The sequence below is a fragment of the Streptomyces sp. NPDC006261 genome (assembly GCF_040613515.1).
Classification (GTDB): Bacteria; Actinomycetota; Actinomycetes; order Streptomycetales; family Streptomycetaceae; genus Streptomyces.
In genome coordinates, this window is sequence record NZ_JBEXSI010000050.1 from 1 (window position 1) to 50,106 (window position 50,106).

The 50,106-nt window shown below is 71.7% G+C and carries 57 protein-coding genes and 1 pseudogene; 16 read left to right on the top strand and 42 right to left on the bottom strand.

What is annotated here, in order from left to right:
- Positions 1-51: 51 nt before the first annotated feature.
- From ABZ154_RS26985 to ABZ154_RS27000, 4 genes are all read right to left on the bottom strand, one after another.
- Positions 52-1,176 carry a GuaB3 family IMP dehydrogenase-related protein gene (locus ABZ154_RS26985; RefSeq protein ID WP_137232429.1) on the bottom strand — a complete coding sequence of 375 codons (1,125 nt, stop codon included), beginning with the start codon at positions 1,174-1,176 and terminating at the stop codon, positions 52-54.
- 135 nt (positions 1,177-1,311) lie between these two features.
- The gene (gene guaB, locus ABZ154_RS26990; protein WP_356836760.1) at positions 1,312-2,814 is read right to left on the bottom strand and encodes an IMP dehydrogenase; all 1,503 of its coding nucleotides are present in this window, start codon (positions 2,812-2,814) and stop codon (positions 1,312-1,314) included.
- A gap of 140 nt (positions 2,815-2,954) precedes the next feature.
- Entirely contained in the window at positions 2,955-3,530 is a 576-nt protein-coding gene (locus ABZ154_RS26995; protein ID WP_356836762.1) for a sigma-70 family RNA polymerase sigma factor, read from the bottom strand.
- 278 nt (positions 3,531-3,808) lie between these two features.
- The gene (locus ABZ154_RS27000; RefSeq protein WP_003948568.1) at positions 3,809-4,420 is read right to left on the bottom strand and encodes a response regulator transcription factor; all 612 of its coding nucleotides are present in this window, start codon (positions 4,418-4,420) and stop codon (positions 3,809-3,811) included.
- Between the two features lie 449 nt (positions 4,421-4,869).
- On the opposite strand from ABZ154_RS27000, the gene ABZ154_RS27005 reads away from it, so the two are divergent.
- Positions 4,870-5,211 carry a WhiB family transcriptional regulator gene (locus tag ABZ154_RS27005; protein WP_015610796.1) on the top strand — a complete coding sequence of 114 codons (342 nt, stop codon included), beginning with the start codon at positions 4,870-4,872 and terminating at the stop codon, positions 5,209-5,211.
- 112 nt (positions 5,212-5,323) lie between these two features.
- Here the strand turns inward: ABZ154_RS27005 and ABZ154_RS27010 are convergent, their stop codons facing one another.
- Complete coding sequence (locus ABZ154_RS27010) at positions 5,324-6,214, bottom strand: LysR family transcriptional regulator (protein ID WP_356836764.1); 891 nt, start codon at positions 6,212-6,214, stop codon at positions 5,324-5,326.
- A gap of 81 nt (positions 6,215-6,295) precedes the next feature.
- Here ABZ154_RS27010 and ABZ154_RS27015 point away from each other — a divergent pair, with 81 nt between their 5' ends.
- From ABZ154_RS27015 to ABZ154_RS27025, 3 genes are all read left to right on the top strand, one after another.
- Positions 6,296-6,964, top strand: a complete 669-nt coding sequence (locus ABZ154_RS27015; RefSeq protein WP_356836766.1) for an MOSC domain-containing protein — start codon at positions 6,296-6,298, stop codon at positions 6,962-6,964.
- Positions 6,965-7,121: 157 nt separating this feature from the next.
- Entirely contained in the window at positions 7,122-7,895 is a 774-nt protein-coding gene (locus ABZ154_RS27020; protein ID WP_356836768.1) for an SDR family oxidoreductase, read from the top strand.
- A 57-nt stretch (positions 7,896-7,952) separates the two neighbouring features.
- Positions 7,953-8,105 (top strand): hypothetical protein, encoded by a 153-nt coding sequence (locus ABZ154_RS27025; RefSeq protein ID WP_356836770.1) that lies wholly within the window; start codon positions 7,953-7,955, stop codon positions 8,103-8,105.
- A gap of 173 nt (positions 8,106-8,278) precedes the next feature.
- Here ABZ154_RS27025 and groL read toward each other — a convergent pair whose 3' ends face one another.
- The 3 genes from groL to ABZ154_RS27040 form a co-directional block, all read right to left on the bottom strand.
- The gene (groL, locus tag ABZ154_RS27030) at positions 8,279-9,904 is read right to left on the bottom strand and encodes a chaperonin GroEL (RefSeq protein WP_356836772.1); all 1,626 of its coding nucleotides are present in this window, start codon (positions 9,902-9,904) and stop codon (positions 8,279-8,281) included.
- Positions 9,905-10,002: 98 nt separating this feature from the next.
- Entirely contained in the window at positions 10,003-10,311 is a 309-nt protein-coding gene (groES, locus tag ABZ154_RS27035; RefSeq protein WP_003966899.1) for a co-chaperone GroES, read from the bottom strand.
- 366 nt (positions 10,312-10,677) lie between these two features.
- Complete coding sequence (locus tag ABZ154_RS27040; RefSeq protein ID WP_356836774.1) at positions 10,678-11,634, bottom strand: polysaccharide deacetylase family protein; 957 nt, start codon at positions 11,632-11,634, stop codon at positions 10,678-10,680.
- Positions 11,635-11,783: 149 nt separating this feature from the next.
- On the opposite strand from ABZ154_RS27040, the gene ABZ154_RS27045 reads away from it, so the two are divergent.
- A complete protein-coding gene (locus ABZ154_RS27045; protein WP_356836776.1) occupies positions 11,784-13,007 on the top strand; it encodes a methyltransferase domain-containing protein in 1,224 nt (407 codons plus the stop codon).
- Positions 13,008-13,028: 21 nt separating this feature from the next.
- Here ABZ154_RS27045 and ABZ154_RS27050 read toward each other — a convergent pair whose 3' ends face one another.
- Complete coding sequence (locus tag ABZ154_RS27050; protein ID WP_356836778.1) at positions 13,029-13,598, bottom strand: hypothetical protein; 570 nt, start codon at positions 13,596-13,598, stop codon at positions 13,029-13,031.
- 435 nt (positions 13,599-14,033) lie between these two features.
- On the opposite strand from ABZ154_RS27050, the gene ABZ154_RS27055 reads away from it, so the two are divergent.
- Positions 14,034-14,405: a hypothetical protein gene (locus ABZ154_RS27055; protein WP_356836780.1), complete on the top strand. Its 372-nt coding sequence runs from the start codon at positions 14,034-14,036 to the stop codon at positions 14,403-14,405.
- 42 nt (positions 14,406-14,447) lie between these two features.
- On the opposite strand, the gene ABZ154_RS27060 is transcribed toward ABZ154_RS27055, so the two are convergent.
- On the bottom strand, positions 14,448-14,912 hold the full coding sequence (locus ABZ154_RS27060; RefSeq protein ID WP_356836782.1) for a VOC family protein: 465 nt from the start codon (positions 14,910-14,912) through the stop codon (positions 14,448-14,450).
- Positions 14,913-15,095: 183 nt separating this feature from the next.
- On the opposite strand from ABZ154_RS27060, the gene ABZ154_RS27065 reads away from it, so the two are divergent.
- Positions 15,096-15,236, top strand: a complete 141-nt coding sequence (locus ABZ154_RS27065) for a hypothetical protein (protein ID WP_356836784.1) — start codon at positions 15,096-15,098, stop codon at positions 15,234-15,236.
- A gap of 9 nt (positions 15,237-15,245) precedes the next feature.
- Here the strand turns inward: ABZ154_RS27065 and ABZ154_RS27070 are convergent, their stop codons facing one another.
- From ABZ154_RS27070 to tsaB, 4 genes are read right to left on the bottom strand one after another with little or no spacing between them, the layout of a single operon-like run.
- A complete protein-coding gene (locus ABZ154_RS27070; protein WP_356836786.1) occupies positions 15,246-15,515 on the bottom strand; it encodes a hypothetical protein in 270 nt (89 codons plus the stop codon).
- Positions 15,512-16,630: a tRNA (adenosine(37)-N6)-threonylcarbamoyltransferase complex transferase subunit TsaD gene (gene tsaD, locus ABZ154_RS27075; protein WP_356836788.1), complete on the bottom strand. Its 1,119-nt coding sequence runs from the start codon at positions 16,628-16,630 to the stop codon at positions 15,512-15,514. Before tsaD ends, ABZ154_RS27070 begins: the two co-directional genes overlap by 4 nt.
- The gene (gene rimI / locus ABZ154_RS27080; RefSeq protein WP_356836843.1) at positions 16,630-17,139 is read right to left on the bottom strand and encodes a ribosomal protein S18-alanine N-acetyltransferase; all 510 of its coding nucleotides are present in this window, start codon (positions 17,137-17,139) and stop codon (positions 16,630-16,632) included. The genes tsaD and rimI overlap by 1 nt, the downstream gene beginning before the upstream one ends.
- 47 nt (positions 17,140-17,186) lie before the next feature.
- Complete coding sequence (tsaB, locus tag ABZ154_RS27085) at positions 17,187-17,834, bottom strand: tRNA (adenosine(37)-N6)-threonylcarbamoyltransferase complex dimerization subunit type 1 TsaB (protein ID WP_356836845.1); 648 nt, start codon at positions 17,832-17,834, stop codon at positions 17,187-17,189.
- Positions 17,835-18,076: 242 nt separating this feature from the next.
- Here tsaB and ABZ154_RS27090 point away from each other — a divergent pair, with 242 nt between their 5' ends.
- Positions 18,077-18,625 (top strand): hypothetical protein, encoded by a 549-nt coding sequence (locus tag ABZ154_RS27090; RefSeq protein WP_356836847.1) that lies wholly within the window; start codon positions 18,077-18,079, stop codon positions 18,623-18,625.
- Positions 18,626-18,668: 43 nt separating this feature from the next.
- Here the strand turns inward: ABZ154_RS27090 and ABZ154_RS27095 are convergent, their stop codons facing one another.
- From ABZ154_RS27095 to glmS, 8 genes are all read right to left on the bottom strand, one after another.
- On the bottom strand, positions 18,669-18,863 hold the full coding sequence (locus tag ABZ154_RS27095; protein WP_356836790.1) for a hypothetical protein: 195 nt from the start codon (positions 18,861-18,863) through the stop codon (positions 18,669-18,671).
- A 141-nt stretch (positions 18,864-19,004) separates the two neighbouring features.
- Complete coding sequence (gene tsaE / locus ABZ154_RS27100; RefSeq protein WP_356836792.1) at positions 19,005-19,550, bottom strand: tRNA (adenosine(37)-N6)-threonylcarbamoyltransferase complex ATPase subunit type 1 TsaE; 546 nt, start codon at positions 19,548-19,550, stop codon at positions 19,005-19,007.
- The gene (locus tag ABZ154_RS27105; RefSeq protein WP_356836849.1) at positions 19,519-20,727 is read right to left on the bottom strand and encodes an alpha/beta hydrolase; all 1,209 of its coding nucleotides are present in this window, start codon (positions 20,725-20,727) and stop codon (positions 19,519-19,521) included. Before ABZ154_RS27105 ends, tsaE begins: the two co-directional genes overlap by 32 nt.
- A 35-nt stretch (positions 20,728-20,762) precedes the next feature.
- Complete coding sequence (gene alr / locus ABZ154_RS27110) at positions 20,763-21,950, bottom strand: alanine racemase (protein WP_356836794.1); 1,188 nt, start codon at positions 21,948-21,950, stop codon at positions 20,763-20,765.
- 60 nt (positions 21,951-22,010) lie between these two features.
- Positions 22,011-22,400, bottom strand: coding sequence for a DUF488 family protein (locus ABZ154_RS27115; RefSeq protein WP_356836796.1), 390 nt, complete (start codon positions 22,398-22,400; stop codon positions 22,011-22,013).
- Positions 22,401-22,443: 43 nt separating this feature from the next.
- Entirely contained in the window at positions 22,444-23,898 is a 1,455-nt protein-coding gene (locus ABZ154_RS27120) for an NAD(P)H-hydrate dehydratase (RefSeq protein WP_356836798.1), read from the bottom strand.
- 57 nt (positions 23,899-23,955) lie between these two features.
- Positions 23,956-24,324: a holo-ACP synthase gene (locus ABZ154_RS27125; RefSeq protein ID WP_026241205.1), complete on the bottom strand. Its 369-nt coding sequence runs from the start codon at positions 24,322-24,324 to the stop codon at positions 23,956-23,958.
- 45 nt (positions 24,325-24,369) lie between these two features.
- Positions 24,370-26,217 carry a glutamine--fructose-6-phosphate transaminase (isomerizing) gene (gene glmS, locus ABZ154_RS27130; protein ID WP_356836800.1) on the bottom strand — a complete coding sequence of 616 codons (1,848 nt, stop codon included), beginning with the start codon at positions 26,215-26,217 and terminating at the stop codon, positions 24,370-24,372.
- Positions 26,218-26,334: 117 nt separating this feature from the next.
- On the opposite strand from glmS, the gene ABZ154_RS27135 reads away from it, so the two are divergent.
- On the top strand, positions 26,335-26,532 hold the full coding sequence (locus ABZ154_RS27135; RefSeq protein WP_356836802.1) for a hypothetical protein: 198 nt from the start codon (positions 26,335-26,337) through the stop codon (positions 26,530-26,532).
- 56 nt (positions 26,533-26,588) lie between these two features.
- On the opposite strand, the gene ABZ154_RS27140 is transcribed toward ABZ154_RS27135, so the two are convergent.
- From ABZ154_RS27140 to ABZ154_RS27155, 4 genes are all read right to left on the bottom strand, one after another.
- Positions 26,589-27,974 carry a M14 family metallopeptidase gene (locus ABZ154_RS27140; RefSeq protein ID WP_356836803.1) on the bottom strand — a complete coding sequence of 462 codons (1,386 nt, stop codon included), beginning with the start codon at positions 27,972-27,974 and terminating at the stop codon, positions 26,589-26,591.
- A gap of 122 nt (positions 27,975-28,096) precedes the next feature.
- A complete protein-coding gene (locus tag ABZ154_RS27145) occupies positions 28,097-29,596 on the bottom strand; it encodes a helix-turn-helix domain-containing protein (protein WP_356836805.1) in 1,500 nt (499 codons plus the stop codon).
- A gap of 75 nt (positions 29,597-29,671) precedes the next feature.
- A complete protein-coding gene (locus ABZ154_RS27150) occupies positions 29,672-30,478 on the bottom strand; it encodes an SAM-dependent methyltransferase (RefSeq protein ID WP_356836807.1) in 807 nt (268 codons plus the stop codon).
- Positions 30,453-31,322: a helix-turn-helix transcriptional regulator gene (locus tag ABZ154_RS27155; protein WP_356836809.1), complete on the bottom strand. Its 870-nt coding sequence runs from the start codon at positions 31,320-31,322 to the stop codon at positions 30,453-30,455. The genes ABZ154_RS27150 and ABZ154_RS27155 overlap by 26 nt, the downstream gene beginning before the upstream one ends.
- 370 nt (positions 31,323-31,692) lie before the next feature.
- Here ABZ154_RS27155 and ABZ154_RS27160 point away from each other — a divergent pair, with 370 nt between their 5' ends.
- Both ABZ154_RS27160 and ABZ154_RS27165 read left to right on the top strand, forming a co-directional pair.
- Positions 31,693-32,079 carry a hypothetical protein gene (locus tag ABZ154_RS27160; protein ID WP_356836811.1) on the top strand — a complete coding sequence of 129 codons (387 nt, stop codon included), beginning with the start codon at positions 31,693-31,695 and terminating at the stop codon, positions 32,077-32,079.
- Positions 32,080-32,181: 102 nt separating this feature from the next.
- Positions 32,182-32,394, top strand: a complete 213-nt coding sequence (locus ABZ154_RS27165; protein WP_356836813.1) for a hypothetical protein — start codon at positions 32,182-32,184, stop codon at positions 32,392-32,394.
- Between the two features lie 203 nt (positions 32,395-32,597).
- Here ABZ154_RS27165 and ABZ154_RS27170 read toward each other — a convergent pair whose 3' ends face one another.
- The 4 genes from ABZ154_RS27170 to ABZ154_RS27185 form a co-directional block, all read right to left on the bottom strand.
- Positions 32,598-33,863 (bottom strand): DUF6596 domain-containing protein, encoded by a 1,266-nt coding sequence (locus ABZ154_RS27170; protein WP_356836815.1) that lies wholly within the window; start codon positions 33,861-33,863, stop codon positions 32,598-32,600.
- A gap of 8 nt (positions 33,864-33,871) precedes the next feature.
- On the bottom strand, positions 33,872-34,222 hold the full coding sequence (locus ABZ154_RS27175; protein WP_356836817.1) for a YciI family protein: 351 nt from the start codon (positions 34,220-34,222) through the stop codon (positions 33,872-33,874).
- Between the two features lie 433 nt (positions 34,223-34,655).
- Positions 34,656-35,330, bottom strand: a complete 675-nt coding sequence (locus ABZ154_RS27180; protein ID WP_356836819.1) for a hypothetical protein — start codon at positions 35,328-35,330, stop codon at positions 34,656-34,658.
- Positions 35,323-35,844 carry a SigE family RNA polymerase sigma factor gene (locus tag ABZ154_RS27185; RefSeq protein ID WP_356836821.1) on the bottom strand — a complete coding sequence of 174 codons (522 nt, stop codon included), beginning with the start codon at positions 35,842-35,844 and terminating at the stop codon, positions 35,323-35,325. Before ABZ154_RS27185 ends, ABZ154_RS27180 begins: the two co-directional genes overlap by 8 nt.
- 236 nt (positions 35,845-36,080) lie before the next feature.
- Between ABZ154_RS27185 and ABZ154_RS27190 the strand changes: the two are divergent.
- From ABZ154_RS27190 to ABZ154_RS27200, 3 genes and pseudogenes are all read left to right on the top strand, one after another.
- Positions 36,081-36,311: pseudogene (locus tag ABZ154_RS27190) on the top strand (sigma factor); the annotation flags it as partial.
- Positions 36,312-36,608: 297 nt separating this feature from the next.
- Complete coding sequence (gene coaA / locus ABZ154_RS27195; protein ID WP_356836823.1) at positions 36,609-37,604, top strand: type I pantothenate kinase; 996 nt, start codon at positions 36,609-36,611, stop codon at positions 37,602-37,604.
- 29 nt (positions 37,605-37,633) lie between these two features.
- Complete coding sequence (locus tag ABZ154_RS27200; RefSeq protein WP_356836825.1) at positions 37,634-38,584, top strand: DUF389 domain-containing protein; 951 nt, start codon at positions 37,634-37,636, stop codon at positions 38,582-38,584.
- A gap of 94 nt (positions 38,585-38,678) precedes the next feature.
- Here ABZ154_RS27200 and glmM read toward each other — a convergent pair whose 3' ends face one another.
- From glmM to ABZ154_RS27220, 4 genes are all read right to left on the bottom strand, one after another.
- On the bottom strand, positions 38,679-40,037 hold the full coding sequence (gene glmM, locus ABZ154_RS27205; protein WP_356836827.1) for a phosphoglucosamine mutase: 1,359 nt from the start codon (positions 40,035-40,037) through the stop codon (positions 38,679-38,681).
- A gap of 259 nt (positions 40,038-40,296) precedes the next feature.
- A complete protein-coding gene (rpsI, locus tag ABZ154_RS27210) occupies positions 40,297-40,794 on the bottom strand; it encodes a 30S ribosomal protein S9 (protein WP_356836851.1) in 498 nt (165 codons plus the stop codon).
- Positions 40,795-40,877: 83 nt separating this feature from the next.
- Positions 40,878-41,321: a 50S ribosomal protein L13 gene (gene rplM, locus ABZ154_RS27215; RefSeq protein WP_356836829.1), complete on the bottom strand. Its 444-nt coding sequence runs from the start codon at positions 41,319-41,321 to the stop codon at positions 40,878-40,880.
- 424 nt (positions 41,322-41,745) lie between these two features.
- Positions 41,746-43,365 carry an ATP-binding cassette domain-containing protein gene (locus ABZ154_RS27220; protein WP_356836831.1) on the bottom strand — a complete coding sequence of 540 codons (1,620 nt, stop codon included), beginning with the start codon at positions 43,363-43,365 and terminating at the stop codon, positions 41,746-41,748.
- A 90-nt stretch (positions 43,366-43,455) separates the two neighbouring features.
- On the opposite strand from ABZ154_RS27220, the gene ABZ154_RS27225 reads away from it, so the two are divergent.
- Both ABZ154_RS27225 and ABZ154_RS27230 read left to right on the top strand, forming a co-directional pair.
- Positions 43,456-44,319: a hypothetical protein gene (locus ABZ154_RS27225; RefSeq protein WP_356836833.1), complete on the top strand. Its 864-nt coding sequence runs from the start codon at positions 43,456-43,458 to the stop codon at positions 44,317-44,319.
- Positions 44,320-44,377: 58 nt separating this feature from the next.
- Entirely contained in the window at positions 44,378-44,722 is a 345-nt protein-coding gene (locus tag ABZ154_RS27230) for a hypothetical protein (protein WP_356836835.1), read from the top strand.
- A gap of 12 nt (positions 44,723-44,734) precedes the next feature.
- On the opposite strand, the gene truA is transcribed toward ABZ154_RS27230, so the two are convergent.
- The 8 genes from truA to map all read right to left on the bottom strand — a co-directional run bounded on the left by truA (position 44,735) and on the right by map (position 49,954).
- Entirely contained in the window at positions 44,735-45,589 is an 855-nt protein-coding gene (gene truA / locus ABZ154_RS27235) for a tRNA pseudouridine(38-40) synthase TruA (protein WP_356836837.1), read from the bottom strand.
- Positions 45,590-45,676: 87 nt separating this feature from the next.
- Positions 45,677-46,186 carry a 50S ribosomal protein L17 gene (gene rplQ / locus ABZ154_RS27240; RefSeq protein ID WP_356836839.1) on the bottom strand — a complete coding sequence of 170 codons (510 nt, stop codon included), beginning with the start codon at positions 46,184-46,186 and terminating at the stop codon, positions 45,677-45,679.
- 92 nt (positions 46,187-46,278) lie between these two features.
- Positions 46,279-47,301, bottom strand: coding sequence for a DNA-directed RNA polymerase subunit alpha (locus ABZ154_RS27245; RefSeq protein ID WP_003966937.1), 1,023 nt, complete (start codon positions 47,299-47,301; stop codon positions 46,279-46,281).
- A 137-nt stretch (positions 47,302-47,438) separates the two neighbouring features.
- Positions 47,439-47,843, bottom strand: coding sequence for a 30S ribosomal protein S11 (gene rpsK / locus ABZ154_RS27250; protein WP_003956432.1), 405 nt, complete (start codon positions 47,841-47,843; stop codon positions 47,439-47,441).
- Between the two features lie 104 nt (positions 47,844-47,947).
- Complete coding sequence (gene rpsM / locus ABZ154_RS27255; protein WP_031127471.1) at positions 47,948-48,328, bottom strand: 30S ribosomal protein S13; 381 nt, start codon at positions 48,326-48,328, stop codon at positions 47,948-47,950.
- A 195-nt stretch (positions 48,329-48,523) separates the two neighbouring features.
- Entirely contained in the window at positions 48,524-48,637 is a 114-nt protein-coding gene (rpmJ, locus tag ABZ154_RS27260; protein WP_003956441.1) for a 50S ribosomal protein L36, read from the bottom strand.
- Between the two features lie 60 nt (positions 48,638-48,697).
- On the bottom strand, positions 48,698-48,919 hold the full coding sequence (infA, locus tag ABZ154_RS27265) for a translation initiation factor IF-1 (protein ID WP_003956442.1): 222 nt from the start codon (positions 48,917-48,919) through the stop codon (positions 48,698-48,700).
- A 198-nt stretch (positions 48,920-49,117) separates the two neighbouring features.
- A complete protein-coding gene (gene map / locus ABZ154_RS27270) occupies positions 49,118-49,954 on the bottom strand; it encodes a type I methionyl aminopeptidase (protein ID WP_356836841.1) in 837 nt (278 codons plus the stop codon).
- Between the last annotated feature and the right edge of the window lie 152 nt (positions 49,955-50,106).

Below are 50,106 nucleotides of genomic sequence, written 5' to 3' on the forward strand. Positions count from 1 at the left end.
GGCCCGTACCGCCTTGGCGGTACGGGCCCCTCCCGCTTGCGTACGGACAGGTCAGCGGCGGTGCTGCGAGTCCGCCACCGTCACCTCGACGCGCTGGAACTCCTTGAGGTCGCTGTAGCCGGTGGTGGCCATCGCGCGGCGCAGGGCGCCGAAGATGTTCATCGAGCCGTCCGGGGTGTGCGACGGGCCGGTGAGGACCTCCTCCGTCGTCCCGACCGGACCGAGGTCGACCAGCTTGCCGCGCGGCACGTCCTCGTGGACGGCCTCCATGCCCCAGTGGCGGCCGCGGCCCGGCGCGTCCGTCGCACGGGCCAGCGGAGAGCCCATCATCACGGCGTCCGCACCGCAGGCGATGGCCTTCGGCAGGTCGCCCGACCAGCCGACGCCGCCGTCGGCGATGACGTGCACGTACCGGCCGCCGGACTCGTCCATGTAGTCGCGGCGGGCCCCGGCCACGTCCGCGACGGCGGTGGCCATCGGGACCTGGATGCCGAAGACGTTGCGGGTGGTGTGCGCGGCGCCACCGCCGAAGCCGACGAGCACACCGGCCGCGCCGGTGCGCATCAGGTGCAGGGCGGCGGTGTACGTGGCGCAGCCGCCGACGATGACCGGGACGTCCAGCTCGTAGATGAACTGCTTCAGGTTGAGCGGCTCGGCCGCGCCCGAGACGTGCTCGGCGGAGACCGTCGTACCGCGGATGACGAAGATGTCCACCCCGGCGTCGACGACGGCCTTGGAGAACTGGGCGGTGCGCTGCGGGGAGAGCGCGGCGGCGGTGACGACACCGGAGTCGCGCACCTCCTTGATGCGCTGCCCGATCAGCTCCTCCTGGATGGGGGCGGAGTAGATCTCCTGGAGCCGCCGGGTCGCGGACTCGACCGGCATCTCGGCGATCTCGTCCAGCAGCGGCTGCGGGTCGGCGTGCCGGGTCCACAGCCCTTCCAGGTTGAGGACGCCCAGGCCGCCGAGCTCACCGATGCGGATGGCGTGCTGCGGGGAGACCACGGAGTCCATGGGAGCGGCCAGGAACGGCAGCTCGAAACGGTAGGCGTCGATCTGCCAGGCGATCGAGACCTCCTTCGGGTCCCGGGTGCGGCGGCTCGGTACGACGGCGATGTCGTCGAATGCGTAAGCCCGGCGGCCGCGCTTGCCGCGCCCGATCTCGATCTCAGTCACGATGTGTGGCCTTTCCCTCTACGTCTGCACTGACCAGTATCCCCGACACGCGCCTGAGGGGCGGTACCGGGAACTCCGGTCCGCCCCTCACCCGCGGTGACGCGTTACTTCCTGCGTCGCTTTTGGCTGTCTGCGTTATTTCCGGCTGTAGTTCGGTGCTTCCACCGTCATCTGGATGTCGTGCGGGTGGCTCTCCTTGAGACCCGCCGAAGTGATCCGGACGAAGCGGCCCTTGCTCTCCATCTGGTCGACGGACTCGGCGCCGACGTAGCCCATGGTCTGGCGGAGGCCGCCGACGAGCTGGTGGAGAACGTTGGCCAGCGGACCGCGGTAGGGCACCTGGCCCTCGATGCCCTCGGGGACGAGCTTGTCGTCCGAGGAGACCTCGGCCTGGAAGTAGCGGTCCTTGGAGTACGAACGGCCCTGTCCGCGGGACTGCATGGCGCCCAGCGAGCCCATGCCGCGGTACGACTTGAACTGCTTGCCGTTGATGAACATCAGCTCGCCCGGGGACTCCTCGCACCCGGCGAGGAGGCTGCCCAGCATGACGCTGTCCGCGCCGGCGGCGAGCGCCTTGCCGATGTCGCCGCTGTACTGCAGGCCGCCGTCGCCGATGACCGGGACGCCCGCGGCACGAGCGGCGAGTGCGGCCTCGTAGATCGCGGTGACCTGCGGGACGCCGATGCCGGCGACCACGCGGGTCGTACAGATCGAGCCGGGTCCGACGCCGACCTTCACGCCGTCGACACCGGCGTCGATCAGCGCCTGGGCGCCGTCGCGGGTGGCGACGTTGCCTCCGATGACGTCTATGGCGACGCTCGACTTGATCTTCGCCATCCAGTTGAGGGCGTTGCTGTTGTGGCCGTGCGAGGTGTCGACGATCAGGAAGTCGACCCCGGCGGAGGCGAGCGCCTGGGCGCGGTCCAGCGCCTCGGGGCTCGCGCCGACGGCCGCGCCGACCAGCAGACGGCCTTCGGCGTCCTTGGCGGCGTTCGGGTACTGCTCGGCCTTCTTGAAGTCCTTGACCGTGATGAGGCCCTTGAGGATCCCGGCCTCGTCGACCAGCGGCAGCTTCTCGATCTTGTGGCGGCGCAGCAGCTCCATGGCCTCCACGCCGGAGATGCCGACCTTGCCGGTGACGAGCGGCATCGGCGTCATGACCTCGCGCACCTGGCGGGAGCGGTCCGACTCGAAGGCCATGTCACGGTTGGTCACGATGCCCAGCAGCTTGCCCGCGGGGTCGGTGACCGGCACGCCGCTGATACGGAACTTGGCGCACAGCGCGTCCGCCTCGCCGAGGGTGGCGTCGGGGTGCACGGTGATCGGGTCGGTGACCATCCCGGACTCGGACCGCTTGACCAGGTCGACCTGGTTGACCTGGTCCTCGATCGAGAGGTTGCGGTGCAGCACGCCGACGCCGCCCTGACGGGCCATGGCGATGGCCATCCGGGACTCGGTCACCTTGTCCATGGCGGCCGACAGCAGGGGGATGTTCACGCGTACGTTCCGCGAGATGAGGGACGAGGTGTCGACCGCGTTGGGCAGGACCTCGGACGCGCCCGGCAGCAGCAGCACGTCGTCGTATGTCAGCCCGAGCGTTGCGAACTTCTCAGGCACTCCGTCGACGTTTGCAGTCATGACACCTTCCCCAAATGGTCTTGATCGGTGCGGATGTCCATGCTAACGGGCTCCACGGGTGTCTCATTCCACGATCAAGATCAGTTGGGCGTTCTGTAGCTTCCTACGGCAGCCCACACGGGGGCGGCCGCGGGGTGCCCCTACTGCTCGGCCAGCGCCCGCAGCCGGCTGAGCGCACGGTGCTGGGCGACCCGGACGGCGCCCGGCGACATCCCGAGCATCCGCCCGGTCTCCTCGGCGGTCAGCCCGACCGCGACCCGCAGGACCAGCAGTTCGCGCTGGCTCTCCGGGAGGTTGGCGAGGAGCTTCTTGGCCCAGGCCGCGTCGCTGCTGAGCAGGGCGCGCTCCTCCGGGCCGAGGGAGTCGTCGGGCCGCTCCGGCATCTCGTCGGAGGGGACGGCGGTCGACCCCGGGTGGCGCATCGCGGCGCGCTGGAGATCGGCGACCTTGTGGCCGGCGATGGCGAAGACGAAGGCCTCGAAGGGCCTGCCGGTGTCCTTGTAGCGCGGCAGCGCCATCAGGACGGCGACGCAGACCTCCTGCGCGAGGTCCTCCACGAAGTGGCGCGCATCACCGGGCAGGCGGTTGAGCCGGGAGCGGCAGTAGCGCAGGGCGAGGGGGTGGACATGGGCCAGCAGATCGTGGGTGGCCTGCGCGTCGCCGTCGACGGCCTGGTGCACGAGGGCACCGATCGCCGTGGTCTCGTCGTCGCGCATCGGACCATGGTGCCCTGATGCCGAACGGTCCGCTCCATCGCGTCCCGAGTTGTGCACCGAAGCGTTATGAGCGGGTGCGCCGGATGTCATGTCCTGCGCCCTCCCCTTCCGCTCGACCGAATCGTTCCTGAGGAACTCCACGACTCAAGGATGCGTCATCGGCCGGGAAGCGTCACATGGCGCCGTCGGCGGGCGCCCGGATCCGCGGTCGTACCGCTGGCGACCCGTCCCGTCACCCCGTCCGCCGGCCTGCGGACGGGGGCGGTCCGGGCCGGGCGTCAGCGGACCAGCCCCCAGCGGAATCCCAGGGCCACCGCATGGGCGCGGTCCGAGGCCCCGAGCTTCTTGAACAGCCGCCTGGCGTGGGTCTTGACCGTGTCCTCGGAGAGGAACAGCTCACGGCCGATCTCCGCGTTGGAGCGGCCGTGGCTCATGCCTTCGAGCACCTGGATCTCCCGCGCGGTGAGCGTCGGGGCCGCCCCCATCTCGGCGGACCGCAGCCGGCGCGGGGCGAGCCGCCACGTCGGGTCGGCCAGCGCCTGGGTGACGGTGGCCCGCAGCTCGGCGCGCGAGGCGTCCTTGTGCAGATAGCCGCGGGCACCGGCGGCGACCGCGAGCGCCACCCCGTCCAGGTCCTCGGCGACGGTCAGCATGATGATCCGGGCCCCGGGGTCGGCGGAGAGCAGCCGCCTGACCGTCTCCACACCCCCCAGGCCGGGCATGCGTACGTCCATCAGAATCAGATCCGAACGGTCGGCCCCCCAGCGGCGGAGGACTTCCTCGCCGTTGGCCGCCGTGGTCACGCGCTCGACACCGGGCACGGTGGCCACCGCGCGACGGAGCGCTTCTCGGGCAAGCGGGGAATCGTCGCAGACGAGCACGGATGTCATGACCGTCCTCCGCAGCTGATGCGCGTCACCTTGAGCCTCCAGGCTGATACAAGTCGTCACCTGTGCGGTTGACCCCTTCGGACATGTGCCCGAGCTCGTTCTCCGTCAACCGCATCCGCCCTCTTAACGATGGTCACTCGAAAGAGTTACGGGTCGGACCTTCGGGTTCGGCACTCTACGTGAGGGTCCGCGCACGGAGGAGAGCGACGCGGGTGATTTACCCGTCAACCGAATCTTCACCCTCCGGCTTGCCCTATTTGGCGAGATTTCTTCCCTTTTAAGGGTGTCTGTGGCTAAATTCGCAAACAGTCATATTTACATCTACTAGCACCGCAGATGTACGGTCGAGACTCAGGTCACCGAAGAGACGATCGCCGATCACGGGTCGCCGGTTCACCGGCGGTCCAGGATGCCGCTTCCGACGCAGCACGGCTTCGAGGGGACAAGCAATGGCAGATTTCTCCCGCCTTCCCGGACCCAACGCAGACCTGTGGGACTGGCAGCTGCTCGCCGCCTGCCGAGGCGTCGACAGCTCCCTGTTCTTCCATCCCGAAGGTGAGCGCGGCGCCGCCCGCAGCGCTCGCGAGACCTCCGCGAAGGAGGTGTGCATGCGGTGCCCGGTACGCGCCGAGTGCGCGGCCCACGCCCTGGCCGTACGCGAACCCTACGGAGTGTGGGGCGGCCTGACCGAGGACGAGCGTGAAGAGCTCATGGGCCGGGCCAGAACCAGGCTGATCACCGCGGCGCCCTCAGGCGTGACCACGGCCACGACAGGCTCCCGTCCGACCTGACACACGCCGGGTCCGGTCGAACGCAGAAACGTTTCCCCACCACGGCAACTCAGCAACACGGCCACGCAGCGACACGCCCCGCAGCAACACGGTCCCTCAGCAGCACAGTCCCTCAGCGCGCGGCCGCCAGGGACAGCTGATCCAGGGTGGCCGCCACCGCCGGGACCCGGGCCAGGTCCGGCAGGGTGAGCGCCACGATCTCCCGCTCGATCGCGGGCTCCACCGCCACGGTCCGGGCCCCCTTGGGCCGCACCGACTCCACCGCCAGCTCCGGCAGCACCGCCACGCCGAGCCCGGCCCCCACCAGGCCCATCACCGCCGGGTAGTCGTCGGTGGCGAAGTCGATCCGGGGGGTGAACCCGGACTCCTCGCAGACCTCCACCAGCTGGCGGCGGCAGCGCGGGCAGCCCGCGATCCACGACTCGTCCGCCAGCTCACCGATGGAGACGCTCGACGCGTCCGCCAGCCGGTGCCCGTCCGGGACCAGGCCGATCAGCCGGTCGGTGAGCAGCGGCCGGACCACCAGGTCGTCCCATTCACCGCCGGTGGCGCCGTAACGGAAGGCCAGCGCGATGTCGCAGTCGCCGTCGCGCAGCAGGTCGACCGAGCGCGGCGGTTCGGCCTCGACCAGCGAGACCCTGGTCCCGGGGTGCTCGGCCCGCAGGGCCGCCAGCGCGCCGGGTACCAGGGTGGAGCTGCCGCTGGGGAAGGAGACGAGGCGGACCCGGCCGGCCCGCAGCCCGGCGATGGCGGCGACCTCCTCCTCGGCCGCGGTCAGTCCCGCGAGGATGCCGGAGGCGTGCCGCACCAGCGCCTCGCCCGCCTGGGTGAGGCGCATCTCGCGGCCGGTGCGGATCAGCAGAGTGGTGCCGGCGGAGGACTCCAGGGCCTTCATCTGCTGGCTCACCGCGGGCTGGGTGCAGCCGAGTTCGCGGGCGGCGGCGGAGAACGAGCCGGTGGTGGCGACGGCGCGCAGGACGCGGAGGTGGCGTGCTTCGATCACCCCTCCACCATAAGAGCTTCTTGGGTCGGAGGCGAATTAATGACGTACCCCTTTGGGGGTTGAGCCATTAGCGTGATCCTCATGAGATTGCTGAGCGTCAATGTCGGCCGCCCCGCCCCTCTCCCGTCCGCCGGTGGTCCCGGCGGTCTGAGCGGGATCGACAAGCGGCCGTTCGAGGGGGCCGTGCGGGTCTCGGATCCCGGCCCCAAGGGGACGGGCGGCAGCGGGCTCGCCGGGGACGCGGTCTGCGACCTGCGCCACCACGGCGGCAGCGACCAGGCGGTGTACGCCTTCGCGCGGGAGGAGCTGGACGCGTGGCAGCGCCGGCTGGGCGGCCGGGAGCTGGGCCCCGGCTCGTTCGGCGAGAACCTCACCACCCTCGGGGTCGATGTGAGCGGCGCGCTGATCGGTGAGCGCTGGCGGGTGGGGGCGGAGCTGCTGCTGGAGGTGACCTCGGGACGCATCCCGTGCCGGACCTTCACCGACCACATCGGCGAGGACAAGTGGGTCCGGCGGTTCACCCAGGAGGCGGTGACCGGCGCGTATCTGCGGGTCATCGAGCCGGGCACGATCCGGGCGGGATACCCCGTCGAGATCGTGCACCGCCCGGACCACGAGATCACCGCCGCCCTGCAGTTCCGGGCCGTCACGACCGAGCGCACCCTGCTGCCGTCCCTGCTGGCCGCCGCGTCGGCCCTGCACCCCGAGGCGCTGCGCACGGCGCGGGAGTACGTGGAGCGGCAGGGCTGAGGGCGTCACCCGGCCGCCTGGCGGGGCACCGGCCTTACCGGGGCGTCCCGTTGAGGGGAACTGCGCCGGTGCGCGGCGCATCCTCCCACTGGTGACCCGTGCTCTCAGCCCTGACCGGGCCGCCCGCCCCGGCGCGCGGGGCACTAACGTGCCGCCTATGACGACTGCACTGATTACGGGCGCGACGGCGGGTATCGGGGCGGCCTTCGCGCGGCGGCTCGCGGGCCAGGGGCACAACCTGGTGCTGGTGGCCCGTGACACCGCCCGGCTGCGCGAGCAGGCCACCGAACTGCACGACCGGCACGGCATCGAGGCCGAGGTGCTGCGCGCGGACCTGTCCACGGACGCCGGGATCGAGGCGGTCGAGAAACGCCTCGCGGACCGCACGCACCCGGTCGATCTGCTGGTCAACAACGCCGGGTTCGGCAACAAGGGGCGCTACCTGGAAGTGTCCATGGCCGACGAGCTGACGATGCTGAAGGTGCACTGCGAGGCGGTACTGCGGCTGACCTCGGCCGCCGCCACGGGCATGAAGGAGCGCGGCCGGGGCGGGGTGATCAACGTGGCGTCCGTCGCGGCGTTCGTGCCGCGCGGTACGTACGGGGCTTCCAAGGCGTGGGTCGTGCAGTTCACCCAGGGTGCGGCGAAGGATCTGGCCGGTTCGGGGGTGCGGCTGATGGCGCTGTGCCCGGGCTTCGTCCGTACGGAGTTCCACGAGCGGGCCGGGATGGGCACCGGCAACATCCCGGGGTGGATGTGGCTGGATGCGGACAAGCTGGTGGCCTCGGCCCTGGCCGATCTGGCACGGGGCAGGTCGGTGTCCATCCCCGACCCGCGCTACAAGGCGCTCATGGGGCTGGTCAAGGTGGCGCCCCGCAGCCTGCTCGGCGGGGTCACCTCGCGTACGGGACGCAAGTACGGGCCCCAGTAGGCGCGGCGGGGTCCGTCGGTCCGGACCGGGCTCTCCCCTCACCCGGCGCTTCCGTGAGTGCGGCACCGTACGGGCGTCGGACCTGGGCCGGCCGGATCCCCGCTGTACGAGCTGCCGGACGTCCTGCCGGCCCCGCGTGTGGCGGGGGCGCTCGGTGAGGAGATCCACCGCACGGGGGACTTCGCGCTGGAGGAGAACGCGGTTACGTAGAAGGGTTGCCGTTCGCGGACCCGGTCGCCCCGGACGACTGCCGCGCACGGCGTAGCAGGACCGGAACGCACCGAGGCCCGGCGCCCCCGCGACGGGGGTACCGGGCCTCAGGCATACCGACAGGTACTGCGCGTACCAGTAGGCGCTGCGTGTACCAGTAGGTACTGCGCGTACTAGTGGGAGTGGCCGTGGCCGCCGTGACCGGCGTCGCCCTCATCCTCGGCCGGCTTCTCGACGACCAGGGTCTCGGTCGTGAGCAGCAGCGACGCGATGGACGCGGCGTTCTCCAGGGCGGAGCGGGTGACCTTGACCGGGTCGATGACGCCGGCCTTGACCAGGTCGCCGTACTCGCCGGTGGCGGCGTTGAAGCCCTGGCCCTTGTCGAGCTCGGAGACCTTGGAGGTGATGACGTAACCCTCCAGGCCGGCGTTCTCGGCGATCCAGCGCAGCGGCTCGACGGCGGCACGGCGGACGACCGCGACACCGGTGGCCTCGTCGCCGGTCTTGCCGAGGTTGCCCTCCAGGACCTTCACGGCGTGGACGAGAGCGGAGCCACCGCCGGAGACGATGCCCTCCTCGACCGCGGCGCGGGTGGCGGAGATGGCGTCCTCGAGGCGGTGCTTCTTCTCCTTGAGCTCCACCTCGGTGGCGGCACCGACGCGGATGACGCACACGCCGCCGGCCAGCTTCGCGAGGCGCTCCTGGAGCTTCTCGCGGTCCCAGTCGGAGTCCGTGGACTCGATCTCGGCCTTGATCTGGTTGACGCGGCCCTTGACGTCGTCGGAGTTGCCCCCGCCGTCGACGATGGTCGTGTCGTCCTTGGAGACGGTGACGCGGCGGGCGGTGCCCAGCACCTCGAGGCCGGCACCGTCGAGCTTGAGGCCGACCTCTTCGGCGATGACGGTCGCACCGGTGAGGGTGGCGATGTCGCCGAGCATGGCCTTGCGGCGGTCGCCGAAGCCCGGGGCCTTCACCGCGACGGCGTTGAAGGTGCCGCGGATCTTGTTGACGACGAGGGTGGAGAGCGCCTCGCCCTCGACGTCCTCGGCGATGATCAGGAGCGGCTTGGAGGCGCCGGCCTGGATGACCTTCTCCAGGAGCGGGAGCAGCTCCTGGATGGAGCCGATCTTGCCCTGGTGGATCAGGATGTACGGGTCGTCGAGGACGGCCTCCATACGCTCCTGGTCGGTCACCATGTACGGGGACAGGTAGCCCTTGTCGAAGGCCATGCCCTCGGTGAACTCCAGGTCCAGACCGAAGGTGTTGGACTCCTCGACGGTGATGACACCGTCCTTGCCGACCTTGTCCATCGCGTCCGCGATGAGCTCGCCGACCTGGGTGTCCTGCGCGGAGAGCGCTGCCACGGCGGCGATGTCGGACTTGTCGTCGATCGGGCGGGCGGTCGCGAGGAGTTCCTCGGACACGGCCTTGACCGCGGCGTCGATGCCCTTCTTCAGGGCGGCCGGGGAGGCGCCCGCGGCGACGTTGCGCAGGCCCTCACGGACGAGCGCCTGGGCCAGGACGGTCGCGGTGGTGGTGCCGTCACCCGCTACGTCGTTGGTCTTGGTCGCCACCTCCTTGACGAGCTGGGCACCGAGGTTCTCGTACGGGTCGTCGAGCTCGACCTCGCGCGCGATGGTGACGCCGTCGTTGGTGATGGTGGGTGCGCCGAACTTCTTGTCGATGACGACGTTGCGGCCCTTGGGGCCGATCGTCACCTTCACCGTGTCGGCAAGCTTGTTGACGCCGCGCTCAAGGGCGCGACGGGCGTCCTCGTCGAACTTCAGAATCTTCGCCATGGGCTGTACTTCCCTCTCGAACGAACTGCGCCCCTCGCCACCCGGCTAGTTATTTCGCAGGGGGCCAGGGGCGCAGAACACAAGCAAACGTGGGTGAATTACTTCTCGACGATCGCGAGGACGTCGCGGGCCGAGAGGACGAGGTACTCCTCGCCGTTGTACTTCACCTCGGTGCCGCCGTACTTGCTGTACAGGACGACGTCGCCGGTCTTGACGTCGAGCGGAAGACGCTCGCCGTTCTCGAAGCGGCCCGGGCCCACCGCGAGGACGACGCCCTCCTGGGGCTTCTCCTTCGCGGTGTCCGGAATGACCAGGCCGGAAGCCGTGGTCTGCTCGGCGTCGAGCGGCTGGACCACAATGCGGTCCTCAAGCGGCTTGATCGCAACCTTGGAGCTGGTGGTCGACACGATCCGGTCTCCCCCTTCGGAGATCTCACGGGGTTTAGCAGTCAGTGGGCGGCGACCAGACCGATCCGTCGTCGCGGGTGCCGGACCTGCCCTGTCGCACAGTGTGGTGCTGGCACTCTCCAGGGGGGAGTGCCAGACATGAGACTATGACCGCGATTAGCACTCGGTCAAGCGGAGTGCCAATTCACCACCCTCGCGCCGTCTCGATGGGGGCCCCATGGGATCACCGTCCGGCCAACGCCGGGGCGGCTCCTCGCGTTCCGTACGACGGTACGGAGATGCCGCGCCCCGGGCGCCACTCGCGACGAATGCGCGCGCAGCGTCGGCTGAGCGCGCATTCGGGGCCGTACGCCGGGCGGGCGGAGGTCAGACGTAGTCCTCCAGCTTCGCCACCGCGTACCCCTTGTCCGTGATGGTCTTCATGACCAGGCGGATCATGTCGGGCATCGTGCCCTTCCAGTCGCCCTCGCCCCGGAAGTGGGTGAGGACGATGTCGCCGGGGTGCAGGTCCCGGTCCCACTCCCGCCATTCCATGTGGTCGGCGAAGGCCTCGGCGGACCACAGGGGTACGGCGGTGATGCCGCAGGCCTTGGCGACGACGAGGGTGTCGCGGTTGTAGTTGCCGTAGGGCGGGCGGAAGAGAGTGGGCCGCTTCCCGTAGTTCTTGAGGATCTTCTCCTGCTGGCCGCAGATCTCCCGCTTCTGCTCGGCGTAGGAGAGGCCGGGCAGGTAGCGGTGGTTGAGCGTGTGGTTGCTGATGGTCACCCCGCGCTTCTGCATCTGCTTGAAGTACCCGTAGTCGTCGTTGATGACGTAGTCGCTCAGGAAGGCGCTGTAGGGGATGTCCAGTTCGGTCATCATCCGCAGCAGCGCGGGGTCCTTCTCCGCGCCGTCGTCCATGGTGAGGAAGACGATCTTCTCCTTGGTGGGGACGGTGGTGAAGACGGGCGGCAGCCCCTCGTCGTCCCGGACCTCGAACCCCTTGCGGGTGGTGATGCGCGGTTTCACCTTCGGCGGCTCGGGGGCGGCGAGCGGGGTCTTGGCCAGCCCCCACTTCTTCGCGGCGACGGCCCGTGCGGCCTGTTTCCGCTTGAGGTCCTCGGCGTACGTGCCCAGGGCGCGGGCGGGCCCGGCCTGCGGGGCGGCCCCGCCCTGCTGTCCGGCGGCGGGCCTGGCCGGTCCACCCGGGGCTCCCGTGCCGCCGCCGACCGTCTCCGACGCGCAGGCGGAGGTGACGGTGGCTGCCAGGAGGGCCGCCAGCACGACGGAGACCGGCCGGTGCCGCTTCACGGGTGATTTTCCTTTTTGTCGTACTAGTTGCATGGCGCCGCATCCTGCCAGCCACCCGGCCGCCCCCGGCCCCGACACCGCGAGGGGACCTGGCCCGTCCCCCGACCGGCCCATGGGCACCCGCGTCGGCCTGTAGGGACGCGCGTCGCCCCATAGGCGCCCCCATCCGCGCACCGGCCACAATGGACCGGGTGAACGCAACGACCCCCGCCACCCCGGCCGACGACCCCGCCCGCGCCGCCTTCGCCGCCCTGCGCACCCCCGGGGGCGAGCACCTGCTGGCCGAGCTGCGCGACCACGACCCCGCCGAGGAGCTGGCCACCGCGACCCGGCTGCGCCGCACGCACCCGGCGGAGCTGGTGTCGGCGGCGCTCGGCCAGGCCCGGTTGCGGCAGCGGGCGGTGGCGAAGTTCGGGGCAGAGGACGCGTACCGGATGTACTTCACGCCCAACGGCGTCGAGCAGGCCACCCGGACCTCGGTCGCCACCCACCGCGCCGCCCGGTTCTCCGCGCTCGGCGTGCGGAGCGTGGCGGACCTGTGCTGCGGCATCGGCGGCGACGCCGTCGCGCTGGCCCGCGCCGGGATCGCCGTCCTGGCCGTGGACCGCGACCCGCTCACCGCCGAGGTGGCCCGCGCCAACGCCGAGGTGCTCGGCCTGGGCGCGCTGATCGAGGTGCGGTGCGCCGACGTCACGGAGATCGACACCACTCCGTACGACGCCGTCTTCGTGGACCCGGCCCGACGCGGCGGCAGGGGGAGGATCTTCGACCCGGAGGCGTACTCGCCCCCGCTGTCCTGGGCGACGGCCGCCGCGCTGAAGGCTCCCCGCGCGGCGCTGAAGATCGCGCCCGGCATCCCGCACGAGGCGATCGGCCCCGAGGCGGAGGCCGAGTGGATCTCGGACGGCGGCGATGTGAAGGAGGCGGTGCTCTGGTACGGCGAGGGCTTCGCGCCCGGTTCGTTCCGGGCGACCCTGCTGCCGTCCGGGGCCACCCTCGCCGCCCCGGCCCCGCTGCCCGCCCCGCCGGTGGGCCCGGTCGGGCGCTATCTGTACGAGCCGGACGGTGCGGTGATCCGGGCGCACCTGGTCGCCGACATCGTGGAGCGGTGCGGCGGGCGGCTGGTGGACGAGACGATCGCGTACGTCACGGGCGATGTGCCGTACTCCTCCCCGTACGTCTCCGGGTACGAGATCACCGACCGGCTGCCGTTCAACATGAAGAAGCTGAAGGCGCTGCTGCGGGAGCGTGAGGTGGGCGTACTGACCGTCAAGAAGCGCGGCTCGGCGGTCGAACCGGAGGAGCTGCGCCGCCGGATGAAGCTCGGCGGCCCGAACGCGGCGACGGTGTTCCTGACCCGGGTCGCCGGGGCCCCGACGATGCTGATCGGCCATCCGCTGGGCTGATGCGGAGCGCTGGAGGCGGCGTCAGGGTTGAGCCGGTGCTGCGGGTCGCTCGGCCACGGCGGGCACAGCGGCCACGGCGGGCACAGCGGGCACAGTCAGGACCCGCAGCACCCAGCGGCGGTGCGCCAGCGCCTTGACCGCGCCGATGAGACCGGTGAGCCAGGCGATCATGCCGAGGCCCATGAGCAGCGCGACCGTCGCGTACGTGTCGTCGCCGGGCCGGACGCTCGCCGGGCCGATCACGCAGAGCGCCAGCCCCACCGCCGCCACGGTGAACGACAGCACCAGCCAGACCAGGCTCACCCCCGGCAGCCGCAGCTCGCGGTCGCGCTCCGGGTCGTGGTCCAGGGCGCCCCACTCCGCGAGCAGCGCGCGGGCCTTACGGTCGCGGGCGAGGTAGAGGCAGACGAAGGCGACGGCCGGCACCAGCGCCGCCATCCCGAGGACCAGGGACAGCACTCCGGCGAACCCGCTGAAGATGTCCTGCGCCTGCTCGAACAGGACGAGCGCCGCACCCACCAGCAGCCAGCCGGAAGCGGCGACCCCGGCCCACATCCCCAGCACGCCGAGCCGCGCCGGCCCCATGTGCATCCGGGGCCCACCAGCAGCCGACCGTGCCGACGAACCCGGCGCCGGGCGCGTACGGCTGCCCGACGCAGCCGCAGGGCGCGTACGGCTACCCGTCGCACTCGGGGCCCGCGCAGCAGCCCGGCCCGTACGGCTACCCGCAGACCGGCTCGCCCTCCGGCGGCTACCCCGCGGCGTACCCGTCCACCGGACACCAGCCGCAGCAGCCCCAAGGGCCCGCGCCGAAGGGGCCGGAGAAGAAGCGCACCGGCCTGTTCGTCACGATCGCCGTCGTCGCGGCCCTCGTCGTCGGAGCCGGCGGCGGGTACGCGCTGTACGGCCCCAAGGGCGACGCGGACGGCGGGAAGGGCCGCGAGTGCGCCCTCGGCCGGGGCCGGAACGCCGGACGACGACGACGAGGGGAGCGGCGCCGCACCGCTGCCGGACCCCGAGCCCGTCGTGTACAAGTCCATCGACCTGACCGCCCGCTACCACCTGACGCTCGCGGACAGCACGGACAGCCCGCGCCTCGGCAGCGACGGCGACTTCGCGTACAGCTCCGTCAGCAGTGTGGTGCGGACGAACGGGTCGATGGTGCTGCTCAACCCGGGGCAGGAGGGCGATCTGCAGACCTGCCGGTCCGAAACCCGGTTCTCCACGGAACTGGCGCTCGACCGGCTGGTGCGAGGTACCCAGATCTGTGTCCGTACGGAGAACGGGCACCTCGCTCTGATCGTCGTCCGGGCCCTGCCCGCGGCCGATGCGGCGGCCGACTACATGACGCTGGACGTGACCGTGTGGCGCAACGCCATCGCGGTCGAGGAGTCGTAGGCGAGCAGCGATTGCCGGGGCCGGGCTGCCGGGCTGCCGGGCTCAGGCGTCCCGCAGCGCCTGGATGTCCGGCTTTCCCATGGAGAGCATGGCCTTCATGGTCCGTTCGGCCTTCGCCGGGTCCGGGTCGGTGAGCAGCTTCGGCAGCTCGCTCGGGACGAGCTGCCAGGAGACCCCGTACCGGTCCTTGAGCCAGCCGCACCGCCCCTCCTCGCCGCCCTCGGTGAGCGCGGCCCAGAGCCGGTCGACCTCGGCCTGGTCGGCGCAGTCCACGGCGAGCGAGACCGCCTCGGTGAAGGGGGACTGCGGTCCGCCGTTGAGCCCCGTGTACTCCTGTCCCGCGAGGCTGAAGCTGACGGTGAGGACGTCACCGGCCCGGCCGGGGCCGGCCTCGCCGTAGCGGCTGATGTCCAGGATGCGGGAGTCGCCGCCGAAGATCGCGATGTAGTGCTCGGCCGCCTCCTTCGCCTGGCCGTCGTACCAGAGACAGGGGGTGATCTTCTGCATGGTCGTCGTCTCCTCGTCGGGAATCCGGTCGTCGCAGGCCGCTCGGACCTCGTGGAAGCCTCTCGGACCTCCTGGAAGCCTCTCGGACCTCGTGGAAGGTAGACCGGCCCGGGCGCCGGGACTCATCGGCCGGCGGCGTCCTCCCGGGCGGAGCAGACCTTCCGCCGGGAGTTCCTCCCCGAGATGATCACCGAGAAGGACGCGGCGGAGCTCCCCCGGCTCACCGAGGTGAAGGAGCACTGGCGGGAGTACGCCGCCGACCACGAGACCGCCGCCGAGCCGGACGCGACCGTGGAGGGGCTGATCAGCCGACGGGCCTCGTGAAGGCGCTCCTCACCCCACCGCCTCGAACCGCCACCGGTGCACCGGCCGGGTGATCAGGGCGGCGTCGGGCTCGGGGAGTTCGGGGAGGTCGTCGGCGTACGAAGCGTCCTCCCACCACGTCATGACCAGCACCCGGTCCTGCGGGGCGCGCAGCAGTTCGCGGCGGGCGGGCTCGCGGGAGAGCTCGGCGGACCGGGCGCGGGCCCACTCCAGGAGTTCGTCGCCGCGGCCCTCCACGGCGCGGGCCTCCCACATCAGGACGATGGTCGCGGCGCTCATGAGTAGAGGTTGTCCTTGCTGATCTCGTGCACGTGGTCGTGGGAGTGCGCGTGCCCGTGGCCATGCGCGGCCCCCGGCACGTGCGGCACCGTCACCGGCAGCGACGAGTCCGCCGAGAGCTCCAGGTCCGAGGGGCGGCGGTTGCGGGCGACCATCTCCGCGCCGAGCGCCGCGACCATCGCGCCGTTGTCCGTGCAGAGCCCGGGCCGCGGCACCCGCAGCCGGATGCCCGCCCGCTCGCACCGCTCCTGGGCCAGCGCGCGGAGGCGGGAGTTGGCCGCCACCCCGCCGCCGATCATCAGGTGGTCGACGCCCTCGTCCTTGCAGGCCCGTACGGCCTTTCGGGTGAGCACGTCCACCACGGCCTCCTGGAAGGACGCCGCCACATCCCGTACCGGCACCTCCTCGCCCGCCGCTCGCTTCGCCTCGATCCAGCGGGCGACCGAGGTCTTCAGGCCGGAGAAGGAGAAGTCGTACGGGGCGTCGCGGGGGCCGGTCAGGCCGCGCGGGAAGGCGATGGCCTTCGGGTCGCCCTCCTTCGCGAGGCGGTCGATGACCGGGCCGCCGGGGAAGCCGAGGCTGAGCACGCGGGCGATCTTGTCGAACGCCTCGCCCGCCGCGTCGTCGATGGTCGCGCCGAGGGGGCGGACGTCGCTGGTGATGTCGGGGGCCAGTAGGAGGGAGGAGTGGCCGCCGCTGACCAGGAGCGCCATGGTCGGCTCGGGCAGCGGGCCGTGCTCCAGCTGGTCGACGCAGATGTGCGAGGCGAGGTGGTTGACCCCGTAGAGCGGCTTGTTCAGGGCGTACGCGTACGCCTTCGCGGCCGAGACGCCGACCAGCAGCGCGCCCGCGAGCCCGGGACCCGAGGTGACGGCGATCCCGTCGAGGTCGCGGGCGCTGACCCCGGCCTCCCTCAGGGCGCGCTCGATGGTGGGGACCATCGCCTCCAGGTGGGCGCGGGAGGCGATCTCCGGGACGACGCCGCCGAAGCGGGCGTGGGTGTCGACGCTGGAGGCGACGGCGTCCGCGAGCAGGGTCGTCCCGCGCACGATGCCGACGCCGGTCTCGTCGCAGGAGGTCTCGATGCCGAGTACGAGGGGTTCGTCGGCAGCCATCATTCAGTCCCGGTCTCTGGTGCGTTCTCTTGTACTGCTTGCGCGTGCTCTTGTACTGCTTGCTCGTGCATGGTGAGGCGCATGACGAGCGCGTCGATGTTCCCCGGCTGGTAATAGCCGCGCCGGAAGCCGATCGGCTCGAAGCCGAAGCGCTCGTACAGCTTCTGCGCGCGGGCGTTGTCGACCCGCACTTCGAGGAGCACGGTGGCGCACTCGAAGGCGGTCGCGGCCTTCAGCAGGTCCGAGAGGAGTTCGGAGCCGAGGCCGGTGCCCCAGGCCTCGCGGCTGACCGCGATGGTCTGGACGTCGGAGAGTTCGCCGAGGGCGGCGAGCCCGGCGTACCCGGTGATCCGGCCGGTGGCCGGGTCCTCGGCGACGACGTAGTGGCGGGTGGCGCCGGGGCCGCGGGCGTGGGCCAGCTCGGACCAGAACATGCCGGGCGACCAGGCGTCGTCCGGGAAGAGAGCGTGCTCCAGCTCCAGCACCGGTTCGATGTCCCACCAGCGCATCTCGCGCAGGACGGCCGTGCCGGCCGGGTGCGCCGTGTTCGCAGCGCTCACGTCGGGGTGACCACCTTGTAGTTCTTCGGCACCTGCGCGTCGGGCCGGCGCAGATAGAGCGGCTGCGGCTCCAGGAGCTCCTGCCCGGCGGCGAGCCGTTCGGCGGCGAGCGCGGCGAGCGCCCCGGCGGCCACGTGTTCGGGGCCGCGCGCGTCCGGGAAGGCGTCCGGGTAGAGCACAGCGCCCTGGCCGGCCACGGGGAGCCCGGCGAGTGCCTCGGCGATGTCGGCGGGCCGGTCGACGGCGGGGTCCCCCGTACGGGTGCGGGCGTCCTCGTACCGCGCCCAGTAGACCTCCTTGCGACGCGCGTCCGTCGCCACGGCGAAGGGCCCTTCCAGGCCGTCCTGCCCGGCGGCGTACGCGAGGCCGTCCAGGGTGCAGAGGCCGTGCACCGGTACGGAGAGGGCGGAGCCGAAGGTCGCCGCGGTGACCAGGCCGACGCGCAGCCCGGTGTAGGGGCCGGGGCCGACGCCCACGACCACGCCCGTCACGGCGTCGAGTGTCACCCCGGCCTCGGCGAGGACCCGGTCGACGGCGGGCAGCAGCAGTTCACCGTGCCTGCGGGCGTCGACCTGACCGGACGAGGCGATGACGGACGCACCGTCGTGCAGGGCGACGGTGACGGCGGGCGTGGCGGTATCCATGGCGAGCAAGAGCACGCAAACAGCCTACGGCTCCGCCGACGGCGGTACGGCGCCCGTACGGCGTCCCCGCCTGCCCGTCCGCTGCTGCTACCGTCACCGGGTGTCCGCGGGTACGACGTAAACGCTTGTACGACAACGCCCGTACGACGCTTGTACGACAACGCCTGTACGACAACGTTCGTGCGACATGCGGCGGACGGCCGCCGAAAGGGGAGTGCACGGTGTCAAGGGGAAGCTCGGGAATGGTGGCCGGGCTCACTGCGGCGGCGGTCGTCGCGGTCGCCGTCCTCGCCTACCAGGCATCGGCGAACGCACCCGAATCGGTGGCGTCCTCCTCCTCGGCCCCCCCGAAGGCATCGGCCTCCGCCTCCGCTCAGCCCGCCGCGAAGCCGAAGCCCACGAAGGACCCCCTCGCGGTCCCGGCGGACTCGGACACCGGTGAGCGCGTCGTCTACGCGCTGAAGGACCGGCGGGTGTGGCTGGTGGACGGCAACGAGAAGGCGCTCCGTACGTTCACGGTGATGCCGAGCCCCGTGAGCCCGCCGCCCGGGGTCTACCAGGTCACCTCGCGCTCGGGCACGGTCCAGGGCTCGGACGGCATCCCCATCGAGCACGTGGTGCGCTTCGCCAACGTCGGCGAGGTCGCGGTGGGCTTCAGCGCGGCGCAGGACGGGTCGATGCAGGCCCCGGACCCGCAGTCGAGGACCGGCGGCGTACGGATGAAGCGGGCGGACGGCCACGCGATGTGGACCTTCGCGACGGTCGGCGCCAAGGTGGTCGTCGTCCCGTAAGCCCGGTGCGCTTCACAGCGTCCCGTGCACTCCGAGGGGCGTCCTAAGCCGCCCGGCGCCGCTCAGCGCTCCCGTGCCCGGTCTCCGCGTCCCCCTCGGACGCCTCGGAAGCCTCCGGATCGCTCGGAGGGGTGGAGACCGCGGTGGCCGCCGCGCACGAGGCGAGCAGATCCTTCATCGGCAGGTCGGACGGCGCCGGCTGCTGCCGTGGCCGCTCCGCACGCTCGGGCGTCGGCATGGATGCCTCCTGGGGTTGCGGTGGAGGTCGTGGTTAGGCAGACCTAACCAGGGCTCGTACCCATGTGACCACGACCACGGTCCCCCGCGCAACAATTTACCGACAGCCCGTCGGGAAGGCGACCTCGGCGTGACACCCCGGCTACGCCAGGTCCTCCCGCAGCTTGGCCCAGCGCGCCCCGATGCCGACCAGGGTCACCTCGCGCCGCTCGTCGTCCGTGGCGCCGGTCGCGCGGTCGATGAGCACGCGCAGCCGGTCCTCGGAGAGCTCCTCCACCTTGCCGTCGCCCCACTCCACGACCACCACCGAGTCCGGCAGCGACACGTCGAGGTCCAGGTCCTCCATCTCGTCGAGCCCGCCGCCCAGGCGGTACGCGTCGACGTGGACCAGGGCCGGCCCGTCGACCAGCGAGGGGTGGACGCGGGCGATGACGAAGGTGGGCGAGGTGACCGCGCCCCGCACGCCGAGGCCCTCACCGAGCCCCCGGGTCAGCGTCGTCTTCCCGGCGCCCAGCTCGCCGGTGAGCATGACCAGGTCGCCGGGGGCCAGGACGCGGGCGAGGCGGCGGCCGAGATCCTGCATCTGTCCGGGCGAGTCGACGGTGATCGTCACGGTGACGGCCTCGGGGAGGTCCGTGGGGGTGCCCGGAGCCATCTCAGCGGCCGGGCTGCTGTGCGGTGCTTCCATGCTCGCCAACGTTAGCGGCAGCCACCGCTCCGCTGCGTACGAGCAGGTCGGCCAGCCGGTCGGTGACCGTCTCCGGGTGCTCCAGCATCACCAGGTGCCCGGCGTCCGGCACCAGGATCAGCTCGGCCTCCGTCAGCACGTCCGCGATGGCCTCGCTGTGCGAGCTGGGGGTGACCAGGTCCTTCTCCCCGGCCAGGATCAGCACCGGCACGTCCCGGAAGGCGGGCAGCGCACCGCTCTTGTCGTGCTCGGTGAAGGCCGGGTAGAACTCGGCGACCACGTCGATCGGGGTCGACTCGATCAGCCGCTCCGCGAACCTGGCGACCGCCGGATCCACGTCCCGCGAGCTGAACGAGTACCGCTTGATCAGCCCGGCGAAGAGGTCGGCCGTGGCCCGGCGCCCCTTCTCCACCAGCTCCGCCTGCGTACCCAGCGCCCGAAGCACCCCCGGCAGCACCCGGCGCACCGCCCGTACGCCCGCCACCGGCAGCCCGAAGTTGACCTCGCCGAGCTTGCCGCTGGAGGTGCCGACGAACGCCACGGCGGCGACCCGGTCGCGGATGAGGGCCGGGTACTGGTCGGCCAGCGCCATCATCGTCATGCCGCCCATGGAATGGCCGACGAGCACGATGCGCCCCTCGGGGGCCGCCGCGTCGATGACGGCCTTGAGGTCGCGACCGAGCTGGTCGATGCCAAGGGCCACCCCCTGCGCCTGGGCGCGCCCGCGCTCGGAGCGCCCGTGGCTGCGCTGGTCCCAGTAGACGGCGCGGACGAGGCCGCGCAGGACGGCGCGCTGGAAGTGCCATGAATCCTGGCCGAGGCAGTAGCCGTGGCTGAAGACGACGGTGACGGGGGCGGGGGCCCTGCGCCCGAAGAGCCGGCGGCGCCGGGTGCCGTCGGACGCGGCTCCGTCGGCGGGCGCCGTGGGCTCCACCTCGTCGACCTCGTAGTACAGCTCGGTCCCGTCGTCGGCGACGGCCCGGCCGGGCGTCCCGCGCAGCGAGCCGTAGGGCCCGGTCGCGTCCAGCGCGAGGCGGGCCTTCTTGCGCATCCCGCGCCCGACGGTGAGCCGCTCGACGGCGACCCCGGCCGCCGCGCCGGCGGCGAGCACTCCTATCGCGGCCCCGGCGACGCCCGCCCGGCGCCAGCCGGCCGCTGTCGTGGCGGCCACGGCCATGACGTCCCCCGCCGCCGCCCCCGCGCTGTTCTCGCTCACTGTGGTGCGCCCCCGCTCGGATCGGCCGGACCTGCCGGACCTGCCGTCTCGTTCACGTACACCCTCGGTACCCGGCTGCCGATCCGGGTGACGATCTCGTACCCGATGGTGCCGGCGGCCACCGCCCAGTCCTCGACGCTCGGCTCGCCCCGGTCACCCGGCCCGAACAGCACGGCCTCCGCGCCCGCTTCGGGCCGGTCGCCGCCGAGGTCGACGACGAACTGGTCCATGGCGACGCGGCCCGCCGCCGTGCGGACCTTCCCGCCGACCAGGACGGGGCCGCGCCCCGAGGCATGGCGCGGGATGCCGTCCGCGTACCCGACGGGGATGAGGCCGAGCGTCGTCCCGGCGGCGGTGGCGTAGTGGTGGCCGTAGCTGACGCCGTGTCCGGCCGGGACGTCCTTGACCAGGGCGACGGCGGCGGCGAGCGTCATCACCGGGCGCAGCCCCAGCTCGGCGGGGGTGCCCAGTTCGGGGGCGGGTGAGACGCCGTACATCGCGATGCCGGTCCGCACGAGGTCGAAGTGGGCCTCGGGGAGCGTCAGCGTGGCCGGGGAGTTGGCCAGGTGGCGCACCTCGGGGTCGACGCCCTCCTTCTCGGCGTACGCGACCATGTCCTGGAACGCGGAGAGCTGGGCGGCGATCGAGGGGTGGCCGGGCTCGTCGGCGCAGGCGAAGTGGGACCAGAGGCCGGTGATCCGGATGGTCCCGGTCCGCTCGGCGGCGCGGGCCTCGGCGACGAGTTCGGGCCAGTCGGCGGGCTGGCAGCCGTTGCGGCCGAGGCCGGTGTCGGCCTTGAGCTGGACGCGGGCCGGACGGCCGGCGGCAGCGGCGGCAGCGACGACCTCGCGCAGCGCCCACATCGCGCTGACCGACACGTCGATGTCGGCCTCGACGGCATCGCGCCAGGGTCCGCCCGGCGTCCAGAGCCAGCACATGATCCGGCCGTCGAGACCGGCGTCCCGCAGGGCGAGGGCCTCGTGCGGGGTCGCGGTGCCGAGCCAGGTCGCGCCGGCCTCACGGGCGGCCCGGGCGCACGGCACGGCGCCGTGCCCGTATCCGTCGGACTTCACCACGGCCATGAGCTGTGCCCCGGCCGCCCGCTCTCGCAGGGCACGCACATTGGCGCGCAGCGCGGCGAGGTCGATCTCGGCACGGGCTCTCAGGGACGCTGTCTCGTTCATCGCGCCCAGTCTCTCAGAGGCGCCCGCCGCCTCCCCGGCAGTGCACGCCGGTATCTACGCCTATGTACGTTTCATCACATGGTTGAGGTGGTCGACCAGGACGGGCACATGACTGTCGGCCACGTCCTTGACGGCGGTGATCAGCGTGACGGGCCCGCCCTCGCGCACGATGCCCGCCAGCCGGTCGACGGCCTCGGTGTGGGCCGGGTCGTCCAGCTCGGTGCGGTAGCGGTCGACGAAGGTGTCGTGGCGGGCACCGGAGCGGTCCTGGTGGTACCAGGAGCGCAGCTCGTCCGAGGGGGTGACGTCCTTCAGCCACACGTCGATCGCGGCGCGCTCCTCACGGACGCCGCGCGGCCAGAGCCGGTCGACGAGGACGCGGGTGCCGTCGCCGTCCTCGGGCGGGTCGTAGACCCTGCGTACGCGTACGGGGTCGCTGCCGCTCACCATGCCGACCGCCCTTCGAGTCCTGGGTCTCGATCCTCGCCCCGGCTCACCCCGCCCGCACGTCGCGCCAGGCCGCCGGGATGCCGTCCGCGACGTCCTGCGCGGAGACCGGGGCCCCGTCGGAGCCGTGCCGGGCGGCGAGCCCGTGCAGGTAGGCGCCGACGGACGCGGCGTCGCGCGGGGCGAGCCCGGCCGCGAGCAGGGACCCGGTCAGCCCGGAGAGCACATCGCCACTGCCCGCCGTGGCGAGCCAGCCGGTCCCGGTCGGGTTGACCCGTACGGGCGTGTCCCGGGCCTCCGCGACCAGGGTCGTGGACCCCTTGAGGAGCACGGTGGCGCGGTAGCGGGCGGCCAGTTCCCGTACGGCGGCGAGCCGCCCGGCCTCCACCTCCTCGCGCGCCACGCCGAGCAGGGCGGCGGCCTCCCCGGCATGCGGGGTCAGGACGGTGGCGGCGGTCCGGGTCCGTACGGTCTCCACGTCCAGCAGCCGCAGCCCGTCCGCGTCGACCAGTACGGGGACGTCGGCGCCGAGCACGTCGGCGACGGCTTCCTCCGCCCACCTGCCGTCCCCGAGGCCGGGCCCGATCACCCAGGCCTGGACGCGTCCGGCCTTCGACGGCGGCCCGGCGTGCACCAGCGTCTCCGGGAAGCGGGCGATCACCGCGTCCGCGCCGGACCCGACGTACCGGACCGCCCCGGCCCCGCCGTGCAGGGCGCCCGCGACCGCGAGGACCGCCGCGCCCGGGTAGCGATCGGAACCGGCGACGACGCCGACGACTCCCCGGCTGTACTTGTCGCTCTCGCCGCCCGGCACCGGCAGCAGCGCCGCCACGTCCGCGTACTGGAGCGCCTCCAGGTCCGGCGGCTCCGGCAGCTCCGGGCCGAGCCCGATGTCCACCAGCCGCAGGGCGCCCGCGTGTCCGGCGGCCGGGTCGATCAGGTGGCCGGGCTTGTACGTGCCGAAGGTGACGGTCGCGTCGGCCGTCACGGCTTCGCCGTGGACCTCCCCGCTGTCGGCCTCGACCCCGCTGGGCAGGTCGACGGCGATGACGGGCGTACGGTCCCGGCCCCGGGTCACCGCCCGCAGCAGCGCGACGGCGTCCTCGCGCAGGCCGCCGATCCCGCCGATCCCGGTGATGCCGTCGACGACGAGGTCCAGGCCCCCCAGCCCGTCGGGGCCGTCGGCCACCTGTCCCCCGGCGGTCAGGAACGCGGCGAGGCCGCCGGCGTGCGCCCGGGCGGGCGAGAGGAGGAGGGCGCGCACCCCGGCGCCCCGGCGGGCGAGGCGTGCGCCCGCGTACAGGGCGTCGCCCCCGTTGTCGCCGCTGCCGACCAGGAGCAGGACCCGGGACCCGTACACCCGGCCGTTGCGCCGCAACAGATCGCCGCAGGCCACGGCGAGGCCGGCGGCGGCGCGCTGCATCAGGGCGCCTTCGGGCACCCGCTTCATGAGGGCGGCCTCGGCGGCCCGTACGGTCTCCACGCTGTAGGCACGTCGCATGGGGCCAACCCTGGGCGATCACGGGGCCGAACGCCACCCCCGTCGACCGGAAGCGCCTCACCCCTCCGCGATCACCACGGCCGAAGCCACCCCGGCGTCATGGCTGAGCGAGACGTGCCAGCCGCGCACGCCCAGTTCGGCCGCGCGGGCGGCCACCGTGCCGCTCACCCGCAGCCGGGGCTGCCCGCTGGCCTCGACCCAGACCTCCGCGTCGCTCCACAGCAGTCCGCCCGGCGCGCCGAGCGCTTTCGCCAGTGCCTCCTTCGCGGCGAACCGGGCGGCGAGCGAGGCGATGCCGCGCCGCTCGCCGCTGGGCAGCGTCAGCTCGCTCTCGACGAAGAGCCGGTCGGCCAACTGGGGCGTACGCTCCAGCGCGGCGCCGAACCGCTCGATCTCGGCCACGTCGATTCCGACTCCGATGATCACGAACCCACCCTCGCCATCCCCATCACGCGGGGCGCGCGCCCCGGCTCACTCCACGGTCACGGACTTCGCCAGATTGCGCGGCTGGTCCACTTCGTTGCCACGGGCCGTCGCCAGCTCGCAGGCGAAGACCTGGAGCGGCACGGTGGCGACCAGCGGCTGAAGCAGCGTAGGCGTTGCGGGGACGGTGATGAGGTGGTCGGCGTACGGGACGACGGCCTCGTCGCCCTCCTCGGCGACGACGATGGTGTGCGCCCCCCGCGCCCGGATCTCCTGGATGTTGGAGACGATCTTGTCGTGGAGCACGGAACGCCCGCGCGGCGAGGGCACGATGACGACGACCGGAAGGCCTTCCTCGATGAGCGCGATGGGCCCGTGCTTGAGCTCCCCGGCCGCGAACCCCTCGGCGTGCATGTAGGCGAGCTCCTTGAGCTTGAGCGCGCCTTCGAGGGCGACCGGGTAGCCGACGTGGCGCCCGAGGAAGAGCACGGTGTCGTGGTGGGCCAGGGAGCGGGCCAGCTCGCGGACGGGCTCCATGGTCTCCAGTACGCGTTCGACCTCGCCGGAGATCGCGGAGAGCTGGCGCACCACCGTACGGATCTCGTCACCCCACTTGGTGCCCCGCAGCTGGCCCAGATACAGGGCGACGAGGTAGCAGGCGACGAGCTGGGTGAGGAAGGCCTTGGTGGAGGCGACGGCGACCTCGGGCCCGGCGTGCGTGTAGAGGACGGCATCGGATTCGCGCGGAATCGTCGAGCCGTTGGTGTTGCAGATGGCGAGCACCTTCGCGCCCTGGTCGCGGGCGTGCCGGAGGGCCATCAGGGTGTCCATGGTCTCGCCGGACTGGGAGATGGCGACGACGAGGGTGCGCTGGTCGAGGATCGGGTCGCGGTAGCGGAACTCGCTGGCGAGCTCGGTCTCGCAGGGCAGCCGGGTCCAGTGCTCGATGGCGTACTTGGCGATCATCCCGGCGTGGAAGGCGGTCCCGCAGGCGACGATGACGACCTTGTCGACCTCGCGGAGTTCGGCGTCGGGGATGCGCACCTCGTCCAGAGTCAGCGCCCCCTCGCCGTCGATCCGGCCGAGGAGGGTGTCGGCGACGGCCTGGGGCTGGTCGGCGATCTCCTTGAGCATGAAGGAGGCGTGACCGCCCTTCTCGGCGGCGGAGGCGTCCCAGTCGACGTGGTACTCGCGCACCTCGGCGAGGGCCCCGTCGAACCCGGTGACGGTGACGCCCTCCCGGCTCAGCTCGACGACCTGGTCCTGGCCGAGTTCGATGGCGGACCGGGTGTGGGCGATGAACGCGGCGACGTCGGAGGCCAGGAACCACTCGTCGGCCCCCACCCCCACCACGAGCGGCGAGTTGCGCCGGGCCCCGACCACGACGTCCGGCTGGTCCGCGTGCACGGCGACGAGGGTGAACGCCCCCTCCAGCCGCCGGCAGACCTGCCGCATGGCGCCCGCGAGGTCCCCGCCCGCCGAGAACGCCTCGGCCAGCAGGTGCGCGACGACCTCGGTGTCGGTCTCCGACCCCAGGGCGTGCCCGCGCCCGGTCAGCTCGCGCCGCAGGGCCGCGAAGTTCTCGATGATCCCGTTGTGGACGACGGCGACCCGGCCCGCGTTGTCCAGGTGGGGGTGGGCGTTCACGTCGTTGGGCGCCCCGTGTGTCGCCCACCGCGTATGACCGATCCCGGTCCGCCCGGTCGGCAGCGGCCGGTCCCCCAGCTCCTTCTCCAGATTGACGAGCTTGCCCGCCTTCTTCGCGGCGGCGAGCCCGCCGTCCGCGAGAACGGCGACACCCGCCGAGTCGTAGCCCCGGTATTCGAGGCGTTTGAGTCCCGCGACGACGACATCCTGCGCCGACTGACCACCGACATAACCCACGATTCCGCACATAGCGGCACCCTAAGGCCGGAAGCGGCTCGCGTAAGGGAATGTCGGCGCCATACGACTCTATGTGCATGACCCACACGAAGGGCGGCCGGAGAGGTCGGTGACCCTGGGGCATGGACGATGAAGCTCTGGATCGCCTCGGTCCAGCGCCGCATGGCACGCGCCGGTCAGCACCGGGGCGCTTCCGCCGTGGACCTCATCATCGCCGCCACGGCGGCCCATCACGGCCTGTTGGCCATCCATGACGACCTCGACTACCGCACGGTCGCCCGCCCCGCCCCGGATCCCGCCGAACACAGCGTGCACGACGTGGCCTGAGCTCCGGTGCGGGCATGAGCAACGGCCCGCACCGGGGCCCAGCCGGCGATGACCGGTCAGCAGTACTGCGCCTCCTTGCCGATCGACCGGTACATGCAGTCCGCGTTCTCGATCAGTTGCAGGACCGCGTCCCGGTTACGGGAGGTCTCGCGCTCGATGACCTCGTCGGGCGGGTAGAAGCCGCCGCCCGAGGCCGAGCGCGGGAACATCTCGAAGGTGTAGCCGAAGATCCTCTGCGAGCCCCACAGCCAGTCGTCGATCGAGCCGTCCGTGATGTAGAGGTCGCTGGACTGCTCGGCGGTGTACCCGTTGCTCGCCGCCATCTTCCGGCCCACCGCCGCGAACGCGTTGCGGTCGTCGGCCGTCATGCCGGGGGCCGTGTCGTTGTACGTGTAGCCGAACGGCCAGAGCACCAGCTCGCTGTACGTGTGGAAGTCGATGGCCGCCGTGATCTGCTGCCTCCCGCCGACCACCCGGCTGCGTACGAAGTCCGCCACGACCTTCGTCTCGGGCGCGGACTCGGCGGCCCGGCCCCGGTAGGTGTCCGAGGACGGGCTGGAGGAGGAGCCGCCGCAGCAGCCCCACTTGTAGGCCCAGTTGCGGTTGAGGTCGGTGCCCACGGCGGTGGAGCCGGAGTTGGGCTGCCGGTTCTTGCGCCAGCTGCGGTACGAGCCGGTGGCGATGTCGTACTCGCCGCCGTCCGGGTTCATGTCCGGGATGATCCACAGCTCGCGGCCGTTGACCGCCTGGGTGATCCGGGAGTCGTTCCCGTACCCCGCCGCGAACTCGCGCAGCAGGTAGAGCGACATCTCGACCGTCAGGTGCTCGCGGGCGTGCTGGTGGGCGGTGAACAGGACCTCGGGCTCGGCCTCGTCGGTGGCCACGTTGTCGCTGATCTTGATCGCGACGATGTCGCGGCCCTGGTAGGTCCTGCCGATGACGCGCTTGCTCATGATCGAGGGGTTGGCGGCGATACGGGCGTCGATCGCCGCCGTCATCTCGGCGTAGTTGTGGTAGCGGGAGTCGGCCGGCGGGAAGTCGAGCGCGCCGACGCCTTCCTCGCCGTGGGCGTGGGCGTCCGGTGCGGGCAGGGCCTCCAGGACGTGGCCCGTGGCCCGGAGTTTCCTGACCTGGTCAGCCTTCGCGCTGATCACGATGCCGTGGTCGTGGACCTCGTCGATCGTGACGCCCGTGCGGAGGATCGCGGTGCGGGCGGCAGGGGTGGTGCGCCCGGTGATCTCGTACTGGACCGGCCGCTCGTCCGCCGCGACGGCCGCGTTACGGGCGGCGGGCCCGGCTGTGGCCACGGCGGTCGCCGGGGCGGCGAGACCGAGGGCGAGCAGGACGGCGAGGGTGGCGTTCCGCCGGGCCTTCGTCCTGGCCGTGCCGGCCTTCGTTCCGGCTTTCGCCGGGCGGGATTTCCGTGTGTTGGCGAGTCGCATGCTGGCAGTCTCCTGAGTCCGTCGGGGTGGGGGGTGGAGCTGTGCGACGGGCACAGGATGGAGCCATGTCATGACCGGGTCAAGGTGTACTTTCCGGCCACTCTCCCCCGAGGGGGGACAGCTCAGAGGCGGCGGTAGGTGCGGCCGCCCCTCCGAGGCAGAGACCGCGGGTCGTCCCCGTCCTTCGCGGTGGCCTCCAGGGCGAGGTGCAGTTCGGCCCGCACGGCGGCATCGGCGAGGTTCTGCCCGAGGCGCTCGGCGCACCGGGTGAGCCAGATCGTCAGGGTGGTTCGGTGGACGTGCAGTTCGGTCGCGGCGGGAGCGGTTCTGGCGTGGTGGCGCAGCCAGCAGGCGAGCGCGATACGCAGGTGCGGTTCGAGCCCCCCGACCAGGCCGACGGCCCAGGTGCGGGCCGCGTCGGTGTCCAGGATCCCGCCGGGCAGCGTCTCCAGCCGGGCCTGGCCGTCTTCCTTGCGGCTGCTCTCCTCCTGGCCGTTGCTCCCCGCCTGGCAGTTGCTGTCCTCATGGCCGTCGCCCCGCGTCGGGGCGCGGAGCGCGAGCAGCAGATGGGCCTGCACGGTGATGTCGCCGAGGTCCGCGCCGAGGAGGGCGGCAAGGCCGCGGAGCCGGGTGCGGACGGTGCCGGGCGAGAGCCCGAGCGCGGCGGCGGCACGGGGGGCGCTGCCGGTGCGGAGCCGGACCAGGAGCAGGTGCCGGTGGTCCGGGGTCAGCGGGCTCAGCACGGACCGCGCCCAGGCGGTGTACGGGCCAGGGGGGAGCAGGCGGGCTAGCTGAGGGGTGCCGACGGCGTCGGCGGGGACGATGCGGTGGGCGGGGGTGGCGCTGTGCCGGGCCGCCGCCGCGTCGGCGTGGGCGGTGGGCGCCTCGGCCAGGGGCAGCGGTCCGGCCAGGCCCGCGAGGAGGTTGTGACGTTCGCTCACCCGGGAGACCAGGCGCAGGACCCGCCCGTCGTCGCTGCCGTGGTGGAGTTCGGCGACCAGGAGCTCGCCGTCCACCTCACCGATCAGGGCGCAGGCGCCGCCGTGTCCGGCCAGGGACGGGCGGACGGCCCGCCAGAGGACCTGGTGGGCGGTGGGGACGTCGGGGCCGGTGAGCCGGTAGAGCGTGACATGCGTGAGTTCGCCGGCGCGCACGGTGTTCGTGACCGAGGTGGTGTGACCGGCCAGAAGCAGCCGGAGCAGGGTGCTGTGCAGCCGCATCTGCTCGGCGCGCAGCTCGGCGGCGCGCTGCCCACGCACCTCCAGGAGGGCCGCAGTGGTGGTGGCGACGAGCCCGACGTGTTCGGCGGCCAGGGTGGGCGCCGGATGCAGGACGAGGACGGCTCCGGCCGCCGGGCGCTGCACATGGTGCGGGTGCTCCCGCGGATGGGCCGCGGCGTGGACACCGTCGGCCGCCGCGGTGGCGGGCGTGCTGTAGACGGCCCCGGCTATCGGGTCGGCCAGCACCGCCGCCCCCTGGACGAGCACGGCGGCCTCACTCACCAGCTGCGCACCGGACCGCGTCGCGGCCCGCAGCAGCCGGTCCGCCATCGCCTCCCGCACCGCGCGGGAATCCCCCGGGCCCCCGGCGTCGGGTCCGGTCGTGTGCGTAGTGGTACTCATACCGCGCCCCCTCGGCGGACGGAGCGCGCCGCGCACCCGCGGTCCGGGTGCGCGGCGCGGCGATGACCGGCACGGTCAGGGAATGCGGGCGACGGCTCCCCATCCGGCCCGGCCGGTGGTGGTGCCGGTGTTCGCGTCGGGCCGCCAGTTCGGCCAGGACACCATCCCCGGCTCCACCATCTCCAGCCCGTCGAAGAACGCGATCGTGGTCTCCGGCTCGCGGAAGATGTACGGGATCGCCCCGCTGCTGTTGTACTCGTCCTGGACCGCCCGGTGGGCCTCGTCCGAGGCGGTGGAGTGGGACAGGGACAGGTAGCTGCCCGAGGGCAGACGCGCCACCAGCCGCTGTACCAGGGACAGGGCGTCGTCCCAGTCCACGATGTGCCCCAGGACGTCGGAGATCACGAGGGCGACGGGCCGGCTCAGGTCCAGGGTCCGGGCCGCGCCCTCCAGGACCGCCTCCGTGTCGCGCATGTCGGCCTCCACGTAGGCGGTCGCGCCCTCGGCGCTGCTGGTCAGCAGCGCGTGGACGTGCAGCAGCACCAGCGGGTCGTGGTCGACGTAGACGATCTTCGCGTCCGGGGCTATCCGCTGCGCGACCTCGTGCGTGTTGTTCGCCGTCGGCAGGCCCGCGCCGACGTCCAGGAACTGCCTGATCCCGGCATCCCGGGCGAGGTAGGTCACCGTACGGCGCAGGAAGTCACGCGACTCCTTCGCGAACGTCTCGATCAGCGGGTACTTCTCACGGTAGGCATCGCCCGCGGCCCGGTCCGCCGGAAAGTTGTCCTTCCCGCCGAGCCAGTAGTTCCACACGCGCGCGGAGTGCGCGACGCTCGTGTCGATCTGCGCGGGCAGTTCAGCCCCGTTCCCGGTCGTACTCATCCTGCAGGATCTCCCTCGTTCGGTCCGGACGCATCGCCATCACACACGACACGTCCAGCATCGCCTGATATTCCTGTACCGGCGGGCCGCTGTCCCACACCTCCGCCGTTCCCGGCAGCCCGCCCTCACGCACCACGTGATCCGCGATCTCCCGGATCTCCACGCGGTACAGACTCAATGCCGGAACCCCGGTCAGCGGGTGGGGCGGTGCGTCCTCGGCATGGAGCTGCACCATCACATCCCGCCGCTCCGCCGCCTCCTGGAGCGCGGCGAGCTGTTCGCGCATCACCTCTCCGTCACCGACCCGGCAACGCAGTGCGGTGACCGGCAGGACCGCCCACACCCGCGCCTGCTGCTCACGCAGCCGCCGCTGACGCATCACCAGCAGCTCCGCGCGCCGCCGCCGGACCGCGGGGTCCAGCTCGGGCCGCAGGGCGGCGTCCACGGCCATGGCGTACGCCGGGGTCCGCAGCAGCAACGGTACGAGCGCCGGGTCCCAGGTGCGTACGACGCTCGCGGCGGACTCCACGCTCATCAGGTCCATGAGCCAGGGGTCCATCGCATCGCGCAGCGGATGCCACCAGCCGGGCACGTTGGCCGCGTTGAGCCGGCCCATGATGTCGTCGGTCTCGGACGCGCCCGCCCCGTACTGGTCGAGCAGCGCGGACACCTGCCCCACGTCCAGGGAGGTCTGCGCCTGCTCCAGCCTCCGCAGCGTCGACGGGTGCCAGCCGAGCAGCTTCGCGGCCTGGGGTACGGACAGGCCTGCCCCTTCCCGCAGGTGCCGCAGACGCGCCACCAGGACGAGGTGCTGTGCTGTCCGGCCCGACCTTTCACGTGCCACGGCTCATCCTTCTGATCCGGCCCGCCATCCGACAGTTCACGCGGCCTGCGCGCAGTGCACACAGCGCACCTTGCGACGATCGCGCGCCGCTCCCATGGTGAGTATGTCTGTCCCCACCGACCACAACGCGGCGGAGCGTTGTCACCGCCTCTCGCACCCCTCGCGGAGCCCTTTTGGCCACCTCGGTCCTCGATCGCGCGCGCGTCCGGATCAGCCATCTCCTCGCCCGCCCCACCATCACCAGCTTTCCACGGGACCGCAGTTGAACGACCGGCGCCCTCCCCGCCCGCCGCCTCCGTCCTCGTGCTGCCTCCCCGGCCCCCGCCCCGAACTCGACGGTCCCGTACGTCCGCACTCTGGAGCCCGCCTCATGAACCGCCCGAACCTGACCCACCCGGACCCTCGCCCCGCCCTCGCACCACCGAGGCAGCTCCACCGGCGCCCCCCGGACCTCCGCGTACGCACCCGGCGCATCGAGATCGAGGAACTCGTCGTCGACGACCCCGGCGAGGTCCTCGACCACGCCCGCCAGGCGGCCCTCACCGCCCCCGACACCGCTGCCGCCCTCGGACACAGCCCCACCACCCCCCTCACGCTCCCCGCGGCGGCGGCCCTGCTCTGCGCCCTCCACGAACCCGGCGAACTCGCCGCGATGGGCCTGCGCCTCACCCGCCACACCACCCACGTCACGGCCTCCGACCAGCAGACCGAGCCCGTCTCCCTGGAACTGTCCTACGCCACTGAGCACGAGGAATGAGCACGCGCACGCACGCCCCGAGCACCCCGGTCGCTCCACCATCGACACAGCGCAACGATCAACCGATGACCTGACCGGCCATCGCTGCACCGTGGAGCTCCCATGCCCAAGCGTGCCGTCACCGTCTCCGCCCTCGCCGGTGCCGCCCTGCCGGCAGGAGCGGGCGCCTTCGCCGGGGAGACCGGGAGCACCCGGAGCACCGGGCCCGGGGTGGCGAAGGCTTCCGTCGCGTACGTCGCCCCGCGCGCGGGCCAGGTCGGCTCGCTCACCTTCACCGCGCCCGGGTGTCGGACCACTGCGGTGTCCGGAGCCTGAGGGTGCTGGCCTGGCCCGGGAGCATGACGCCCGCCCCGGACGCGGAGGGCACGTCCACCACCACGAGGGCAGGCTGCGGACGACGACGAAGGCCACGGCGGACGGCTACTTCCGCTGCTCCTTCGCGGGCACGTCCACCACCGCGGCGGTCACCTCCACGGCGGACTACGTCGACGTGAAGCAGCCCTGGGGAGGGGGGAGGGTCACCCGCCTTCCCGTACCTCCCCCAGCTTCCGCCGGAGCGCCGCCCTCTCCGGCTCGGTGCCCGCCAGCTCCAGCGCCTCCCGATAGGCCACGGCCGCCTCCCCGCCCCGCCCCAGGCGGCTCAGCAGATCGCCCCGCGCCACCGCGTACGGCCCGTACGCCCGCAGCCTGGGTTCGCCGCCCAGCGCGTCGAGCAGCGCCAGCCCCTCCCCCGGCCCGTCGCGCATCGCGACCGCCACGGCGCGGTTCACCGCTACCACGGGGGACGGGGTCAGGGTGAGCAGCACGTCGTACAGGGCCACGATCTGCACCCAGTCCGTGGACTCCACGTCCGCCGCCTCGTCGTGCAGGGCGGCGACGGCGGCCTGCACCCCGTACGGCCCGGCCGGCCCCCCGGTCAGCGCCCGGACCACCAGGGCACGCCCCTCCTCGATCATCGCCCGGTCCCAGAGTCCCCGGTCCTGGTCCTCCAGGAGCACCGGCTCCCCCTCCGGGCCGGTCCGCGCGCCGCGCCGGGCGTGGACGAGGAGCAACAGCGCGAGGAGCCCGGCGGCCTCCCGTTCGGCGGGGAGCAGGCGGTGCAGTATCCGGGCCAGCCGGACCGCCTCGTCGGCCAGGTCGAGCCGCTGGAGACGAGGGCCGGAACTGGCCGCGTACCCCTCGGTGAAGACCGAGTAGACGACCTGGAGCACCCCGGGCAGCCGCTCCGGCAGCTCGTCGGGCCCGGGCACCCGGAACGGGATCCGGGCCTCGCGAATCTTCTTCTTCGCCCGCACGATCCGCTGGGCCATGGTCGCCGTCGGCACGAGGAAGGCCCGCGCCACCTCGGGCGTGGTGAGCCCGGCGAGGCAGCGCAGGGTGAGGGCGGCACGGTCCTCGGCGGCGAGGGCGGGGTGGGCGCAGGTGAAGAACAACTGGAGCCGCTCGTCCGGCAGTTCGCCGAAGCCGGACACCTTCGTAACCGGTGCGGCCTCGTCCCGCTCCGCGTCGGCCTGGAGGACGGCGAGCCGCGCCGCGTACGCCTGGTCCCGCCGCAACCGGTCCACCGCCTTACGCCGCGCGGTCGTCAGCAGCCAGGCCCCGGGCCGGGCGGGGACGCCCTCGGCCGGCCAGTGGCGCAGGGCCGCCTCGATCGCCTCGGACGTCACCTCCTCGGCCAGGTCGAGATCCCCGAACCGGCGCACGAGGGAGGCGAGCAACAGCCCCCGCTCCTCCCGGAACACCGCCTCGACGGCGACCCGAGCCTCCTCCGGCTCCTCACCCACCACCGCTCTCAGCCCCCGAAGTCCGCGACCGGCCGGACGACGACCGAGCCGCCGTCCCGCGCGCCGGGACAGCGCGCGGCCCAGTCGAGGGCTGCGTCGAGGTCGGGCACGTCGATGACGAGGAACCCGCCCAGCAGCTCCCGCGTCTCCGCGAACGGCCCGTCCGTCACGGTCCGCTCCCCCGCCGACGAGACCCGCACGGTGGTCGCGGTCACCAGATCGGCCAGCGACTCCCCGGAGACGAGGATGCCCGCGTCGCGTACGTCCTTGTCGTAGGCCATCCAGTCCTCGACGGTGCACTGCGGCGCCCCGCCCTGCTCGTCGACGGTCCCGCTGTGGATCAGCAGCATGTACTTCATGGTCCGGCTCCTGTCACCTGTGTGGAGCGCCCGCCGGGTGCGGGTCGCCTTACACGATGACGACGAACGGGACGGCCCCCGATCGACACGCCGCCCGAAATCTTTTCCGGACCTCGGGGAAGGAGCGTCGGGTGGGCGCGGACGCTTGCTCGGGAGCGGCAGCCGACGGGCCGGTGTCCCGGCCGCGACGCCGGGAACGAGCCGCCGCAGGTGGTCCACCGGGCCGCGGCAGTCGCGATCCGGTGGAACCGCCGAACCGCCGACCGTCCTCGCACCTCTGAGCCAGCGGAGCTCCCACAGGCGCCAGACGGCGTCCTCGGCGAGGCGATGGCCGCCCAGGACCGACGGGACGCGACGGGACGCGATGAGAACGGTGGCCACCCGCCCCCCGGTCGGGTGGCCACCGCCCCATGCCCGGGCCCGGGCGGCCAGGTCAGTTGTCCCAGCTCTCCGCGGGCCACTGGACCTCCACCACCCCGACCCACGTCCCCCAGGACGTCACGGTGACGTCGAGCTGGTCCCCCGTGTCCCGGGTCTCCCCGATGTACTTGCCGTCCGGCTCCCCCACGGCCCTCTTCACCCCGCAGCCGACGAGTGTCTCGTCCAGCTGTTCCATGGCTTCGGCGGCTTCGGCCCGGGTCCCGTACGTGGAGACGCGGTACCGGGCGCGGGCGCCGTCCTTGCCCGCGTACAGGCGGGTGTACTGCATCTCGGGCAGCCGGTCCAGCTCGCCGGACCACGTCCCGCACGTGCTGCCCAGCCCCGCCTTCGGCAGGGGGGCGCTGTCGGACTCCTTTTCCCACTCCCCGTCGAAGGTCTTCCACCGCAGGACCTCGTGCGCGGGCAGCTCCGAGGGGTCCAGGGCGTGCACGATCCCGTCGGACTTGAACGGGTTCGGGCCCACGGTGGCCACGTCCGTACCGCCCGACTCGTCCGGCACCGCCAGGCCCGCCCACGCGCCGAGGCCCATCGCTCCGGCGGCGACGACCGCCACCACGGCCACGGCCGCCCGCCGGCTGGTCCGGCGGCGGTCGCCGCGGGCGCGGATGGCCGCGGCCGGGGCGAGCCGCACGGGGGTGTCGGTCAGCAGTTCCTCGATGTCAGCCATGCCGGGCCATCCCCTCGTCGTCGTACGCGTCCATGTGGGCGAGCCGCTCGCCCAGTTGCCTGCGGGCCCGGCTGAGCCGGGTCCGTACCGCTCCGCTCGTGGAGCCCGTCTCCCGGGCCACCTCATCCACCGGCAGGTCCAGCAGGTGGTGCAGGACCACCGCCCGGCGCTGGTCCGGTCTCAGCTCACGCAGGGCCGCCACCAGCGCGGCCCGGTCGGCGGAGCCCCCGGACGGGCCCGGGTCGTCCGACGCGGGGCCGTGGCGCAGCTGGGCGCGGAGCCGGTTGCGGGTGCGGCGCCAGGCGCTGACCGCGAGCCGGATCGCGACGGTGCGCACCCACGGGAGCGGGTCGCCCTCGCGCGTCAGCCGGTCCCAGCGCTGCCAGGCCCGTGCGTACGCCTCCTGGACCGCGTCCTCGGCCTCCGTCAGGTCGCCGGTCATCGCGTAGACGGTGGCGACCAGGCGTTTGGCCGTCGCCGTGTAGAAGGCGTCGAACTCAGCTTCCTTCGACATCCTGATCCTGACTGTGGTCGATGGTTGGGGTCGTGGTCGTGGTCGTGCGGAGGTTGTCGTCGTGCGGGACTCCGGGAGTCCGGGAGATGTCGTCGTCGAATCCCTGCCGCTTCCTGTCATAGGCACGCCCGGGCGGCCCGCGATGTTACAGACAGGCTTGGAAGACCCGTGAACCTTTCCGGCCGCTGCGGGCGACAAGGGTGACCGGCATCCACCGACCCACCCCTGGAGGCGCAGTGGCCGGACCACCCCCGGACCCGCCCACCGGCGGTGCCGACGACGCGGACGTCGTCGCGCGGTCCCTCGGCGAGCCGGAACTGTTCGCCGGGCTCTACGACCGGCACGCCCCGGACATCCACCGCTATGTGGCCCGCCGGCTCGGGGAGGGCCCGGCGGACGACATCACCGCGGAGACGTTCCTCGTCGCGTTCCGCACCCGGGACCGGTACGACACCGCCCGCCGACTGCGCGAGGGCGTCACCAGACCCACGAGGTCCTCTCGGCCCCGACGACGGTGACGGTTCCGACCGTACGGTCCGCAAGCGCGGCGACATCCTGATCAACGTCGCGAGGACCAAGGCCGCCGCCGTCGACGCCAAGGGTGAGGAACCGTGACCGTACGGCCCGCACAGAGCCCGGGCGCGGGCCCGGTGTCCGGTACAGGGGAGCGGACACCGGGCCCGCGTCCGTCATACGGACATGGCCCGGCACCCACGTGACCGACCCCACCCCCCACTCCGTCAAAACTCCCGCGACAATGAAGGGTGATCACTTCGCCCGCACGGAGCCCGCAGCGCCGCACCGAGCATGCGCCGACCCCCTACGTCGACCTCGCGCGTGACGAGTGGAGCGCCCTGCGGGACAAGACCCCGCTGCCGCTGACCGCCGACGAGGTGGAGCGGCTGCGGGGGCTCGGCGATGTCATCGACCTGGACGAGGTGCGGGACGTCTACCTGCCGCTCTCCCGGCTCCTCAATCTGTACGTCCAGGCCACGTCCGGGCTGCGCGGCGCGCTGAACACCTTCCTCGGGGACGCCGGGAACGGGCACGGGGCGCAGCGCGGTACGCCGTTCGTCATAGGGGTCGCGGGCAGTGTCGCCGTCGGCAAGTCCACCAGCGCCCGTATCCTCCAGGCCCTGCTCGCCCGCTGGCCCGAGCACCCGCGCGTCGAGCTGGTGACCACCGACGGGTTCCTGCTGCCGATGAAGGAGCTCAAGGCGCGCGGGCTGACCTCGCGCAAAGGGTTCCCGGAGTCCTACGACCGGCGGGCGCTGACCCGGTTCGTCGCGGACATCAAGGCGGGCAAGGACGAGGTGACCGCGCCCGTCTACTCGCACCTGATCTACGACATCGTCCCCGGCGAGCGGCTCACCGTCCGTCGCCCGGACATCCTCATCGTGGAGGGTCTCAACGTCCTGCAGCCCGCGCTGCCCGGCAAGGACGGCCGGACCAGGGTCGGGCTCGCCGACTACTTCGACTTCAGCGTGTACGTGGACGCGCGCGCCGAGGACATCGAGACCTGGTACCTCAGCCGCTTCCGCAAGCTGCGCGACACGGCGTTCCAGGACCCGTCCTCGTACTTCCGCAAGTACACCCAGGTCTCCGAGGAGGAGGCCCTGGACTACGCGCGCACCATGTGGCGGACCATCAACAAGCCGAACCTGCTGGAGAACGTGGCTCCGACGCGCGGCCGTGCCACTCTGGTCCTCCGCAAGGGGCCGGACCACAAGGTCCAGAGGCTCTCCCTGCGCAAGCTCTGACCCCGCTCAGCCCCCGGGGGGCCGGCCGCGTGCTGCACCTGCGTCTCATCGTGCCCGCCGACGCGACGGACGAGGTCATCGCCCTCCTGGAGTCCACCGTCGGCACCGCCCACCTCGTGGTCCTGCCCGGCGCGGCCCGCTCCCCGGCCGGGGACGTGGTGCTGTGCGATGTGGCGAGGGAGGCCGGTGACGAGCTGATCGAGAAGCTCCGGCGCCTCGGCATCGACGAGTCCGGGGCGATCAGCGTCGAGCACCTGGACCTCACCCTCTCCTCGCGCGCCGAGGAGGCGGAGCGCGAGGCGCCGGGCGACAGCGCGGACGCGGTGCTGTGGGAGGAGCTGACGGAGGCGACGAACGAGGAGTCGACGTTCTCCATCACGTACGTCTCCTTCCTCGCCCTCGCCACCATGCTCGCCGCCTGCGGGGTCATGCTCGACAACGCGGTGCTGATCGTGGGCGCGATGGCGGTCGGCCCGGAGTTCGGCCCGCTGGCCGGGATCTCCACCGCCCTCGTGCAGCGTGCGCCCCGGCTGGTGGCGCGGTCGCTGTGGGCGCTGATCGGCGGCTTCGCGCTGGCGATGGCCGTCACGGCGGGGTTCGTCTCGCTGCTGGACGCCTTCGGCCTTTTCGACAGCGCGATGGCCGGCCGGCCGCGTCCCGACACCGGGTTCATCTGGCACCCGGACTGGATGTCGTTCGTCGTGGCGTTCCTGGCGGGCATCGCCGGGACGCTCTCCCTCACCTCGGCGAAGTCCGGGGCCCTGGTCGGCGTGGCGATCTCGGTGACGACGGTCCCGGCCGCCGCCAACGCGGCCGTGGCGTTCAGCTACTCCGACTACCAGCAGACCATCGGCTCCGGGCAGCAGCTGCTCGCCAACCTCGGCGGGATCGTCCTCGCGGGCACGCTGACGCTGCTGCTGGAGAAGGCGCTGTGGAAGGTCCGGCGCGCGCGGAAGCCCCCGGCGGCACCCAGGTTCTAGTGGTCGTCGCAACACCCCAGCTCAGGGGATGCGATGGAGTGCGAGATCCGGGGGCGGCCGGCCGGGGGCTTCCGTACGTCCATGAAGCGCGGGCTCAGCCCAGCGCGGACTTCACCACATCGGCCAGCCGGCCCGCGACCGCGCGTGCCTGCTCGATGTCGGCGGCCTCGACCATGACCCGTACCAGCGGCTCCGTGCCCGACTGGCGCAGCAGGACGCGTCCGGTGGAACCGAGCTCGCGCTCCGCCTCGGTCACCGCGGTGGCCAGCTCGGAGGAGGTGTTCACCCGGGACTTGTCGACGTCGGGGACGTTGATGAGGACCTGGGGCAGGCGCTGCATGACCCCGGCCAGCTCGGCGAGGCCCCGGCCGGTGGCGGCGACGCGGGCCGCCAGCATCAGGCCGGTCAGCGTGCCGTCGCCGGTCGTGGCGTGGTCCAGGACGATGACGTGGCCGGACTGCTCGCCGCCGAGCGCGAAGCCCTCGGCCTTCATCGACTCCAGGACGTAACGGTCGCCGACCGCCGTCTGGACGAGGTGGATGCCCTCGCGCTCCATGGCGATCTTGAAGCCGAGGTTGGACATCACCGTGCCGACGACGGTGTCCTTGCGCAGCTGCCCGGCCTCCCGCATGGCGAGGGCCAGGACGGCGAGGATCTGGTCGCCGTCGACCTCGTCGCCCGCCGCGTCCACGGCGAGGCAGCGGTCGGCGTCGCCGTCGTGGGCGATGCCGAGGTCGGCGCCGTGCTCGACGACGGCGGCGCGCAGCAGCTCCAGATGGGTGGAGCCGCAGCCGTCGTTGATGTTCAGGCCGTCCGGCTCGGCGCCGATGGTGACGACCTCGGCCCCGGCCCGGGCGAATGCCTCGGGCGAGACCCGGGCGGCGGCGCCGTGTGCCTCGTCCAGGACGACCTTCAGCCCGTCGAGCCGGTTGGGGAGGACGCCGATGAGGTGGGCGACGTACCGGTCGAAGCCCTCCGTGTAGTCGGTGACCCGGCCGACGCCCGCGCCGGTCGGGCGGCTCCACGGCTCACCGGTGCGGTGCTGCTCGTAGACCGTCTCGATCCGGTCCTCCAGCTCGTCGGCGAGCTTGTGGCCGCCGCGCGCGAAGAACTTGACGCCGTTGTCCGGCATGGCGTTGTGACTGGCGGAGAGCATCACGCCGATGTCGGCGCCGAGCGAGCCCGTGAGGTACGCCACGGCCGGCGTCGGCAGCACGCCGACGCGCAGGACGTCCACGCCCGCGCTGGCCAGGCCGGCCACGACGGCGGCCTCCAGGAACTCTCCGGAGGCTCGGGGGTCGCGGCCGACCACGGCGGTCGGGCGATGGCCCGCGAAGGTGCCCGCCTCGGCTAGTACGTGCGCCGCCGCGACCGAGAGCCCGAGCGCGAGCTCGGCCGTCAGATCCGCGTTGGCGACACCGCGCACTCCGTCCGTACCGAAGAGTCGTCCCACTGGTGTCCTCCGAGGTGCTCAGAAACCACAAAAATCAAAGCAAGCGAAACTAAACAACCACAACCACAAAAACAGCAAAACGGCCGGGCACAGGGGAAGACGCGGCACGGCACGGCGCGGCTCACGCGCAAGAGGCGTGAGGCGGGCGGGCCGATGAACGTCTCATGCCGTTATACGCCTGCGAGGCCCGATAAACGAACGCCCCAGCAGCACGGAGTGTGCCGCCGGGGCGTTCGTGTAATGCAGACGAGCAGGCGATTTAGCGCTTGCTGTACTGCGGGGCCTTACGGGCCTTCTTGAGACCGGCCTTCTTGCGCTCGACCGCACGGTCGTCGCGGGAGAGGAAGCCGGCCTTCTTCAGCGTGGCGCGGTTGTTGTCCACGTCCGCCTCGTTCAGCGCGCGGGCCACGCCGAGGCGCAGGGCACCGGCCTGACCGGAGACGCCGCCACCCGAGATGCGGGCGACAACGTCGTAGCGACCGTCGAGCTCGAGCACCTTGAAGGGCTCGTTGACTTCCTGCTGGTGCACCTTGTTGGGGAAGTAGTCCTCAAGGGTACGACCGTTGATCTTCCACTTGCCGGTGCCCGGAACGATCCGGACGCGGGCGATGGCGTTCTTGCGACGGCCCAGGCCGGCCGCGGGCTGCGGGTCGCCGAAGCGGCCCGCGAGCGACTCGGAGGTGTAGTCACCCTCGACGGGGACCTCCGACTCGAAGGTGGTCACCTCGGCGAAGGTCTCCTCGCCCTCGGTGCCCACCGTGTCGTCGGCGGTCGTCTCAACAGTGGTCTCGGCCACGATTCTCCTCAGATCTTTCTGTATGTCTTAGGGGGTGGCCGGAACTACTGCGCGACCTGGGTGATCTCGAACGGGACCGGCTGCTGAGCAGCGTGCGGGTGCTGGTCGCCCGCGTAGACCTTGAGCTTCGAGAGCATCTGACGGCCCAGGGTGTTCTTGGGGATCATGCCCTTGATGGCCTTCTCGACGGCCTTCTCGGGGTTCTTCGCGAGCAGCTCGTCGTAGCGCACCGAACGGAGACCGCCCGGGAAGCCCGAGTGGCGGTACGCCATCTTCTGGGTCTTCTTGTTACCCGAGAGGTGAACCTTCTCGGCGTTGATGATGATGACGAAGTCGCCCATGTCCATGTGGGGGGCGTAGATCGCCTTGTGCTTGCCTCGGAGGAGGTTCGCAGCCGTGGTGGCCAGACGGCCCAGGACGATGTCCTGAGCGTCGATGATGTGCCACTGGCGCGTCACATCTCCGGGCTTGGGGCTGTACGTACGCACTTCGTAGCCTTCGCTTCTTCAGTGGATGAGGTCCAGACAACACATGGCACCCCTGAAGCGATCATGCAGCTGGGGCTCACAGCGCCGGGGCACTGCCCGTATGCGAGCCACTGGTAACTGCTCCAGAGAACCTACGTAAGGGCTGATCGCAGGAAAACGACGAAGCCGATACGCATAACAAACCCTGACACTACCGGGGAGCCCCCACGCGGGTCAAAACGGACCCCTCCGACCATCCCCGCAGCACCGCCAGCCTCGCAGCACCACCCAGCCCCGCCGGCGTTCGAGGCGAACCTTTCCAGCCCCGCCGGCGTTCGAGGCTCGGGGGCAGCGCCCCCGCAACGGCGCCGCACAGCACCCCGCACGGCACCCCGCACCGCACCGCACCCGCCGACCGCCGGCCGCCGGCCGCCGGCCGCCAAGGTCACCGCGCCCGCTGGACCCGCCGCTCATCCCACACCGGCTCCGACGTCTCCCGTACGACCCCGTCCGAGCCGAAGACGAGATACCGGTCGAAGGACTTCGCGAACCACCGGTCGTGCGTGACGGCCATCACCGTGCCGTCGTACACCTCCAGGCCGTCCTGCAGCGCCTCCGCCGACTCCAGGTCCAGGTTGTCCGTCGGCTCGTCCAGGAGCAGCGCGGTGGTGCCCGCCAGCTCCAGGAGCAGGATCTGGAACCGCGCCTGCTGCCCGCCGGACAGCCGCTCGAACGCCTGGTCCCCCTGCCGCTCCAGCTCGTACCGCCGCAGTACCGACATCGCCCCGCCGCGGTCCTTGGCGTGCTCGGACCAGAGGATCTCCACCAGCGTCTTGCCGAGCAGCTCCGGGTGCGCGTGCGTCTGGGCGAAGTGGCCCGGCACGACCCGCGCCCCGAGCTTCCACTCCCCCGTGTGCGCCACCGGCTCCCCTGCCAGCAGCCGCAGGAAGTGCGACTTGCCCGACCCGTTGGAGCCGAGGACGGCGACCCGTTCCCCGTAGTAGATCTCCAGATCGAACGGCTTCATCAGCCCGGTCAGCTCCAGGCTCTTGCAGGTAACCGCCCGCACCCCGGTCCGCCCGCCGCGCAGCCGCATCCTGATGTCCTGCTCACGAGGCGGCTCCGGCGGCGGGCCCGCCTCCTCGAACTTCTTGAAGCGGGTCTGCATCGCGTGGTAGCGGTTGGCCATGTCGGGGCTGTTCGCCGCCTGCTGCCGCATCCGCAGGACGAGCGCCTTCAGCCGGGCGTGCTCCTCCTGCCAACGCCGCAGCAGCTCCTCGAACCGCGCGAACCGCTCCTTGCGCGCGTCGTGGTACGTGGCGAAGCCGCCGCCGTGCACCCATACGTCGCTGCCCGCCGCGCTCGGCTCGACGCTGACGATCTTCTCGGCGGCCCTGGACAGCAGCTCCCGGTCGTGGGAGACGAAGAGGACCGTCTTCCGGGTCTCCTTGAGCTTCTCCTCCAGCCAGCGCTTGCCCGGCACGTCCAGATAGTTGTCCGGCTCGTCCAGGAGCAGCACCTCGTCGGGGCCGCGCAGCAGCGCCTCCAGTACGAGCCGCTTCTGCTCACCGCCGCTGAGCGTGCGCACCTCGCGCCACTGTGCCTTCTCGTACGGGACGCCCAGCGCGGCCATGGTGCACATGTCCCAGACCGTCTCGGCCTCGTACCCGCGCGCCTCGGCCCAGTCGCTGAGCGCCTGCGCGTACGCCATCTGCGCGGCCTCGTCGTCGACGGTGAGGATCTTCTCCTCGGCCACGTCGACCGCCTTCGCCGCTTCCCGGACGCGTGGCTGGGAGACGGAGACCAGGAGGTCCCGTACGGTCCGCTCGTCCCGCACCGACCCCACGAACTGCGGCATCACGCCGAGCCCGCCGCTCACCGAGACCGTGCCACCGTGCGGCTGGAGCTCGCCGGCGAGGAGCCGCAGCAAGGTTGTCTTGCCCGCCCCGTTGGCGCCGACGAGGGCGACGACGGCTCCGTCGGCCACCCGGAACGAGGCGTCGCCGAGCAGCACCCGCCCGTCCGGTAGGTAGTACTCCAGGTGGCCTGCTTCAAGATGTCCCATACAGAGCATTGTCACGGGCCGCGAAGCGATGGCCCAACCGGTTTACCGCCGCCGGTCCTGCCGTCGAGCGGAACGCTCTAGGATTCGCGCATGAGTTCATGGCAAGGGGGGCCCTCCTGGGGGCCAGGGGACAACGGGACTCCGCAGGACAGCGGGACTCCGGACTGGGCCGCGCTCGCCGAGGAGTCCGCCGCGCGGGCCCGGCGCAAGCGGTGGCTGATGATCGGCGGCGGGGTGCTGGCCACCGCCGTGGTCGGCGCGATCGTGGCCACCGCCGTGGTCACCACAGGCGGCGGCAAGAGCGATCCGGCCGGCAGTGCGAGCGAACTGCCCGCGCCGGTCGACCTCCCCGAGGACACGTCGGCGCCCGCGCCCTCCTTCTCCTCGGTGGCACCGCCGCCCCCACCGGACCCGGAGGAGTACATATCCAGCGCCGGCAAGGACAAGGCGCCGATCACCGTCGACGGCTTCTTCCCCGGCGAGAAGCTCGCCATGGGTGAGCGCGTCCACCTCAAGGGCGCCACCGCCCGCACCACCGACTGCGCGACCGGCACCCAGGGCGCCCTCGGCGCGGTGCTCACGGAGAACGGCTGCGAACAGCTGATCCGCGCGACCTACCGAAAGGACGGGGTGGCCGTCACCGTCGGCATCGCGGTCTTCGACACGCAGGCCCGCGCGAAGAGGACGGTCGACCAGGCCTCGGGCGGCCTCGCCTCCCTCAGCGGCGCGGGCGTGCCCACGTTCTGCCGCGGCGGTACGGTCTGCCGCCGCACGGCCAACTCCTACGGGCGGTACGCCTACTTCACCGTCGGCGGCTTCACCGACGGCACCCGCGTCACCACCCAGGACAGAGACGTCTTCGCGGTCGGCGACGACCTGACGAACTTCGTCTTCCGCCAGATCCGCCACCGCGGCCAGGTCCAGGCGTCCCAGGCGGCGGAGGCCGGGCAGTAGAGGCCCCTTCCGGGAGGCAGTGCGCACCCCACAGAACTGAACATGTTCAATAGGAGTCATGAGCACCCCCGGTCCACGCAGCAGGACCCGCCTCGCCTCCGTCGGCTACGTCGGCCTGGTCACGCTCGCCGCCCTGGTCTACGAGATCGCCGGACAGCCGGAGGCAGGCCAGGCAGCGATGACCCTGGCCGCCTGGCCTGGCGACATCGTCCTACTGGTCACCTTGGCCTACCCGCTGGCCCTGTTGATCGGCGACGACTCGCTCCGGGGAGATACCGCGTTCAACCTCCTCGACCCGCTGCTCCACGGGGCAGGGGCGCTGGTCAACGTGCTGATCGCGTGGGGTGTCATCGCCCTCGTACGGCACTTCAGGAACGAGGCCCGCAGCAGCGGCAGCCGCTGAGCGTGTACGGCCTCAGCAGCACCCCGCCCCCGGCAACGTCCTGACGTTCCGTGCCTCCTCGGCGCGCGCGGCCAGCAACTCGTCCGCCGGGTAAGCCACTTCCTCCAGCGTCAGCCCGTGCGGCCGCACCACGTGCACCCCGGGGTCGCGCACCTTCGCCGCCAGCACCTCGGCGGGCCAGACGGCCGGCCGCCGGCCGTCGCCGACGAACAGCGCCGCACCGATCAGCGCGCGCACCATGTTGTGGCAGAACGCGTCCGCCTGCACCGTCGCGGTGAGGACGCCCGACACCGGGTCCCGTACCCAGCTCAGCTTCTGGAGCGTACGGATGGTGGTGGCGCCCTCGCGCTTCTTGCAGTACGCGGCGAAGTCGTGCTCGCCCACCATCAGCGCGGCCGCCTCGTTCATCACGTCCACGTCCAACGGCCGGTCGTGCCAGAGCACATGACCGCGCGTCAGCGGGTCCACCCCGCCGGGCCGGTCGCCGACCCGGTAGGCGTATCGCCTCCAGAGCGCGGAGAAGCGGGCGTTGAACCCGGCCGGGGCAGGCGCCGCCCGCCAGATCCGCACGTCCCAGGGCAACCGCCCCGCCAGCCGCCGCAGCAGCTTCTCCTCGTGCTCCGCCCACACCGCCTGAGGCAGGTCCACGTGCGCCACCTGCCCCCGCGCGTGCACCCCGGCGTCCGTGCGGCCCGCCACCGTCAGGTCGTACGTCACGGCCGACCGGGTCACGGTCCGCAGCGCGTCCTCGATCTCGCCCTGCACCGTGCGCCGGCTGGTCTGCTTCGCCCAGCCGGAGAAGTCCTTGCCGTCGTACGACAGGTCCAGCCGCACCCGTACGAACCCGGGCTCCGCCTTGTCACTCACCCGCATCTCCTTATCCCCTCCGGTCAGCAGAACGGGCCCGCACCGCCCCGAAGGGTGATGCGGGCCCGTCCAGTGGTCTCAGAACGCTCAGGCGTCCTTGGACTCCTCGTCGGCCTTCTCGACCGGCTTGGCGTCCTCGGTGGACTCGGCCGCGGGGGCCTCGTCCTTCTTGAGGGTGTCTTCCTTGACCGCGCGCTTCGTCGCGGCCTCGGCCTCACCGGTGGCCTGCTGGGCCACGGTCAGCGCCTCGACCAGCTCGATGACCGCCATCGGGGCGTTGTCGCCACGACGGTTGCCGATCTTGGTGATACGCGTGTAACCACCGGGGCGGTTCTCGTAACGGGGGGCGATCTCGGTGAAGAGCGTGTGGACGATGCTCTTGTCCGTGATCGTCTGCAGCACCAGGCGACGGTTGTGGATGTCGCCCTTCTTCGCCTTGGTGACGAGGCGCTCGGCGACCGGACGCAGGCGGCGGGCCTTGGCCTCGGTCGTCGTGATGCGGCCGTGCTCGAACAGCGACTTCGCCAGGTTGGCGAGGAGCAGACGCTCGTGCGCGGCGCTGCCGCCCAGACGGGCACCCTTTGCGGGACGCGGCATGGTGATTCTCCTTGTGTGCTGCACCGGCCGTATCAGGTACCGGTGTCAGTTCCCGTAAGGCGGACGCCTCACGGAAGTCGTGCGGGTGGCGCTCAGTACTGCTCGGTCTCCACGAAACCGGCGTCCGCGTCGTCGTCGGCGCCGAAGGCGTCGGCGGCGGCGGTCGGGTCGAAGCCGGGAGGCGAGTCCTTCAGCGCGAGGCCCATACCGGCCAGCTTCGCCTTGACCTCGTCGATCGACTTCGCACCGAAGTTGCGGATGTCGAGCAGGTCCGCCTCGGAACGGGCCACGAGCTCACCCACGGAGTGGATGCCCTCGCGCTTGAGGCAGTTGTACGAGCGGACCGTGAGCTCCAGCTCCTCGATCGGCAGGGCCAGATCGGCGGCGAGAGCGGCGTCCGTCGGGGACGGGCCCATGTCGATGCCCTCGGCGTCGATGTTGAGCTCGCGCGCCAGACCGAACAGCTCGACCAGGGTCTTACCGGCCGACGCCATGGCGTCACGGGGACGCATGGCCTGCTTGGTCTCGACGTCGACGATCAGCTTGTCGAAGTCGGTGCGCTGCTCGACACGGGTCGCCTCGACCTTGTACGTGACCTTGAGCACCGGCGAGTAGATGGAGTCGACCGGGATCCGGCCGATCTCCTGGCCGACCTGCTTGTTCTGGACGGCGGAGACGTAGCCGCGACCGCGCTCGACGGTCAGCTCCATCTCCAGCTTGCCCTTGCCGTTGAGCGTGGCGAGAACGAGGTCGGGGTTGTGCACCTCGACACCGGCCGGGGGCGCGATGTCCGCGGCGGTGACCAGACCCGGGCCCTGCTTGCGCAGGTACATCACGACGGGCTCGTCGTGCTCCGAGGAGACGACCAGCTGCTTGATGTTGAGGATGAGGTCGGTGACGTCCTCCTTGACGCCCGGCACGGTGGTGAACTCGTGCAGGACCCCGTCGATCCGGATGCTGGTGACAGCGGCACCGGGGATCGAGGAGAGGAGGGTACGGCGCAGGGAGTTGCCGAGGGTGTAACCGAAGCCCGGCTCCAGCGGCTCGATCACGAACCGGGAGCGGAATTCGTCGACGACCTCTTCGGTCAGCGACGGACGCTGAGCGATAAGCATGTGGTGATCCTTCAGTCGTGGGCACCCACTATTTGATGCCCGACAGATGTAACAAGGGTACGGGCGGTACGCCCCGTATGAGGTGTACCGCCCGGACCCGGCGCTACTGACGCACGGCCGTCACCGGCCGCGACGGATCAGACGCGGCGACGCTTCGGCGGACGGCAGCCGTTGTGCGGCGTCGGGGTGACGTCCTGGATCGAACCGACCTCGAGGCCCGTGGCCTGGAGGGAGCGGATCGCGGTCTCACGGCCGGAGCCGGGACCCTTGACGAAGACGTCGACCTTGCGCATGCCGTGCTCCTGCGCGCGGCGGGCGGCCGACTCGGCGGCCATCTGCGCGGCGAAGGGGGTGGACTTGCGCGAGCCCTTGAAGCCGACGTGGCCGGCGGAGGCCCAGGAGATCACGTTGCCCGAGGGGTCCGTGATCGAGACGATGGTGTTGTTGAACGTGCTCTTGATGTGCGCGTGGCCATGAGCGACGTTCTTCTTTTCCTTGCGACGCACCTTCTTGGCTGCGCCCTGACGACCCTTGGGGGGCATGTCTTGACTCCAGATGGAGAGGGGAGGTGATCGGTCCTACAGCGAAGACCGCTGGTTGCTGCGACGGTCCGGAGAACCGGATGACGCAGTGCGTCCGCTGAGGACTACTTCTTGCCCGGCTTCTTCTTACCGGCGATGGCGCGACGCGGGCCCTTGCGGGTACGCGCGTTCGTGCTGGTGCGCTGACCGTGCACCGGCAGACCACGGCGGTGACGAATGCCCTGGTAGCAGCCGATCTCGATCTTGCGGCGGATGTCACCCTGGACCTCACGGCGGAGGTCACCCTCGGTGCGGAGGTTGGCGTCCACGTACTCGCGGATCTTGACCAGGTCCTCTTCGGCCAGGTCACGAACGCGGGCGTTGGGGTTCACGCCGGTGCTGGCGAGGATCTCCTTGGACCGGGTGCGCCCGATACCGAAGACGTAGGTGAGGGCAACCTCCACGCGCTTTTCGCGCGGGATGTCAACACCTGAAACGCGTGCCATTCAATGGCTCCAGTTGTTATTTCGGGGGTCTTCCGCAGGGCCACTCCCGACCGCCGACCCCTCGCTGGGAGAGGTGGTACGTCCGGGTCTCCGGCCCCCGCCGGAGGTGTCGTCAGCCGTGGCTTGGACGGGCTCTGCGTATGTATGTGCTTACGTGCGTCGCGCGAAGAACTGCGAGATGCAGGCGGTCGTGCTTCAGCCCTGGCGCTGCTTGTGGCGCAGGTTGTCGCAGATGACCATGACCCGACCGTGACGGCGGATCACCTTGCACTTGTCGCAGATCTTCTTGACGCTCGGCTTGACCTTCATGGGATGTCAGGTTCTCCGGGTCAGTGCCATCACCGCGCCGAAACGGGGTGCCGGCAAGATCTACTTGTAGCGGTAGACGATCCGGCCACGCGTCAGGTCGTACGGAGAGAGCTCCACCACGACCCGGTCATCCGGGAGGATGCGGATGTAGTGCATCCGCATCTTGCCGCTGATGTGCGCCAGGACCTTGTGACCGTTCTGGAGCTCCACCTTGAACATTGCGTTCGGGAGGGACTCGATCACGGTGCCCTCAATCTCGATGGCACCTTGCTTCTTGGCCACGCTTCGCCTTTCGAATCGGCTACCTTGATCGGCTCCCGCGATCCCGTGCCTTACCTGCGGACACACGGATGCACCAGAGCCGACGAGTCAGTCTACGTCAGCGGACTCCAAAAGACGAATCCGTCAAGTTTGCCCACTGCCGGTGATCCTTAGACCTGCCGGAGGGGTTGCATCGGGCGAGAGGCCCGACGCCATGCGTCAGGCCAGGGGGTCCGGCGCCGCTTCGATCCCGTACTCCGCGAGCTTCGCCTTGCCGCAGTCCGGGGCGGTCAGGACCAGCGGCCCCTGCTCCGTCAGGGCGATGGAGTGCTCCCAGTGCGAGGACCAGGTGCCGTCCGTCGTGATGACCGTCCAGTCGTCGCCGAGGGTCTCCGTACGGGCCGTGCCGAGCGAGACCATGGGCTCGATCGCCAGGCAGACGCCCGGGACCAGCTTGATGCCCTTGCCGCGCTTGCGGGAGACGTAGTTCAGCAGGTGCGGGTCCATGTGCATCTCGGTACCGATGCCGTGGCCGCCGAAGTCCTCGATGATCCCGTACTTACCGGTGGCCGGCCGGGGCTGGCGGCGGATGTAGGACTCGATCGCCTTGGAGATGTCGACCAGGCGGTTGTTCACCTTCATCGCGGCGATCCCGGCCCACATCGACTCCTCGGTCACCCGGGACAGCTCGACCAGCTCCGGAGCGTGACCGGTGCCCACGAAAGCGGTGTACGCGGCGTCGCCGTGCCAGCCGTCCACGATGGCACCGGCGTCGATCGAGATGATGTCGCCGTCCTTGAGAACCGTCTTCTCGTCCGGGATGCCGTGGACGACGACCTCGTTGACCGAGGTGCAGATGGTCGCGGGGAACCCGCCGTACCCGAGGAAGTTGGACTTCGCCCCATGGTCGGCGATCACCTTGCGGGCGACCTGGTCAAGGTCCTTCGTGGTGGCGCCGGGCACGGCCGCCTCACGGGTGGCCGCGTGCATGGCAGCGACCACCAGCCCCGCCTCGCGCATCTTCGCGATCTGCTCGGGGGTCTTGATCTGCACCATTGCTCGGCGCCTCTCTGCATCTACGGGTGACGGGTCACGGGCCCGCTGCGGCCCCATTCAACGATACGGGCGCAAACAGTCGGGCGGCCTGGGCCGGGCTGCCCCGCCCTCACGACTCGGTGGCCGGGATGCCGAGGTCCTGGCGCATGGCG

Excerpts from the sequence above, each read along its gene's own strand:
- ABZ154_RS27220 (WP_356836831.1), bottom strand. The coding sequence starts at position 43,365 with ATGGGACATCTTGAAGCAGGCCACCTGGAGTACTACCTACCGGACGGG.
- tsaB (WP_356836845.1), bottom strand. The coding sequence starts at position 17,834 with ATGGATACCGCCACGCCCGCCGTCACCGTCGCCCTGCACGACGGTGCG.
- guaB (WP_356836760.1), bottom strand. The coding sequence starts at position 2,814 with ATGACTGCAAACGTCGACGGAGTGCCTGAGAAGTTCGCAACGCTCGGG.
- groL (WP_356836772.1), bottom strand. The coding sequence starts at position 9,904 with ATGGCGAAGATTCTGAAGTTCGACGAGGACGCCCGTCGCGCCCTTGAG.
- ABZ154_RS27015 (WP_356836766.1), top strand. The coding sequence starts at position 6,296 with ATGAGATTGCTGAGCGTCAATGTCGGCCGCCCCGCCCCTCTCCCGTCC.
- ABZ154_RS26995 (WP_356836762.1), bottom strand. The coding sequence starts at position 3,530 with ATGCGCGACGACGAGACCACGGCGATCGGTGCCCTCGTGCACCAGGCC.
- ABZ154_RS27045 (WP_356836776.1), top strand. The coding sequence starts at position 11,784 with ATGGACCGGGTGAACGCAACGACCCCCGCCACCCCGGCCGACGACCCC.
- ABZ154_RS27230 (WP_356836835.1), top strand. The coding sequence starts at position 44,378 with ATGAGCACCCCCGGTCCACGCAGCAGGACCCGCCTCGCCTCCGTCGGC.
- ABZ154_RS27225 (WP_356836833.1), top strand. The coding sequence starts at position 43,456 with ATGAGTTCATGGCAAGGGGGGCCCTCCTGGGGGCCAGGGGACAACGGG.
- ABZ154_RS27020 (WP_356836768.1), top strand. The coding sequence starts at position 7,122 with ATGACGACTGCACTGATTACGGGCGCGACGGCGGGTATCGGGGCGGCC.
- ABZ154_RS27180 (WP_356836819.1), bottom strand. The coding sequence starts at position 35,330 with ATGGCTGACATCGAGGAACTGCTGACCGACACCCCCGTGCGGCTCGCC.
- ABZ154_RS27060 (WP_356836782.1), bottom strand. The coding sequence starts at position 14,912 with ATGCAGAAGATCACCCCCTGTCTCTGGTACGACGGCCAGGCGAAGGAG.
- ABZ154_RS27000 (WP_003948568.1), bottom strand. The coding sequence starts at position 4,420 with ATGACATCCGTGCTCGTCTGCGACGATTCCCCGCTTGCCCGAGAAGCG.
- ABZ154_RS27140 (WP_356836803.1), bottom strand. The coding sequence starts at position 27,974 with ATGCGACTCGCCAACACACGGAAATCCCGCCCGGCGAAAGCCGGAACG.
- alr (WP_356836794.1), bottom strand. The coding sequence starts at position 21,950 with ATGAACGAGACAGCGTCCCTGAGAGCCCGTGCCGAGATCGACCTCGCC.
- ABZ154_RS27165 (WP_356836813.1), top strand. The coding sequence starts at position 32,182 with ATGCCCAAGCGTGCCGTCACCGTCTCCGCCCTCGCCGGTGCCGCCCTG.
- ABZ154_RS27095 (WP_356836790.1), bottom strand. The coding sequence starts at position 18,863 with ATGCCGACGCCCGAGCGTGCGGAGCGGCCACGGCAGCAGCCGGCGCCG.
- ABZ154_RS27065 (WP_356836784.1), top strand. The coding sequence starts at position 15,096 with ATGATCACCGAGAAGGACGCGGCGGAGCTCCCCCGGCTCACCGAGGTG.
- ABZ154_RS27245 (WP_003966937.1), bottom strand. The coding sequence starts at position 47,301 with ATGCTTATCGCTCAGCGTCCGTCGCTGACCGAAGAGGTCGTCGACGAA.
- ABZ154_RS27120 (WP_356836798.1), bottom strand. The coding sequence starts at position 23,898 with ATGCGACGTGCCTACAGCGTGGAGACCGTACGGGCCGCCGAGGCCGCC.
- ABZ154_RS27090 (WP_356836847.1), top strand. The coding sequence starts at position 18,077 with ATGGTGGCCGGGCTCACTGCGGCGGCGGTCGTCGCGGTCGCCGTCCTC.
- glmS (WP_356836800.1), bottom strand. The coding sequence starts at position 26,217 with ATGTGCGGAATCGTGGGTTATGTCGGTGGTCAGTCGGCGCAGGATGTC.
- ABZ154_RS27135 (WP_356836802.1), top strand. The coding sequence starts at position 26,335 with ATGAAGCTCTGGATCGCCTCGGTCCAGCGCCGCATGGCACGCGCCGGT.
- ABZ154_RS27115 (WP_356836796.1), bottom strand. The coding sequence starts at position 22,400 with ATGGTGAGCGGCAGCGACCCCGTACGCGTACGCAGGGTCTACGACCCG.
- map (WP_356836841.1), bottom strand. The coding sequence starts at position 49,954 with ATGGTGCAGATCAAGACCCCCGAGCAGATCGCGAAGATGCGCGAGGCG.
- ABZ154_RS27005 (WP_015610796.1), top strand. The coding sequence starts at position 4,870 with ATGGCAGATTTCTCCCGCCTTCCCGGACCCAACGCAGACCTGTGGGAC.
- ABZ154_RS27160 (WP_356836811.1), top strand. The coding sequence starts at position 31,693 with ATGAACCGCCCGAACCTGACCCACCCGGACCCTCGCCCCGCCCTCGCA.
- ABZ154_RS27175 (WP_356836817.1), bottom strand. The coding sequence starts at position 34,222 with ATGAAGTACATGCTGCTGATCCACAGCGGGACCGTCGACGAGCAGGGC.
- rpsM (WP_031127471.1), bottom strand. The coding sequence starts at position 48,328 with ATGGCACGCGTTTCAGGTGTTGACATCCCGCGCGAAAAGCGCGTGGAG.
- rplQ (WP_356836839.1), bottom strand. The coding sequence starts at position 46,186 with ATGCCGCGTCCCGCAAAGGGTGCCCGTCTGGGCGGCAGCGCCGCGCAC.
- tsaE (WP_356836792.1), bottom strand. The coding sequence starts at position 19,550 with ATGGAAGCACCGCACAGCAGCCCGGCCGCTGAGATGGCTCCGGGCACC.
- ABZ154_RS27105 (WP_356836849.1), bottom strand. The coding sequence starts at position 20,727 with ATGGCCGTGGCCGCCACGACAGCGGCCGGCTGGCGCCGGGCGGGCGTC.
- ABZ154_RS27145 (WP_356836805.1), bottom strand. The coding sequence starts at position 29,596 with ATGAGTACCACTACGCACACGACCGGACCCGACGCCGGGGGCCCGGGG.
- ABZ154_RS27040 (WP_356836774.1), bottom strand. The coding sequence starts at position 11,634 with ATGCAACTAGTACGACAAAAAGGAAAATCACCCGTGAAGCGGCACCGG.
- ABZ154_RS27070 (WP_356836786.1), bottom strand. The coding sequence starts at position 15,515 with ATGAGCGCCGCGACCATCGTCCTGATGTGGGAGGCCCGCGCCGTGGAG.
- ABZ154_RS27150 (WP_356836807.1), bottom strand. The coding sequence starts at position 30,478 with ATGAGTACGACCGGGAACGGGGCTGAACTGCCCGCGCAGATCGACACG.
- ABZ154_RS27185 (WP_356836821.1), bottom strand. The coding sequence starts at position 35,844 with ATGTCGAAGGAAGCTGAGTTCGACGCCTTCTACACGGCGACGGCCAAA.
- tsaD (WP_356836788.1), bottom strand. The coding sequence starts at position 16,630 with ATGGCTGCCGACGAACCCCTCGTACTCGGCATCGAGACCTCCTGCGAC.
- rpsK (WP_003956432.1), bottom strand. The coding sequence starts at position 47,843 with ATGCCCCCCAAGGGTCGTCAGGGCGCAGCCAAGAAGGTGCGTCGCAAG.
- ABZ154_RS27050 (WP_356836778.1), bottom strand. The coding sequence starts at position 13,598 with ATGCACATGGGGCCGGCGCGGCTCGGCGTGCTGGGGATGTGGGCCGGG.
- rimI (WP_356836843.1), bottom strand. The coding sequence starts at position 17,139 with ATGCGCTGGTGGGACATCGAACCGGTGCTGGAGCTGGAGCACGCTCTC.
- rpmJ (WP_003956441.1), bottom strand. The coding sequence starts at position 48,637 with ATGAAGGTCAAGCCGAGCGTCAAGAAGATCTGCGACAAGTGCAAGGTG.